We start from the raw sequence: 57,671 nt of genomic DNA on the forward strand, positions 1-57,671 counted from the left end.
GGCACCCGCTGCTCACGCAGACGGTCACGGTGCCGGGGACCGAACGCCTGCTGTGCACGGGCCGGTTGTCCGGCGCGGCCCAGCCGTGGCTGCGCGATCACGTCGTGGGCGGGCACACCCTCGTGCCCGGCGCCGCGTTCGCCGACCTCGTGCTGCACGCGGGCGACCTGTGCGGTCTCGCCGTACTGGAGGAACTCGCCCTGCTCAAACCGCTGTTCCTTCCCGAGGACGACGAAGCCGGCATCCAACTCCAAGTGGTCCTGGGCGAGCCGGACGACTCCGGGCGCCGCAGCGCGGACGTCTACGCGCGGCCCGAGGAATCCGGCGCGCTCGGCGCCTGGACGCAGCACGCGACCGGTCGACTCGGCCCCGCTGTTCCCGGCGTCCTGGACGGCGCGCTCGCCCTCACGGAGTGGCCGCCTCCCGGTACTACGCGGGTGGATCTCTCCGGTGCCTACGCGCGAGTGGCCGAGGCCGGGCTGGCCTACGGTCCAGCATTCCAAGGCGTCACAGCGCTGTGGCGGCGCGACGAGGAACTGTTCGCCGAGGTCGGCCCGTTGCCGGTCGCTGACGCCCGGCACCACATGCTCCACCCGGCCCTGCTGGACGCCGCCCTGCACCCCGGACTGCTCGCCGAACCGCCGACCGGCGCGCCCCGACTGCCCTTCGCCTGGCGGGGGTTGACCCTGCACGCCACGGGTGCGACGGCCCTGCGCGTCCGTATGACGACGACCGGCCCGGACTCGATCACCCTCGACCTCGCCACGCCCACGGGCGCACCCGTCGCCCGCCTGGAGTCGATGACGACCCGACCGGCACCGGAGCTGGGTCCCACCCCGGCCAGGGAGCTGTACCGGCTGCGCTGGACAGGCGTTCCGACCGCCGGCGAGGTACCCGCCGTAGCGATGTCGGAGACGGACGACCTGAACCTGGCCGCGTTCCTCGCCTCCGCCGACGACGAGTCGTCCTGGTCCGCGGAAACACCGGAGTTGGTCGTGGCGTCCCTGTCCGCGCCCGGCGACGCGAACACTGATCCGGTTGCCGCGGCGCAGGAACTGACCGTACGGGCGCTGGAGTTGCTGCAAACACATCTCGCCGGTACCGGACGACTGGCCGTGGTCACGCGCGGTGCCTCCGCGGCCTCCCCCGACCTGGCCGCCGCCACGGTCTGGGGCCTGTTGCGGACCGCCCAGTCCGAGTACCCCGGTCGCCTCACCCTCGTGGACGTCGACGGCCGCCCCGAGTCACTACGACAGGTGTCCGCCGCCCTCGCCACCGGGGAGCCCCAGATCGCCGTCCGTGAGGGCATGTTGAGCGTCCCGCGACTGGCGACCGCGTCCGGTTCGGCGACCGACGGCTCCGTCGGCGGGGGCACTGTTCTCATCACCGGTGGTACCGGGTCCCTGGGGGCGATGCTGGCCCGGCACTTGGTCGACCGGCATGGAGTTCGGCGGCTCGTACTCCTCAGTCGGCGTGGTGAACAGGCACCGGGCGCGCTGGAGTTGCAAGACGATCTACAGCAGGCGGGCGCACAGGTGGACTTGGTGGCCTGCGACATCGGCGAGCGCGACCAACTCGCCGCCGTAGTCGCGACGTTCGGGCCCGACCTGACCGCCGTAGTACACGCGGCCGGGGTCCTTGACGACGGCGTATTGGCCTCGATGACTCCTGAGCGACTGGCGGTCGTGATGCGGCCGAAGGCGGAGGCAGCTTGGCAGTTGCACGAGTTGACGAAGGAACTGCCCCTGGCGCGGTTCGTGTTGTTCTCGTCGGCCGCCGGTCTGTTGGGCAATCCCGGTCAGGCCAACTACACAGCGGCGAACTCCTTCCTGGACGCGCTCGCCCGCCATCGCGCTGAACTCGGCCTGCCCGCACTGTCGTTGACCTGGGGTGCGTGGGAGGACGAGGAGGGCATGGCGGCCCGCAGCGGCCGGGTTCACGGCGGGCCGGTGCGCGCGGTCTCCCCCGAGCAGGCGTTCGCGCTCTTCGACGCCGCGCTCGGCAGCGGTGAACCGGTCCTCGCGCCACTGCCGTTGGACCGCTCACCGAAGGCGGTCCCGGCCGGGACCGTCGTCCCGCCGCCCCTGCGCGGGCTGTTGCGCGCGGACCGACAGTCGGCCTCCGCCGGCCTCCGGGCGGACGGTGCCGCCGGGTCCTGGCGGGATCGGCTCGTGGCACTGCCCGTGCCCGAGCGGCTGCCCGCGCTGCGGGCGCTGATCCGTACCGAGGTCGCCGGTGTACTCGGGCACACGGACGCCGACGCGGTCGACCGGGACTTCTCGGAACTGGGCCTCGACTCCTTGATGCGGGTCATGCTCTGCAACCGGTTGAGCCTGCTGACCGGGACGCCTCTCGCGGTCACCGTGGCCTACGACTGGCCGGACACGGAACAGCTCGCCGAGCACCTGTACGGCGAACTGCACGTCGACCTGTCAGACGAGGTCTCCGCCGCGACCGTCCCGTCGCCGGTAGGGCCAGGTCAGCGCGGGCGCGGCGCCGGGCGGTCGCTGCCCGCCCTGTACCGGAAGGTCTGCGAGACCGGTGACGTCGTATCTGCCATGCATCTGCTGGTGACCGCGTCCATCGGTGCGCCTGTCTTCGGGCCCGAGGAGGCAGCCCGGCACGCGCTGCCGCCGTTGCGGCTGGCCGCCGGTACCCGGGGTCCCGCCCTCGTCTGTGTTCCCGGCTTCGCCAGCAATCTGGGTCGCCCCTGGTACGCGGGGCTCGCCCCTTGTTTCGAGGGCGAGCGGGACGTCTTCGAGGTGCGGCACTCCGGCGTCGACGACGGAGACGCGGTGGCCCGGGACCTGGAGTCGCTGACCGAGACGCACGCCACGGCCGTACGGCATCAACTCGGCGACCGGCGTTACGTGTTGGTCGGTCATTCCATGGGCGGTACGGCCGCCCACGCGCTCGCCACCCGGCTGACGGACCTCGGTGCTCCCCCGGCCGGGCTCGTGCTGATCGACTCGTACCACGTCACCCCGGACCGGGAGGCCGAGCCGTGGCTGTTGTCCCTGCCCGCGCGGATTCCGCTGATGGCCGGCGAGAGCTTCGACACGATGGTGGATGATCTGACGCTGCTGTCGCTGGGCGCGTACACCCGGATGTTCCGGGGCTGGCAGCCGGAGCACACGGAGGTGCCCACCCTGCTGGTGCGCGCCTCCGAGCCGCTGGCGGACATGCCTCGGGAGTGGCGTTCGTCCTGGCCGGGCGTGCGGGACACGGCGGACACCGCCGGCACGCATCTCAGCGTTCTGGAGGGGGACGCCGCGACGACGGCCAAGGTGGTCCGTGACTGGATCGAGGCGCTGGCGTAGTCCGGCACGAAACCCAATATCTACGTCGGCGACATGAGAAATGAAATTAACGTCCGCACATGGCCGATCGCGCCGTGCTACTATTGATCTCAGTTGCAGTTGTGGTTGCCAAACCCTTCAGATGCCCACACCGCCCTCCGGGACGGTGGAGCATTTTTTTGTGTGTCCGGTTTCTTTCCGGCGGGGTGATCATCACGGCGACACGGAGTCCGCACACTGCGGGCTCCGCTGACCGCCCCGAAGGAGAACAAAATGGCCAGTGGCACCGTGAAGTGGTTCAACGCGGAAAAGGGTTTCGGCTTCATCGAGCAGGATGGTGGCGGCGCTGACGTCTTCGCCCACTACTCGAACATCGCCGCCCAGGGCTTCCGCGAGCTGCAGGAGGGTCAGAAGGTGACCTTCGACATCGCGCAGGGCCAGAAGGGCCCGACGGCCGAGAACATCGTTCCTGCGTAACGACGACGTTTACTTCGCAGCTGGGGCCCGCACCTTGGGGTGCGGGCCCCAGCTCGCTGCATTTTCCATGCTTTCGGCGCTATTCCGCCGAAGCCACCGGCTCGTTCTTGCGATTCTCTGCGCCGTTCATTCACCGCGGGAATTCCTTGATACGTGCCATATCAAGGAAGGTTCCACATTTTGAACCGCGCACGTACGAATGACCGCTTCTCGCGAAAGCGTAATGGAAATCCGGAATCCGCAAAGAGCGGCGGCTACCGCTCGGCGGCCCCGTCCGGCAACCGCTCCAGCGCGCCGCGCCGCTCCAAGGGCGGCGGTGGCCGACCGGTCGCCCTCCAGGGCGAGTTCGCGCTGCCGAAGACGGTGACCCCCGGCCTTCCCGCCGTGGAGTCGTTCGCCGAACTCGACATGCCCGCCAAGCTGTTGGCCGCGCTCGGCCACGAGGGCGTCACCGTCCCGTTCCCGATCCAGGCGACGACGCTCCCCAACTCCCTCGCCGGCCGTGACGTGCTCGGCCGCGGCCGCACCGGCTCCGGCAAGACCCTCGCCTTCGGCCTCGCGATGCTGGCCCGTACGGCGGGCCGCCGCGCGGAGCCGCGTCAGCCGCTCGCGCTGGTCCTCGTCCCGACCCGCGAGCTGGCCCAGCAGGTGACCGACGCGCTCACCCCGTACGCCCGCGCCGTCAGCGTGCGGATGACCACCGTCGTCGGCGGTATGTCGATCGGCCGCCAGGCCGGGGCGCTCCGCGGTGGCGCGGAGGTCGTCGTCGCCACGCCGGGACGCCTCAAGGACCTCATCGAGCGCGGCGACTGCCGCCTGGACAGCGTGACCATCACCGTCCTCGACGAGGCCGACCAGATGGCCGACATGGGCTTCATGCCGCAGGTCACCGCGCTGCTCGACCAGGTGCAGACGGGCGGCCAGCGGATGCTGTTCTCGGCCACCCTGGACCGCAACGTGGACCTGCTGGTCCGCCGCTACCTGACCGACCCCGTCGTCCACTCCGTCGACCCCTCCGCGGGCGCGGTCACGACGATGGAGCACCACGTCCTGCACGTGCACGGCACGGACAAGCAGCGCGCGACCACCGAGATCGCGGCGCGCGAGGGCCGGGTCATCATGTTCCTGGACACCAAGCACGCGGTGGACCGGCTGGTGAAGCACCTGCTGAACAGCGGCGTCCGCGCGGCCGGTCTGCACGGCGGCAAGTCCCAGCCGCAGCGCACCCGCACGCTCGCCCAGTTCAAGGACGGGCATGTGACGGCGCTGGTGGCGACCAACGTCGCGGCGCGCGGCATCCATGTCGACAACCTCGACCTGGTCGTCAACGTCGACCCGCCCACCGACCCCAAGGACTACCTGCACCGCGGCGGCCGTACGGCCCGTGCGGGCGAGTCCGGCAGTGTCGTGACCCTGGTCACCCCCGACCAGCGCCGTGACTTCACCCGCCTGATGACCATGGCCGGCGTCACCGCCGAGGTCACCTCGGTGCGGTCGGGCGAGGAGGAGCTGACCCGGATCACGGGCGCCCAGGCCCCGTCCGGCGTCCCGGTCGTCATCCAGGCCCCGGTCGTGGAGCGCGAGCGCACCCGTCGTAGCCCGTCCTCCTCGTCGTCCCGGGGCCGTCGTGGCCGTCCGGCCGCGGCCGGCGAAGGCCGGTCCGCCGGTGGTGCGGCTCGGCGTGGCGGCAGCGGCGGCAGTGCCGGCGGAAGCAGCAGCCGGGGGCAGCGACGCTCGTCCTTCGGCCCTGCGGCCTGAGGACCAACTCGGCGCCTTCGGGCGCCCGTTCGGCCCCCGATCCTCCTTCTCTCTGTGAGGCAACATGCGCTGTGTCATCGCCCGGTATCCCTTCGACCTCACCAAGATGGGTGTCCTGGAGACGATGAAGGGCATCAAGCCCGAGCTGATCACGGGTGAGTCCGTGACCATCGGGCGGCGCCGCTACCCCGTCAAGCAGGTGGGGCAGGTCATCACCCGGCAGGACCCCCGTGACTTCAACAGCGGCGAGGTCGTCCGGGCCATGACCCGGCTCGGCTTCACCTGCCACGGACTGCCGGAGGTCGTGCCCGTGCACGCCCTCACTCCGCTGGAGAACGCGTCGGCGCTGCTGGGCAGCGGCGCGGCCCAGGACGTGTAGGGACCGTGTAGAAGCGACACCAGTACAGCCGAGAGGGCCCTGCCGACGCGCGTCGGCAGGGCCCTCTCGGCTGTCCGGGCCCGCTACGGGCCGGGCGGTACCCCTGCTGAACGGGCAGATGAACAGCGGGTTAGCATATGAGCGCCGCCTAGCTCGAAAGAGAAATCTGTGCCTGTCAACGAGGACTCGTTCACCAACTGGAAGACCCGCGAGGAGATCGCGGAGTCGATGATCCCGATGATCGGGAAGCTGCACCGCGAGCGGGACGTCACGGTCCTGCTGCACAGCCGCTCCCTGGTCAACAAGTCGGTGGTCAGCATCCTCAAGACCCACCGGTTCGCCCGCCAGATCGCCGGCGAGGAGCTCTCCGTCGTCGAGACCCTCCCCTACCTGCGGACGCTCACGGCGCTCGACCTGGGCCCCTCGCAGATCGACATCGGCATGCTCGCCGCGACCCACCGCAGCGACGAACGCGGTCTCTCCGTCGAGGAGTTCACCGCCGAGGCCGTCGCCGGCGCCACCGGCGCCAACAAGATCGAGCGCCGCGAGGGCCGCGACGTCGTCCTCTACGGCTTCGGCCGCATCGGGCGCCTGGTCGCCCGCCTGCTCATCGAGAAGGCCGGCTCGGGCAACGGTCTGCGGCTGCGCGCCATCGTCGTACGACAGGGTGGCGACCAGGACATCGTGAAGCGGGCCTCGCTGCTGCGCCGCGACTCGATCCACGGCCAGTTCCAGGGCACGATCACCGTCGACGAGGCGAGCAACACGATCATCGCCAACGGCAACGAGATCAAGGTGATCTACGCGGGCGACCCGTCCGAGGTCGACTACACGGCGTACGGCATCAAGGACGCCATCCTCATCGACAACACGGGCAAGTGGCGTGACCGGGAGGGACTTTCGCAGCATCTGCGGCCCGGCATCGACAAGGTCGTACTGACCGCGCCCGGCAAGGGCGACGTCCCGAACATCGTGCACGGCGTCAACCACGACACGATCAAGCCGGACGAGCAGATCCTGTCCTGCGCCTCCTGCACGACCAACGCGATCGTGCCGCCGCTGAAGGCGATGGCCGACGAGTACGGCGTGCTGCGCGGCCATGTGGAGACCGTCCACTCGTTCACCAACGACCAGAACCTGCTGGACAATTACCACAAGGCCGACCGGCGGGGCCGTTCGGCGCCGCTGAACATGGTGATCACCGAGACCGGTGCCGCCTCCGCCGTAGCCAAGGCGCTGCCCGACCTGAAGGCGCCGATCACCGGCAGCTCGATCCGGGTCCCGGTGCCGGACGTCTCGATCGCGATCCTCAGCCTCCGGCTCGGCCGCGAGACGACCCGCGCCGAGGTCCTCGACTACCTCCGCGATGTCTCGCTCACCTCGCCGCTCAAGCGGCAGATCGACTTCACCACCGCCCCCGACGCGGTGTCGAGCGACTTCATGGGTTCGCGCCACGCCTCGATCATCGACGCGGGCGCCACCAAGGTCGACGGCGACAACGCGATCCTCTACCTCTGGTACGACAACGAGTTCGGCTACTCCTGCCAGGTGGTCCGGGTCGTCCAGCACGTCTCCGGGGTCGAGTACCCCACGTATCCAGCCCCGGCTGTCTGAGGCCCTCTGCCCCCGCCCGCTGAACGTGTGACGGCCCGGCCACCCCCAAGTGGGGGCGGCCGGGCCGTCGTTGTCACCTACGTGCGCCTGAGTGCGCTGTGTCAGCGGGTACTGCGCTTGCCTCGGTACAGCACCACGAATCCGGCGACGAGCAGCAGCGCGCCGGCCACCGCGGGCCACAGATTCGCGCCGGTCTCCGCCAACCCGCCCTGTGCCTGCGGCTGGTTGGGGCCTACGGCGGCGTAGCTCTCCCCGCCCGAGGACGAGGCGGGCGGTGTCGTCGCGGCGCTGCCGACCTGACCGCCGGAGCCGTTGTCCGAACTCCCCTGCGTCTCGCTCGACTTGGACCCTTCGGTCTTCGTGTCCGCCTTGGGGACCGAGACCGCCGTCGTCAGGTCACCGGGTTCGGTGGTCTGGACGTCGGTGGGCTCGGGGGCGTTGGTCTCGGTGTCCGGGGCGCTGGTCGCGGGGTCCGCGGTGGGCTGGTCACCCTTGCCGCCGTTGTCACCGTTCCCGGCGCTGCCACCGTTGCCGCCGTTGCCGCCGTTGCCGCCGTTGCCCTGGTTGCCGCCGTTCCCGGCGGGCTCGTCGGACGCGGTGGCCGTCGGCGCCGCCGTAGCGGATTCGGTGGCCGACGGGGACTCCTGCGGTTCACCGGAACCCCCACCGTTCCCGGAGCCGCCACCCGAACCGGAGCCGCCACCCGAGCCCCCGGGGTCGTCGTTCGTCCCGGCGCCGCACTTGTCGCCGTTGTTGATGCAGTTGACCATGTCCTTCATCAGGCCCTCGTCGAAGACGTTGATGAAGTCGCCGTGGTCGGTGACGGGCTTGTGCTGCTGCTCGGGGAAGGAGTCCACCGCGAACAGCGGGCTCGTCCTGCCGCCGTCCTGGAGGCTCGGCGCGTCCACGTCGTAGACGATCCGCTGCACCAGCTGCGGAATGGCCTCGAAGCCCGTCGGGCAGGAGCCGTCGGCGGCCTCGAAGGCCACGTGGGTGCGGTGGTTGGCGCTGTCGATGTTGCGGCCGTCCCAGCAGCTCTGGAACTTGAAGGTGCGCACCACGTCACTGCCCGCGGGGCACAGCGGGTACTTGTCCTTGAGCTGCCGGTCCTCGAACCCGGTGCAGCTCCAGGAGGCGTTGGCGTTGGCCGGGCCGTTGACGAAGGCCTTGGCGTCGCCGGTGATGATGCGCAGGAGGCGCGGCATCGCGACGACCTTGCTCTTCGGGTTGCCCACGAACGTCAGCGTGGCCGCCTTCGCGGTCACGATCTGACCGGAGTTGCCCTCGGTGCCGCCGCCGGGCTTGTCCGCGTCCCGCTCCTGCTTGCCGTTCTGGAGGCGCAACACGGGCCAGTAGTAAGTGGACTTGTCGCCCGGGTTCTCGCAACTCGTGTCGGCCTTCGCCAGGTCGTCGTCGCTCGCGAAGGCGTTGTTCGACTGGTTGCCGACGTAGTCGTGGAAGTGGTGGGCGCCGTTGGTGACTCCGGGCGCGACGATCACGTTGTCCGAGTTGAACAGGCCGTTCTCGTTCACACCGCACGCGGTGACGAACGTGCCGCGGGAGGCGTCGGACTGGTCCTGCGGGGTGTTCACGTTGGGCTGCACGGAGGTGATGTCCGCGTAGTCCGAGGCGACCGGCCCGTTCGCGGACTGCTGGTTCCCCTGCTGCCCCTGGCCGTCACCCTGCTGCTGGCCCTGGCCGGTCGGGTCGGCGCTGCCGCTCTGGTCACCCCCGCTGCCGTTGTCGTCGCCGTTCGTGGGGGCGATCAGTGTGCAGCCGGCGAGCGCGTCGAGACCCTCCGGGCGATCCCCGACGCGGTCGATGGCGTCGTCGATCCGCCCGATGGTCGCGGCCCGCTTCTCCTTCAACGGATTCATGATCGCGTTGTCGGCGAAAGAGGCGTCCTGGCGTATGGACTCCGTCGAGTCCTTCAGTTTCTGATAGGCCTCGGTTATCTGCTGGTCCAGAAGCGCGAGTTGGGCGTCGACCTCGGTCTTCGCCTCGTCGGGGACGGACGTCAACTGGGTGCCGATGTCCGGGCAGTCGATCGTCGCGCCACTCGATGCCGCGTCGGGAGACCCTTGCTGAGACGAGTCACCGCCCCAACCGCCCTCGGACGCCGACGCGTAGACGTTCGCCGCCACCAGTCCTCCGCCGCCCAGCATCAGGGCGACTGCTGCCATCGTCGCGCGTCGTGCGCCCGTTGGGCGTCTGCGCGTGTTGCGTGCCAAGGAAGTTGCTCCTACACGTATCGGTCGGCCCGGATCGTCCCGGCATGGAAATCCCCCGTTCCCATACGGAGCGGGACGCCAGTGTGTTCAACCGTCCCAGAAATTCATAGCGACCTCATATGGATCACCCGGCTCGGCGGGCCCATGAGCCCTCGATGCGCGCAGCTGAAGTATCCGAGCGAGGTAAAGGTCACAAAAACGTATCGGACATATCGCGCTTCAACCTTCACACGAGGCACACACGTTGGCTAAGTTGACGCTCAGACCGTACGACCTACTCCGGCGATCAGCGCCGGGCCGCACGGTTTGCGCCGAGTCCGGTGTGTCGCTCGCGACAGCCGGAGCCGGGGACCCACCGACTTGGGGTGAATCGACCCAATTGCCCGTCCGGGCAAGGGTCGTAGGGCAATCCTTCCGTGATCGGCCGCCCGAACCCGACAGCTAACCCGGTAGGCGCGATACGGAAGGAGCACGTCTGCCATGCCGGCAGAACGACGCACGCGCACCGGAGGCAGTGGCCCCACCGTGGACGACCGACCCAGCCGTGACGAAGTCCAGCGGCGGATCAACTCCCTTTACGACAGGGCCGAGACGGCCACCGGAAACTACAACGCCACACGCAAGATGTCCGGCGGCCAGCGCAAGCGCGCCGAGCCCCGTCCCAGCGCGTCGCGTCCTTCCGACCCCGCCCAGGACGCCGTCACTCGGCAGTTGTTCGACCGCGCTCGTGCCCAACTGGGCCCGACCGTACCGGCGAAACTGCCGCCCGGCAGGACTCCCGCCCGCTCGGCGGCACCCCGGCCCGAGCGACGCCCCGAGCCCGAGGGCGGCGCCCGAGCGCTTGAGGCGCAGTCCAGCCGCGCCGTGGCCGAACTGACCGCGGGGACCGGTGCACCGGAACCCGCCACCCCTCAACTCGCCGCGCCCGTCGCGGAGTTGACGGCCGGACCGATCGCCGCGCTGCCGCCCGCCGCTCCGCAGTCACTCCAGATGCCGCAGATCACCGCGCCGCAGGCACTCCAGTCGCCTCAGCTGCCGTACATGCAGCAGATGGCTCAGATGCCGCAGGCGACCGTCCTCGACCTGCCGCCCGTGCCCGCCATCGAGGTACCGCCCACGCCCGTCGTGGAGGCACAGCAGTTCGCCGTCGCGGCCACCCCGGCGCCGGCCTTCGACCCGCTCACCGCGGACCTGGAGCTGCTCCCGTACATCGCCGCTCCGCGTACCGAACCCGCCCCGGCGAGTGCCCCTTGGGCGACCCCGGAGACGCCTTGGCCGGCCCCCGAGGCGACCTGGTCCACCGGCCAGATCCCGATGGTGGCCGAGCAGCCCGCCTGGTCGACCGGGCAGGTGCCCATGGTCACCGAGCAGCAGACCTGGTCCACCGGGCAGTTCCCTGTGGTGACCGAGCAGCCCGCGTGGTCCACCGGGCAGATGCCCATGGTCACCGAGCAGCCCGCGGCCCAGCCCGCCTGGTACCCCACGCCGGAACCGGACTGGCGCCCGCCGCGGCAGGAGTGGCAGCCGATCGCCCCCGCCGCCGAGGTCTCCTTCGCCTCGGCCCCGGCCGTCCTCCCCGAGTTCACGCTGCCCACGGCTCCGCCGATGGCCCCGGAGATCCTTCTCCCCCCGGCCCCGGCCATGAGCCCGATGACCAGCACCACGGCCGTCCCCGCCGCGCCGGACGCGGGCACGCAGAGCAAGACCGCCACCGCGCTCGCCTTCGCCCGCGCACAGATCGGCAGGCCCTGCCTGTGGGGCGCGGCCGGACCGGACGCGTACGACTGCTCCAGCCTCACCCAGGCCGCCTGGAAGGCCGCGGGCGTCCTCCTCCCGCGCACCGCCCAGGAACAGTCGGGCGCCGGCGCCCTCGTCCCGCTGACGGACATCCGCCCCGGCGACCTGATCTTCTTCTACGACAGCATCGACCACGTCGGCCTCTACACCGGCAACGGCCTCATGATCCACGCGCCGAGCCCGGGTACGCCGATACGCGAGGAGTCGATCTTCCACGCCGGTGCCGCCGCCATCCGGGGCGCCGTACGGCCCGCCTGATCCGGTCGGGGCCGGGCATTTCCCGGCCCCGACCGCACACCCCGCGACACTCCCGGCCAACCGTGTCATAGACCCGTACGAGTGGTGCATCCTGGGACACGGTCGTAGCGTCGACAGAGACACGACGACCGCGCACCGGCAGGCGGGCCCACCGCTGGTGCGGGGCGACGAGGACGAAGAGGCGGCCGGGAGCGGACATGTACAAACACACCATGGTCGGAATCGTCACGCTGTGTGCCGCAGCCCTGCTCGGGCCGGCCGTCGGCACCTCGTCGGCGGCCCCGAGCACGGTACCGGCGACCGCCCACCGGCAGCTCCAGGACCCCGTACTCGTCGACTGCCTGTGGCATCCCCAGGTGCGCCCCACCGACTTCATGCTCGCCTGCGGCGACGGCAACAGCCGCCTCGCGTCGCTGCGTTGGACGTCCTGGAACGGCAACTCCGCGACGGCCACGGGCGTCAACTGGGTGAACGACTGCAAGCCCTATTGCGCGGTGGGCAAGTTCCACTCGTTCCCGGTCACCGTCCGGCTCGACACCACGCGGACCTGGAAGCGGCACCCGCAGGCGCGGCAGTACACCGAGATCACCCTGACGTACCCCGGCGCGAGGCCGGACAAGTTCCAGCACACGGTGACCTACCCCCTCTGGAACTGACTCAGAGCGCCAATTCCACCACCAACGGCCGGTGATCCGAGATCGCCGTCCTCGGTGCGTGCGCCGTCCCTACGGCGTCCGCGCCGAGCCCCGTCGCCAGGATGTGGTCGAGCTGGACGAGCGGCCGGTGCGACGGAAAGGTCGCCCGCCGCACCGAACTCCGCCAGCCACGCGGCGCGGTCGCGTTCAGGGTGAACCGGGGAAGGGCGCCGAAGAGGTTGAAGTCGCCCATCAGTACCCGGGGTTGGGGCAGATCGGCGATCCAGCGGCGCACGGTGCGCAGTTGCCCGATGTTCCACCCCGGCACGAACGAGAGATGGACGGCCACGACGGTGAACGGGCCGTGCGGTCCCTCCAGTACGGCGGCCAGGGCGGCCCGGGGCTGATCCCGCGCCAGGACGGGAGCGGCCTGCCCGGCGACCCGCAAGGGCATACCGAAGGGCGCCGCCGGGAGCCGTAGGGCCCGCCATTCGTGGACCGGGAGCCGGGTCAGCAACGCCAGCCCGTGCGAAGGGACTTCGGGCTGCCGAGCCCCGGGTCCGTAGACGCGCATCCCGGGCTCGGTCGGGTCGGGGACCCAGCCCTGGCCGGGCACGGAACGGCAGTGCAGTGCCGTCGCGTATCGCCAGTCGTGTGCGTCCATCGCGTCGGCGGCGACGGCCGCCTGATCGACGCCGCCCGACCGTTCCTGGAGGCAGTCGATCTCCTGGAGCGCCACCACGTCGGCATCCAGGGACGCGACGGCTTCGGCGAGGGGCGCCGAGGGGTCGCCGGGGGCAGCGGGGTTCGGGCAGCCGTCCGGCTGGATCCGCCTGCCGTGCAGCACGTTGAACGTCGCGCATCTCACCAGTGACTCACCCATGATCAGGCCGCATTGTACGTAGGCCGTCTGTGCGTGGGGGTCCCCGGTCCCCCCGGTTCCCTCCCCTCGAAAGTGTACTTGCGTAACTCAATCAATCCGCTATAGTTGAGTAAGTCAAGCAAGCTTACGCGGCCTCATCACCGAGGCGCATCGTACGGAGCGGATGGAGACCGCCATGGACGACGCGCCCCGGACCCCGGCCGCTCCCGGTCCGCTCGCCTCCTTCGCCCGGTTCGTGGCGCTGGGCGGCGGTGTCGGGCTCCTCTCCAGCGGCGCCGTGGCCCTGCTGGCCGAGCGGCTGCCATGGGCGCTGGCGAATGCGCTGATCACCGTCGTCTCCACCCTCCTGTGCACGGAACTCCACGCACGTTTCACCTTCGGCTCGGGCCGGCGCGCCGGATGGCGTCGGCACTGGCAGTCGGCGGGCTCGGCCGCGGCGGCCTACGGGGTGACCTGCGCCGCGATGTTCGTCCTGCACCTGGTGCAGTCGTCGCCCGGGATGCTGACCGAGCAGTTCGTGTACCTCAGCGCTTCGGGGCTGGCCGGCCTCGCCCGCTTCCTGCTGCTGCGGCTGTACGTCTTCGCCACCGGTAGTGGCCGCGCGGCCACGACCGGCTCGCGGCAACTCCAGCGCCTTCAGGGCGTGTTGGAAGCTCCGGCTACCGTAGGCACCTTGCGGCAGCGGCAGTTCGCGCTCGCCTCCAACTGACGCCGCCCGGTGATCAGTTACGCTGACCGTTTCCACTTCACAGGGGGCGGGGGCATGTTCACCAAGCGATGGATAGTGGGCGGACTGACAGCACTTCTGGTCGGAGCGCTCGGCGCATGCGGGGGCGGGAGCGGAAGCGACGACAGCACGCGGTCCGTGTCCGGTGCCGGGCAGGGCAGTTCGAGCACCGCGCAGAAGGCCCGGCCCACCCCCGACACGGTGACGGGGCTCCGTGACTCGGTCCGGCACCTCGCCAAGCAGACGGCGAAGGGCACGCGCCCGCACACCGTCACCAAGTGCGCGTCCGCCTCCAAGAAGGTCCGGCACACGTCCAGTTCGGGATCGGGCTCCAAGAAGAAGACCCGCACCTGGTACACCACGGAGCGATCCCGGGAGTGCTCGAAGGTGCGCAGCGGCACCGAGACGTACACCCGGATCGTCCGCGCGGAGCGGTGGTGCGTGAGCCTCGACGACGTCGGCGGCAACACCGCGAAGGACGACGTCTGGTACCAGGTCACGCGCTCCGCCTACGACGAGGCGCGCATCGCGGACGAGCACGCGCGCGTGGAGTTCACCCCGACCGGTTCGGGCTGCTGAGAGCGCGGTCCGACGACCCGGCCCCGGAAGGAATTACGAATCGGGGGCCCGCACTTCGAGTGATTTCGCGATCACAGACGTACCTGCGGTCATGGGCGCCCAGCGCCGACCCGCCACGTCACCGACTCGGAGAACAGGCACCCCATGAACGCATCCGCACCGCACGACCCCGCCGCCGACGGAACCGCCCAGATCGGCGTCACCGGCCTCGGCGTGATGGGCCGCAACCTCGCACGCAACTTCGCCCGCAACGGCTACACGGTGGCCGTCCACAACCGATCGCCGCACCGCACCCATGAGTTGATGAAGGAGTACGGCGACGAGGGCGCCTTCGTCCCGGCCGAGACGGCACAGGAGTTCGTGGCCGCGCTCGAAAAGCCCCGCCGCCTGATGATCATGGTGCAGGCCGGTCCGGCCACCGACGCCGTGATCGACGAGTTCGCCGCGCTCATGGAACCCGGCGACATGATCATCGACGGCGGCAACGCGCACTTCGCCGACACCCGCCGCCGCGAGGCGGCCCTGCGCGACAAGGGCCTGCACTTCGTCGGCGCCGGGGTCTCCGGCGGCGAGGAGGGCGCGTTGAACGGGCCGTCCATCATGCCCGGCGGTTCGGCGGAGTCGTACGCCGTGCTGGGTCCGATGTTCGAGTCCGTCAGCGCGAAGGTCGACGGCGAGCCCTGTTCCACGCACATCGGGACCGACGGCGCCGGGCACTTCGTGAAGATGGTGCACAACGGCATCGAGTACGCCGACATGCAGCTCATCGCCGAGGCGTACGACCTGCTGCGCCAGGTCGGCGGCTACACACCGGCCGAGATCGCGGACGTCTTCCGCCGCTGGAACGAGGGGCGGCTGGGTTCGTATCTGATCGAGATCACCGCCGAGGTCCTCGGCCACACCGACGCGGAGACCGGCAAGGCGTTCGTCGACATCGTCACCGACGCGGCCGGGCAGAAGGGCACCGGTCGCTGGACCGTGCAGACCGCGCTGGAGCTGGGTTCGCCGGTCACCGCGATCGCGCAGGCCACCTTCGCGCGCGCCTCGTCCAGCCAGGGCGACCTGCGCGCCGCCTACCGCGGTCTGCCCGGCGGCACCACTCCCCCGCTGAGCCGTACCGAGGCCGACCGGTTCACCGCCCAGGTCGAACAGGCGCTGTACGCCTCGAAGGTCATCGCCTACGACCAGGGCTGGAAGATGATCCAGGACGCGGCGACCGAGTTCGACTGGTCGATCGACCTGGCCGCGGTCGCCGGGATCTGGCGCGGCGGCTGCATCATCCGCGCCTCCTTCCTCGACCGCATCCGTGCCGCGTACACGGCCGACCCGGCGCTGGTCAGCCTGCTGGGCGAGGAGCGTTTCGCGCAGGAGATCGGCGACGCGCAGGTCCCCTGGCGTGAGGTGGTCGCCTCGGCGGCCCGCCGCGGGATTCCGGTCCCGGCGTTCTCCGCCGCGCTGTCGCACTACGACACGCTGCGCGCCGACCGGCTGCCGGCGGCCCTGCTCCAGGGCCAGCGCGACTTCTTCGGCGCGCACACCTACGGCCGTACGGACCGCACCGGTGCCTTCCACACGCACTGGTCCCGGCCCGGCCGCCCGGAGACGACGGCCTGAGCCGTGCGGACATGACACCCCGGCCCTCCTGCTCAGGCAGGGGGGCCGGGGTTCTGTGTGCCGCTACCCGACAGGCGGTGCCGTGCTGTCGCGTATGACGAGTTTCGTGGGCACCAGCGTGGTGCCGTGCTCGTCGCCGCGCTCCCGCATCCGCCGTAGGACACCTTCCACGCACAGGCGGCCGACCTCGGCGAAGTCCTGGTGGACGGTGGTCAGGGGCGGCAGGAAGGAACCGGCCTCGGGGATGTCGTCGAAGCCGATCACGCTGACGTCCTCGGGAATGCGCCGGCCACGCTCGTGCAGGGCCCGCAGCAGCCCCAGGGCCATCTGGTCGTTGGCCGCGAACACCGCTGTGCAGTCGGCCTGTTGGGCGAGTTCCAGGCCTACGCGGTAGCCCGACTCCGCGGTCCAGTCGCCACGTACGACGGGAGGCACGGACCGTCCCGCGTCGGTGAGTTCGGCGCTCCAGGCGTCGGCGCGGCGCTGGGCCGCGAAGGACTCCTCGGGGCCCGCCAGGTGCCAGACCGTGCGGTGGCCGAGGTCGAGCAGGTGGCGTACGGCGGCCCGCGCGCCGCCGTTCTGGTCGGTGTCGACCACGCTGTAGCGGTCGCCCGCGTCGGAGTCGGCGACGACGACCTGGACATGGGGCGGCAGGGAGATGGTCGCCGCGTCCAGAAGGTGGACCTCCATGATGGCGATGACGGCGTCGACGGCGAGTTCGCCGAGGCGGGAGAAGGCGCCGCGTACCTCGTCCTGGGTGGGCACGGCGACCGGCAGGAGCGTGACGGCGTAGCCCTCGTGCGCGGCGGAGGTGGCGATCGCCTCCAGGGTGCGCATGTTGCCGGTGGTGGAGAGGTTGAAGGTGATCACGCCGATGGTGCGGAACTCACCGCGTTTCAGCGCGCGGGCGGCGCTGTTGGGCCGGTAGCCCAGCTCCTTCATGGCGGCGAGGACCTGTCGCCGGGTCTCCTCGTTGACGCCCGCGAAGCCGTTGGACACCCGGGAGACCGTCTGCGACGACACGCCGGCGACGCGCGCGACATCCGCCATGGAAGCGCTCGGGGCGCGTCTCGAAGATCGTTTCCCGGTGCGTCTGCGTGGCTTCTCCGTACCGCCCGAGGCACCGTCCACTGTGTCCACCTGTATCCCTCATATATCGATCCGATCGCCTCGGCCGTGTTTCACCAAACGACCCTTGACCACCGACATTGGGGCAGTGTAGACATGCCGCCATCAGATGTTTACGTAAACATAACAGCCCGGGGCCGTTCTGGACCGTGCTGGTTACGCAACATCGCGACGGCGTGTGACGCCGGTTCCGAGATGGACGAGCGAGGAACTACATGACGACGCTTCAACCCCCTGCGGCCGCGACTCGGCCTCCTACCAGGCCATCGGCGAAACGAGACCGCCGTTCCTGGACAGGGTGGGGTTTCATCGGACCCTTCGCGGTGGTCTTCGCCTTCGTCTTCCTGGCTCCGATCGCGTACTCGATCTATCTCAGCCTCTTCCGCGACCAGCTCATCGGCGGCAACCACTTCGTCGGCCTGGACAACTACAAGCAGGCCTTCCAGGACGACCAGTTCTGGTCCTCCCTGGAGCGGGTCTCGCTGTTCCTGGTGATCCAGGTGCCGATCATGCTCGGCATCGCCCTGTTCGTGGCGCTCGCCCTGGACAGCGGCCGGCTCTTCGGCCGGGACTTCTTCCGGATCTCGATCTTCCTGCCGTACGCCGTGCCCGCCGTGGTCGCCACCCTGATGTGGGGCTTCATGTACGGCACCCAGTTCGGTCTGGTCGGTGACATCAACAGCGCCTTCGACGTGACACTGCCCGACCCGCTCTCCGCGCACCTGGTGCTGGCGTCGATCGGCAACATCGTCACCTGGGAGTTCGTCGGCTACAACATGCTGATCTTCTACTCCGCGCTGCGGGTCATCCCGACCTCGCTGTACGAGGCGGCGGAGATCGACGGCGCCGGGCAGTTCCGGGTGATCACGGCCATCAAGCTCCCCGCGATCCGGGGCGCCCTGGTCATCGCGACGATCTTCTCAATCATCGGCAGCTTCCAGCTCTTCAACGAGCCGAGCATCCTGCGACCGCTGGCGCGCAACGCGATCACGACGGACTACACGCCGAACTTCTACACGTACTCACTGTCCTTCAACGGACAGCAGCACAACTACTCCGCGGCGGTCGCCATCATCATGGGGCTGATCACCATGGTCATCGCCTACGTCGTGCAGCTCCGCGGCATGCGCAAGGGAGCCTGAGCCATGAGCACCCCCGTCACCACCGCCTCTCCCTCCGCGTCCGCGCCGTCCGGCGGCGGCCACAAGGGCGCGCCCCGCCTGCGCACACCCCGCAAGAAGCACTCCCCCGGGCGCCCCAAGCGCAGCGTGCTGCTGACCGTGCTGACCGGTCTGATCCTGGTCTACACCGTGGTGCCGCTGCTGTGGCTGGTCATCAACGCGACCAAGACACAGCAGGGACTCGCCGACTCCAACGGCCTGTGGTTCGCCCACCACTTCGCCCTCTGGTCGAACATCCACGACACGTTCACCTACCACGACGGCATCTTCGTCCGCTGGCTGCTGAACACCCTGCTCTACGTCGTGCTCGGCGCCGGCGGTGCCACCTTCCTGTCGATCCTCGGCGGCTACGCGCTGGCGAAGTTCAACTTCCCCGGGAAACGCGCCATCTTCGCCGTGGTCATCGGTGCCGTAGCGGTCCCGGGTACGGCCCTCGCGGTGCCGACGTTCCTGATGTTCAGCAAGATGGGGCTCACGGACACCCCGTGGGCGGTGATCATCCCCTCGCTGGTCTCGCCGTTCGGCCTGTACCTGATGTGGGTGTTCGCCACCGAGGCCATCCCGGTCGAACTCCTCGAAGCCGCGCGGATCGACGGAGCGGGCGAGATCCGCACCTTCTTCCAGGTCTCGCTGCCGCTGCTCGCGCCCGGTGTCGTGACGGTCCTGCTGTTCACCACGGTCGCGACGTGGAACAACTACTTCCTGCCGCTCATCATGATCAAGAACCCGGACTGGTACCCCCTGACCCTGGGCCTGGACGCCTGGAACTCCCAGGCCCAGACGATCGGTGGTGACGTCATCTTCAACCTGGTGATCACGGGTTCGCTGCTCACCATCGTGCCGCTGATCGCCGCGTTCCTCCTGCTGCAGAAGTACTGGCAGTCCGGACTCGCCGCCGGAAGCGTCAAGGAATAACCCAACCCTCAAGAAGTCCCACCCACGAAGAAGTGGAAGCACCTCCATGCGCAGAACCACCAGCCGCCTGCTGCGCGGCCTCGCCGTCCTCTCCGTCCTCTCCCTGGGGGCGACGGCCTGCGGCAGCTCCGACGACGACAGCTCCAGCACCAAGGCGGTCTCCGCCTCGGACATCCAGGCGGCCCTCAAGAAGGGCGGCTCGGTCACGGTCTGGGCCTGGGAGCCCACGCTGAAGACGGTCGCCGCGGACTTCGAGAAGAAGTACCCGAAGGTCAAGATCAACCTGGTCAGCGACCGGTCCGGCGACAAGCACTACACCGCGCTGTCGAACGCGATCGCGGCCGGCAAGGGCGTCCCCGACGTCGCCCAGGTCGAGTACTTCGCGCTGAGCCAGTACGCGCTCACCAAGGGCCTCACCAACCTGGCGCCGTACGGCGCCGACAAGCTGGCCTCCAAGTACACGGCCGGTCCGTGGAACGCGGTGAGCGACGGCGACAAGGTCTACGGCCTGCCGATGGACTCGGGCCCGATGGCGATGTTCTACAACAAGAAGGTCTTCGACAAGTACAAGATCGCCGTCCCGACCACGTGGGACGAGTACGTCGTCGCGGCCCGCAAGCTGCACAAGGCCGACCCGAAGGCGTACATCGCCAACGACGCCGGTGACGCGGGCTTCACCACCAGCATGCTGTGGCAGGCCGGTTCGCGCCCCTACAAGGTCGACGGCACCAAGGTGACGGTCAACTTTGAGGACGCGGGCGCCAAGAAGTACACGGAGACCTGGCAGAAGCTCATCGACGAGAAGCTCCTCTCGCCGATCAACGGCTGGACCGACGACTGGTACAAGGGCCTCGGTGACGGCACCATCGCCACCCTGACCACCGGCGCCTGGATGCCCGCCAACTTCGTGAGCGGTGTCGCCGGTGCCTCCGGTGACTGGCGCGCGGCCCCGATGCCGCAGTGGACCGCGGGCGGCAAGGCCAGCGCGGAGAACGGCGGCTCGTCCCTCGCCCTGCCCACCCTGGGCAAGAACAAGGAACTGGCCTACGCGTTCGTCGAGTACGCCAACGCCGGCGCCGGCATCCAGACCCGTGTCGACGAGGGCGCCTTCCCGGCGACCAAGGCGGAGCAGCAGTCGGCCGCGTTCCAGGACAAGGCGTTCCCGTACTTCGGCGGACAGCAGGCCAACAAGATCTTCGCCGAGTCCGCGTCCGAGGTCGCTTCCGACTGGTCGTACCTGCCCTTCCAGCAGTACGCCAACTCGATCTTCAACGACACCGTCGGCAAGGCGTACATCTCCGGTACGACGCTGGCCCAGGGTCTGAAGAGCTGGCAGGACGCCTCCGTCAAGTACGGCAACGAGCAGGGCTTCACGGTCAACAAGTGACCCGCTCGAAGTAGCCGGCTCGAAGAAGCAACCGGCACCACCCCGGGAGCCGCCGCTGAGGAGCAACCGCTCAGCGGCGGCCCGCCCGGAATCCACCACGTATCGCGTACCGCCTGTGCAGTAACCGGAAGGACCATCATGATCTCCACCCTCCTGTCCCAGTTGCGGCACGGGCCGGACGGTGAGTCCACCACCCCCCGTCTCGCCTACGGCGCCGACTACAACCCGGAGCAGTGGCCGCGGGAGGTGTGGGACGAGGACATCCGGCTGATGCGCGAGGCCGGCGTCAACATCGTGTCCTTGGGGATCTTCTCCTGGGCCCGCATCCAACCGGCCCAAAACGAGTGGGACTTCGGCTGGCTCGACGAGGTCATGGACCTGCTGCACGCGGGCGGCATCGGCGTCGACCTGGCCACCGCCACCGCGTCCCCGCCGCCGTGGCTGAGCACGGAGCACCCGGAGATCCTCCCGGTGACCGCCGGCGGCGAGACCCTGTGGCCGGGCGGCCGCCAGCACTGGCGTCCCACCTCGCCCGTCTTCCGCGAGCACGCGCTGCGCCTGGTACGGAAGTTGGCCGAACGCTACGCGGACCACCCCGCACTGGTCGCCTGGCACGTCTCCAACGAGCTGGGCTGCCACAACATCTACGACTACTCCGACGACGCGGCCCGCGCCTTCCGCGACTGGCTGCGCGCCCGCTACACCACGATCGACACGCTCAACCAGGCCTGGGGCACGGCGTTCTGGTCCCAGCGGTACAGCGACTGGGAGCAGATACTGCCGCCCCGGCTGGCCGCCTCCTTCCCGAACCCCACCCAGCAACTCGACTTCAAGCGCTTCTCCTCCGACGCGCTCAAGGACCATCTGCGCGTGGAGCGCGACCTGTTGCGCGAGATCACCCCGGACGTGCCGGTCACCACCAACTTCATGGTGATGGGCAACACCAAGGGCATGAACTACGCCGACTGGGCCGCCGAGATCGACTTCGTCTCCAACGACCACTACGTCACGCCCGGTTCGCAGGACCGCGACGAGCTGTCCTTCTCCGCGAACCTCGTCAGCGGCATCTCCGCCGGCCGCCCGTGGTTCCTGATGGAGCACTCCACCAGCGCCGTCAACTGGCAGCCCGTCAACGTCGCCAAGCGCCCCGGCGACCTGGCCCGCGACTCCCTCCTGCACGTCGCGCACGGCGCCGACGCCGTCTGCTACTTCCAGTGGCGCCAGTCCGCCGCCGGTGCCGAGAAGTACCACTCCGCGATGGTCCCGCACGCCGGAGCCGACAGCGAGGTCTTCCGCGCGGTGGCCGAACTCGGCCGCACCCTGAGGACGTTGGCCCCCCTCGCCGGGTCGGACCGCGAGACGGCCCGGGTCGGCATCGTCTTCGACTGGGAGTCCTGGTGGGCGAGCGAGCAGGACTCGCACCCCACCGACCGCCTCGACTACCGCCAGGAAGCGCTCGACTGGTACTCCGCCCTCCTCGACCTCGGCGTCCGCGCCGACATCGTCACCGCGCAGACCGCCCTCGACCGCTACGACGTGGTGATCACGCCGGTCCTGCACATGATCCCGGCGGCCCTCTCCAAGGAACTCACCCGGTACGTCGAGCAGGGCGGCCACCTCGTCTCCACCTACTTCTCCGGTGTCGTCGACGAGAACGACCACATCTGGCTCGGCGGCTACCCGGGCGCCCTGCGCGACCTGTTGGGCATCCGCATCGAGGAGTTCGGCCCGCTGCTCGACGGCGACACGGTCGAACTGGACCTCGACGGCACGGCCACGGGCTCCCTGTGGACCGACCGGATCACGGTGGCCGACCCCGAGGTGGAGGTGCTGGCCCACTACCGCAGCGGCGCGTACGCCGGCCGCCCCGCCGTCACCCGCCGTACGGTGAACGGAGGTTCGGCCGCGTACGTCTCCACGCGCTTGGGCCGCGAAGGCCTCGCCGGTCTGCTCCCCGAGTTGCTCGCGCCCGCCGGTGTCGGCAGCGAACTCCCCGACTCCGCAAAGGGACTTGTCGAACTGACGGTGCGCCAAAACGCCGAGAGCCGCTATCTGTTCCTGGTCAACCGGACCGACGGGACAGTGCCGTTGACCGGCCTGTCCGGCGAACTCCTGGTCGGCAGCACGGGCGAGGACGGTTACCCCGTGCTCTCCCCCAGGGAGGTCGCCGTAGTGAGCCAGCCCGTCAGGTGAGTTCGAGCAGCCCGCGGCGGACGGCCTCCGACACGGCCCCCGCCCGGTTGTCGACCTTGAACTTGCGGTAGATCCGCACGAGATGGGTCTTGACCGTGGCCTCGCTGAGGAACAACGCCTCGGCGATGGCCCGGTTGCCGCGCCCCTCCGCCATCAGCCGGACGACCTCGACCTCGCGCTGGGTCAACTCCTGCGTGGGGCTGACCACTTGGCCGACGAGTGAGCCGACGACCTCCGAGGCAAGCCCGACCGATCCGGCGGCGGCCGTACGGACGGCCTGGAAGAGCTCCTCCGGCGGCCCCGCCTTGAGCACATAGCCACGGGCGCCCGCCTCCAACGCCCGTACGACATCGGCCCGTCCGGCATAGCTGGTCAGCATGACGACGGCCACGCCCGGCGCCCGCTGGGCGAGCCGTCGGACGGCCTCGACGCCGTCGATCCCGTTCCCCGGCCCGGCGAACCGCAGATCCATCAACGCGACATCGGGCGTCAACTGAGCTGCCAGACGCACGGCTTCCTCACCACTCCCGGCCTCGCCGACCACGTCGAGATCGGGTTCGCCGTCGAGCAGGGCGTGCAGTCCGGCCCGTACGACGGCGTGGTCGTCCGCGATCAGGAGGCGGAGCGGAGCGACGGTCATGCGGTGGTCGCCGCGGTGAGCGGTGCGACGGTCTGATTCCGGGGTGGGGCGGACACCGTGGCGCGGACCCTGGTCCCCCGCCCCGGCATGCTGCTCACATCGAGGTCTCCGCCGCACTCGCGCAGTCGTGCCCTGGCCGCGGTCAGTCCGAATCCGCGGTCCGCACGGGCACCGGCCGCGAAGGCGGCGGCGGGGTCGAAACCCCGCCCGTCGTCGCTCACTTCGAGTTCCACCCGGTTCCGGTGTCGCCGGTAGGTGACCAACACACTTGCCGCGCGGGCGTGTTCGCGTACGTTCGCCAATGTGCTCTGGGCGACACGGAAGAGGGTGGTGGCCGTGTGCTCGTCGAGGACAGGCTGGTGCGCGCCCACCGCGCGGAACTGGACCCGGGCCCCGGTGCCTTCCGTCCGCGACCGGGCGCACAGCAGCCGCAGCGCGTCCTCCAGGCCCGCCTCGGCGACGGCGGCGGGAGTGAGATCGCGGATCATCCGCCGGGTCTCCGCCAGATTCGCACCGAGTCCGTCGGCCACGGCACGGACCCGCGTGCGTGCCACGTCCGGCCGCTCGTCCCAGTCCCGCTCGGCGACCTGCAGCATCATCACGCTGCCGGCGAGTTCCTGAGCCAGGGTGTCGTGCAGGTCGCGGGCGATACGGGTGCGCTCGGCGAGTACACCGGCCTGCCGCTGCTGCTTGGCCAACGTGTCCCGGGTGTCCCGCAGTTCCTCCACGAGCCGCTGGCGGACAGCCGCGTCACGCTGCTGGGTCCGGTACAGGGCGACGGTCGCCCACACCGCCGCGACGGGCACCAGCGCGACCTCGGGGTCGAACCGGCCCGTGGCCCGGACGAGCGACCCGACGAGCACGACGGTGATCACGGCCACGGTCACGACGGCGGGCCGCCGGCCGAGCACGCGCAGTGCGGCGCAGGCGAGCGGAACGGCGCACCACACGTAGGCAGTTGTGAGCGGCGCCTGGGTGAGGAAGGTCAGCACGGTCCACAGCAGAACCAGTACGGGGACCCACGCGCTCCTGCCGAGCGAGCCGAGCCGGTCCCACCACGTGAGCCCCGCCGCGTACACCAGCGCCAGCGCTCCGCTGAGGCTCACGATGTACCAGCACAACGGGATGTCGATCAGGGCGAGCCGGACGAAGCCCGCCCCGACGACGAGGAACAGCGCGAGATGGGAGACGTGCTCCAGGGTGTGCCGACTGCCGCGGGCGGACGACGGAGTGCGAGCGGACACGGCGGATTCCCTTGGGCCACATGATCCGGACAGGGCCCCCGAGTCTATCGACCACCTGTATGACCGGTGTGAACAGTGAGACCCGTCACGCCCCCGGGTGCAGCCCCAGCCAGCCCGGCGAGGGATCACCCTTGACCTCGCCGAAGTAGAGGGCGAAGGTCTGCTTCCAGCGCTCGACCTCCGCCCGGTCGGCCATGAAGCGGGGGAAGCCGTCGATGTTCGCGTTCGGGTACTCCCAGAGCGGCTTCAGTCCCGTCGGGAGCGTGGTGTCGGTCCGGACCGACCAGCCGTTGAAGGACGCCCGCTGCTGGGTGTCGGACAGCTGCCAGTTGAGGTAGAGCTTGGCGGCCATGGTGTTCTTGGCCTGCTTCAGGATCGCGGCGCGCTGGCCCCAGGCCATGAAGGGGTGACCGTCGGGAACGACCCACTTCACGGGATTCGAGGAGACCAGCGTGCCGGCCGTGGAGATGCCGATCGCCTTCTGGCCGGCGTAGACCGCGTCCCCCGGGGAGTTGCTCCCCCGGGCGAACCGCACGTCCTGCCCGGCGAGCGCGGCCACCCAGTCCCAGCCGTAGCGCTGCGCGTAGAGCGTGTAGAGGTAGAGGGACGCGTCGTCGTCGTGCGGGTAGGACGAGGCGATCTTCCCCTTCCACTTGGGGTCGATCAGGTCGAGCGGGGTCTTGGGGGCGTCGGAACCGACGGCGGCGACGTCGTACAGGAAGCTGAAGCCGACCGCCCCGATGGCCACCCAGGCGCCCTGCGGGTCCTTGAACTTGTCGTACACCTTCGAGAACCCGGCCGGCCTGTAGTGCAGCAGCCGGCCCTGCTCCTTCCAGCGCGTGAAGTCCTGCAAGGTCTGGAGTTGCACGACGTCGGGTACCAGGGTGTCGGTCGCGAACTGGTTGTCCACGCGCACGTCGTGGTACTTGCTGTAGTCGACGATCAGCGTCAGATCCATGGCGGGGAAACGCTTCTTGAAGGCCGCCTTGGTGGCGTCCTGCTGGGTCGGCGTGTCACCCCCGGCGTAGATCACGAGCTTGCCACCGTCCGCCAGAGCGGCCCGGTACAGCTCGTCGAGCGTTCGGGTCTCCTCGGCTCCGGAACCACTCCGGAACGACCGCCCGCGCGAGGCCGCTACGGCGGGCGTGGCCGCGGCACCGAGCACACTCATCCCGAGGGCGGCACCGGCTCCACCGGCAAGGACACGTCGCCTACTGAGAAAACTGGACACTCTGGGGGCCTCTCTGAGGGGGGCGTGAAGCCATGAACCGCGTGGGCGGAAGCCCGGCGCCATGGTCATGGGTGATTCTTCAGCCGCCCGGGGGCCGCTCGCGTCGTCCGTACGGAGCGAGGGGTGTGCGCGAGGTTGAAGCGGGGTTCAACCGATCGGTTGAACGGGATGGGGCCGATCCCCTTCGCTCAGCCGCGCGACATGGCCCGCACCGTGTCGCCGACCTGTCGTACCTGATTCTCCGTCAGTCGGCGGACGTCCCACAGCAGTTCAGCCGCGTCGGCCGCCGCCGGGTTCCGGGGCGGGGTGTCGTCGGGGAGGTCGACACCGGTGACGGCGGACAAGGTTTCGGCGGGGACACCCAGTACGGTCGCGAAGTCGACGAGCAGGTCGGGGGTGAGTTCCTTGCGGCCGTTGCCCACCCCCGCATACGTGGACGCGGCCCAGTACCGGCCGGTCAGACACAGAAACGTCCGGGCCGTCCCGGCCCAGCTCAGGTTCCGGTTGCCGATCATGCGCAGGAGCACACCACCAGGACCCCGCTCGAACCGTTCGTAGACCCGCAATGCCGGTACCGGCTGTGTGCGCTCCTCCTGGGGCAGCGACCGGACGAGTTGACGCAACCGGCGCCTGTACTCAGGCGGCAGACCCATGGCGTCCCCCACCAGGCCAGGAAGCATGACACCCGCCCTCGCGTCCAGGGGAGCCAACTCCTCCGGTACCGCCACCCCGGCGATCACACACAGGTCCGCAGTCTGCAGGTGCAACGCGGACGCGAGCCTCTGGAGCAGCGGCGGGCTCGGCACCGTGCCGTCGAACACCGCCCGGAGTTGGGGTTCCGGGACACCCGCCGACGTCGACAGGTCGGCGAGGTCCAGTCGCCGGTGTCTCGCCAACCGCGCCAACAGGACGTCAAAATGCGGGAGTTCCGTCATTCCGGCGTCGGGCGCAGCCCCGTGACCGTGACCGTGACGAGTCGTCGTACCGCCGCTTTGGACGGCAGGACACCGGCTGCGGCGAGGGCGTGGAGGCAGTAGGTCGCGAGTTCGTCCGGGGAGACGTCGGCGCGGATGTCGCCGGCCTGGGCGCCCTCGGCCAGGAGTTCGCGCAGGAAGCGGTGGAGGTGCTGCTCGGCGCCGACGACGTGGTCGCCCTGGTGCAGCAGCGCGCCGAGTTCGGGGCCGTGGCCGTGGCGCCGTTGCTGGATGAAGGCGTACGCCTCCAGCACCGCGCTCAACCGCTCACCCGCTCCGCCGGGGCCGTCCCGGAGTTCGGCGAGTTCCTTGAGATGCCCGGTGATCCGCTGCTCGTGCCACGCCGTCATGATCGACTCGACGTCCGGGAAGTACTTGTACAGCGTGGCCCGGCCGATCCCGCTCTCCTCGGCGATCTTCGACATCGTCACCGAGCGCAGCCCACGCTCGGTGACCAGCACCGCGGTGGTCTCCAACACCGTGTCGCGTACCGCGCGACGGTGTTCCTCGATGGTCTCGTTCCAGAGCTTCGGCACAGCCTCAGCATACGTCTCGCCACCTTCGAAACACCATGCATTGACAGCGACACAGTGTCTCGATAAAGCTGACGGAGTTGATGCGCACGAGTCCCCCACACCTGGCCGAACCGAGGACCCCATGCTCACCGCCGAAGCACGCATCCCCACCGACCGCCCCAGCCGCTACCTCGTACAACTCTGCAAGCACTTCGACAACAAGGGCCGCCACCTGACCCATCGCCCACGCGCCCACACACTCCCGGAACTTCGGCCCGACCAGATCCAGGTCGAGTGGACGGACAGCGACGGGACACTCCGTCTGCCGTGGGGGCAGTGCACCCTGCGGGCGCTCCCCGGAGCGCTGCGCGTGCACGTCGAGGCCGACGGCCAGGAGAACCTGGACCGGCTTCAGGACCTCGTCAGCACGCACATCAGCAGGTTCAGCAGGCGCGATCCGTTGCGGGTGGAGTGGCAGTCGCCCGGGGCAGACGTCGACGTGCCACCCGGCGAACAGGCCCCGCCACACGCATTCGATACCCCCTAGGGGTATAGTCCTGCGAGACGTACGCCGGAGACCGGAGAGGAGCGGGTTCATGGGAGCGATCGGGCACGCGTTGTCCATTGCCGGTTCGATGACCTGGGAGGTCACCTGGGCGCTGATCCTCGGGTTCACGCTCTCCGCCGTCGTGCAGGCGGTGGTGCGTCGGTCGACGGTCGTACGACTGCTCGGTGACGACCGGCCGCGCACGCTCGCCCTCTCCGCCGGGCTCGGCGCGGCCTCGTCGTCGTGCTCGTACGCGGCCGTCGCACTCGCCCGTTCGCTGTTCCGCAAGGGCGCGAACTTCACGGCGGCCATGGCCTTCGAGATCGCCTCCACCAACCTGGTCGTCGAACTCGGCGTGATCCTGGCCCTGTTGATGGGCTGGCAGTTCACGGCCGCGGAGTTCGTCGGCGGCCCGATCATGATCGTCGTCCTCGCGGTGCTGTTCCGGCTCTTCCTGCGGCAGCGTCTGCTGGACCGGGCGCAGGAGCAGGCGGAGCGCGGGCTGGCCGGTTCCATGGAGGGGCACGCGGCGATGGACATGTCGATCGGGGGCGAGGGGAGCTTCGTCCGTCGGCTGTTCTCGCGGGACGGGTTCACGTCCGTGGCGCACATCTTCGTGATGGAGTGGGCCGCGATCCTGCGCGACCTGGTGGCCGGACTGCTGATCGCGGGCGCGATCGCCGCCTGGGTGCCGGACACCTTCTGGCACACGTTCTTCCTCGTGGACCACCCCCTCGCCGCGAAGCTGGTCGGTCCGCTCGTCGGCCCGTTGGTGGCCATCGCGACCTTCGTCTGCTCGATCGGCAACGTGCCCCTCGCGGTGGTGCTGTGGAAGGGCGGCATCAGCTTCGGCGGGGTGATCGCCTTCATCTACGCCGACCTGCTGATCCTGCCGATCCTCAACATCTACCGGAAGTACTACGGCGCCCGGATGGCCGGCTTCCTGCTGGTCACCTTCTTCGCCGCGATGGCCGTCGCCGGGTACATCGTCGAGTTCGCCTTCGGCGGCCTGGGGCTCATCCCGGATCAGGCCGACGCCAAGATCCCCGACGACGGCATCACCTGGAACTACACGACCTGGCTCAACATCGTCTTCCTGCTGCTGGCCGCGAGCCTGGTCGTACGGTTCCTGCGCAGCGGCGGCCCGGCCATGCTGCGGATGATGGGCGGCTCACCGAACGAGGGCGACCAGGAACACACGCACGAGGGCCACGAGCACCACCACTAGGACCTGTCCGGCACCGGGGTCCGGCCGGCGGTACGCGCTGCGGATCGGGCCCGGTCCCGTCCGACGACAAGCCGTGACCAGACCTCGGCTCGGTCACGGATGTAGTCGATGTCTCGGGCACGGTAAGCCTGTTGCTCGGTCGTGCCCCAGCCGTCGTGGTTGGCGGAGTGGGTGAGCGGGGGGCGTAGCGGTAGAGGACGTAGGCGAGGTCCCAGGCGCGGGGGCCGGGGCGGGCGGCGTCGAAGGCGATGAGTCCTACGGCCCTTTCGCGGGTGACGACGCGGTAGATACGGGACGAAGTCGCCGTGACAGATCACCTCGACCGGCACGAGCGCGTCGAACTGCCAGTCACTGCCCAGATGTTGGGCCAGGTCGGTAGTCGCGTCGTGGTAGTGGCGCAGGAGGTGGGCCGAGGTGGTGAGCGCCTGGCTGCCGCGGCTGGCGTCGGGCAGGGGGTAGCCGACGTCGCCCGCCGGGTAGGTCAGGATCATCCGGCCCCGCCCGTCGGTGGCGTGCACGGCGGGGGTCCAGAGCATCACCGGCTTCCGTACGGTCTCACCGACACGGAAGACACGGGAGGTGCCGCCGCGCCGTCAACTCGTGCTCCTCCGCCTCCACATCCCCTTCGTCGGAGTACGGGAGGGGTCGGCGGACATGTGGATCCTTGCGTGCCGGCGAAGGCGGATTGTCGATCAAGTAGCTTACGTGGGCGGCCTGTTACCGTGCTGCGGTCGAAAAAAGGGGGGATGCGATGTCGGCGGCGGTTGAGATCGAGAGGGTGTGGGCACCGTCCGTCATCGATCTCTGGGCAGGGCGGCGCCCCCTGTGGTGGACCGTCGGCCCGGCAGGGGAACTCGCCGTTCTGCTCGTTCATCGGAAGTACCTGCACCGCATCCACTACATCAAGGGCTGGGTGGGATGGGGCCCGAAGCTGCCGTTCGACGGGGTGTTGGTGATTCGGCGGGCCGACGGATCAGTTCAACACCGACCGATCAAGGATGTTCGGGTCTGGCCCAGTCACATCGCCCTTCTCCCGGACTCCCGGCTCCTCGTCGCGGGCGGTCGCACGCGCAAGGAGGACACGGGTTCGTGGAAGCCGAACGCCGCCGTGTTCTCCCTGACGAACGGCGAGCAGCAGGACTCCTTCTGCATCGGCGACGACATCCCGGCCTTGGTGACCGACCGCAACGGATCGATCTGGACGGCCCACGGTGACGAAGGCATCTACGGAGGGCATCCGGAGTCGGGGGCCGGGCTCGCCGGATGGAGTGGCGCGGGGGAAGCGGTCTGGGCCCCTGAAGGCCGGCTTCCCGACGTGCCTCTGCAGGGTTGCACCGCCGCCACCGAGGGCGACCGGGTGTGGCTGATCTGGTACTCCGGGACCCGTCGCGGCGGTACGTTCCTCACGCGGATCACCCCCTCCACGGGCGAGGTGACCAGCTGGCCCAGCCCTGTGCCCCAACCGGACGGATTCGCCGTACGCGGCGATCGGGCGGTCCTGACCAAACGCGATCACAACGAGCCGACGACCGAAGTCGTCCGGGCCGAGTTGCGCGGCGACACCTGGAGCGTGACCGAGCGGCACACGACCCAAGTGCCAGGGCGGGTCGTCCTGCGCTGCGGTCAAGGGCGTGACGGCTCCCTGTGGCTTCGCGCCGGCGACACCTGGCTTCGCATCGAGGCCTGAACCACCGCGCCGCACGGAACGTCGCGAGGGTCGAGAGCTGCTCGACGGAGACATCCGACAGCCGACTCCGCACCGAAGGCGCCCTGCACAAAAGGCAGTTGCCGATCCCATCCCGGTCATGAACGATCTCCGACCATGACGACGAACCCTGCCCATCCGCCTCCCCGCCCGCTCGCCCTGGTCACCGGAGCAGGACGGACCGTCGGCATCGGCGCGGGTATCGCACGTCAACTCGCGGCCTCCGGTTGGGACATCGCCTTCACCTACTGGTCTCCCTACGACGAACGCATGCCCTGGGGCCCCGAGGCCGACGCGACCTCCGCCATCACCGACACCCTCACTCAACACGGCGCCGCCACCACGGCCGTCGAGGCGGACCTCGCCGACCCGGACGCCCCGGCCCGTGTCTTCGACGAGGTCGAGCGCGAACTGGGCGGTGTCACGGCTCTGGTGATGTGCCACTGCGAGTCTGTCGACTCCGGCCTGCTCGACACCACGGTCGAGAGCTTCGACCGGCACTTCGCGGTCAACGCCCGCGCCACCTGGCTGCTGATCCGCGAGTACGGCCGACGGTTCACCGCCGCGCCGGGCAGCGGCCGGATCATCGCCCTCACCAGTGATCACACCGTGAACAACCTCCCGTACGGCGCCAGCAAAGCCGCCCTGGACCGCATCACTCTGGCCGCCGCGCACGAACTCGCGCACCTCGGCATCACCGCCAACGTCATCAACCCGGGGCCGGTGGACACCGGTTGGATGACCGACGAGGGACGAGCGCACGTGCTCCGGCAGACGCCGCTCAACCGCATCGGCACCCCGCGGGACACCGCCCACCTCGTCGACTTCCTCTGCTCACCGGAGGGCCAGTGGATCAACGGCCAACTCCTCATGAGCAACGGCGGGTTCGCGTAGCACCCGGGTGACCGACCCCCGCGACGGCCCCGACAGACACCCCTCATGCCCACACCGGCGTCACGCCGCACGTGCGCAGTCCTCTGCCAGTCGCAGACTCCGTGTGACGGCGTGCGGGATGTCGTCGACCGGGAACATCACGTGTCGTACGGTCCGTTCGGCGTCGACGATCAGGATCAGGCGTTTGTGGCGGAGGCGGCCGGCGCCTCGGAAGGTCGGGAGTCGTAGGGCCGCGCCCAGTTGATGGTGGGCGTCGGAGAGGAGCGGGTACGGGATCTCCTCGACGCGGACGAACTCCGCTTGTTCGTAAGGGAGTTGGGTGCTGACGCCGCGAATGTCGACGCCCGCCCGGCGGAAGTCGGGCCAGGCGTCTCGGAAGAGGCGGTTCTCCAGGGTGCAGCCGGCCACTCCGGGGATCCGCTCGTCCCAGTCGACTCCCGTGCCGGGGTGGGTGAACAGCACGGTCGCGGCGGCGTCCGGCGAGATCACGGGCAGCTCTGCGCCTTGCGTACCCGGGAGTTGGAGGTCTTCGGGCACACGCGTGCCGGCCAACGCGTGCACGCGAGCGTGCTCAGCACCATCCGCCTCAGCCGTGGCGGTGAGGCTTCCGTCGCCCAGCACCCACCGGTCCCCCCAGTCCTGCATGGCGACGAGCAAGGGCAGCAGCGCGACCCCCGCATCGGTGAGCACGTACTCGTAACGCACCGGTCGCCGCTGATAGAGACTGCGGTGCAGCACCCCGTTCGCGACGAGTCGGCCCAGCCGCTCGGTGAGGACGTTGCGGGACAGGCCGATCTCGGCGGCCAGGGCATCGAAGCGAACGTGGCCGCGGGCGATCTCCCGCAGGATCAGAACGTTCCACCAGTCCCCCAGGACCACGGCGGCCTGGGCGATGCCGCAGGTCTCGTCGGCGTTGTGCTTCCTCATGCACCCATAGTAAGTTCCTTTTCAGGACTCACTTTGTTTCCAGCCGGAACTTACCGCCCGCCGATGTCCGAGACGCGGGCCCTGCGTGAGGAGTTGCACCGTGACCGCCATCAGCCGGGTCGCCGCACGGGAGATCATCGACAGCCGGGGCAATCCCACCGTCGAGGTGGACGTGGAACTCAAGGACGGCTCGCTCGGCCGGGCCGCCGTACCGTCGGGCGCCTCCACGGGCGCCCGGGAGGCCGTCGAGCTCCGGGACGGAGACCCAACCCGCTTTCACGGCAAGGGAGTTCGGCGCGCCGTCGACGCCGTCAACGAGAGCATCGCGGACGCGGTGATCGGACTCGACGCCGAGCACCAGGCCGCCGTGGACCGGACCATGATCGAACTGGACGGCACGGACAGCAAGTCGCGGCTCGGCGCCAACGCCCTGCTCGGCGTCTCCCTGGCCACCGCCAAGGCTGCCGCGGCGGCCCACCGACTCCCCCTGTACCGCTACATCGGCGGTGTCGACGCCCGCCTGCTGCCGGTGCCGATGATGAACATCGTCAACGGCGGCGCCCACGCCGACAATCCGCTGGACTTCCAGGAGTTCATGATCGCGCCCATCGGCGCGGCCACCTTCGCCGAGGCCGTCCGGATGGGCTCCGAGGTCTTCCACACCCTGCGCCGCGACCTGATCGCCGCCGGTCACAGCGCGAACGTCGGCGACGAGGGCGGCTTCGCCCCCGACCTGCGCACCGCCGACGAGGCCCTCGACTTCGTCGTCCACGCCATCGAGAAGACCGGTTACAAGCCCGGCACCGACATCACCCTCGTCATGGACCCGGCCACGTCCGAGTTCTTCCACGACGGCGTCTACGACTACAAGGGCGAGGGCGTCCGTCGTACACCCTCCCAACACGCCGACTACTTGGCGGAGTTGGTCGACCGCTACCCCGTCGCGTCGGTCGAGGACCCGATGGCCGAGGACGACCACGCCGGCTGGCAGGCGCTCACCGCCCGCCTCGGCGAGCGCTGCCAACTGACCGGCGACGACGTGTTCTGCACCAACGAGGCGCTGTTGAGCGCCGGCATCCGGGACTGCATCGCCAACTCGATCCTGGTGAAGGTCAATCAGATCGGCACCCTCACCGAGACCCTCGCCACCGTCGCGACGGCCCACCGCGCGGGCTACACGGTCGTGATGTCCCACCGCTCCGGCGAGACCGAGGACACCACCATCGCCGATCTCGCCGTCGCCACCGGGTGCGGCCAGATCAAGACCGGTTCCCTGTCCCGCGCCGACCGCACCGCCAAGTACAACCAACTCATGCGTATCGAGGAGGACTTGGGCGACCAGGCACGGTACGCGGGGCGCGACGCGCTGGGGCTGCGCCGCTGAACCCTCGACGTCGGAGGTCAGGTGGTGGGCTGCGCCTCGACGACGGCGAACACTCCGGCGGGAGTCGCGGCGCGGGCCGGCTCCGGTCAGGAGACCTTGCTCCCCAGCAGGTCGACCGGGGCGATCACCGGCGGCGCGCTGAGCTTCGTCCGCGCCGCCTCCCCCAGCGCGGCGGCGATCCGCCCCGTCAGGTGGGCCTGGCGTCCCTGCTCGTCCTCGAAGGTGTCGAACACCCCGAAGGTGGTGGCGGTCTCGCGGAACGCGAACCACGTCACCGTGCCCTCTTCCCGCTCGGCCAACTCCTGGGCGCCTCGCAGCATGGCCTCCACCTCGTCGGCGTACTCCGGCTTGGCCTCGACGCGTACCAACAGACCGACCTTCACTGTGACCACTCCTCGCGTGCTAACCGCCGGGCTTCCGGCGCACCACGAACCTATGGCGGGGTTCGGTGATCACATCAGCGGCAGAAACGACACGGTTGATAGTGTTTCCGCCATGCGGGTAGCGGTCGTCGTCTACGACGGGGTGTTCGACTCGGGTCTCTCGGCCATCCTCGATGTGCTGAGCAACGCCAACGCGCTCGGCGGGCAGATCCACGAGTCCTCGCCCACCTGGAACGTGACCCTGGTAGGCCCGGCGCCGCAGGTGCGGACCGGCGCCGGCCTCCTCGTGGCGCCCGAGCCGCTCGATGTCGCCGATACCGCCGACCTCCTGGTCGTACCGGCACTCGGGGAGAGCGATCCCTGGGCGCTGCTCGACCATGTCGGCGGCGACGCGTCCCTGCCCGTCCGCGAGCTGATCGCCCGAACTCGCCAACGTGGTACGCCCATTGCCTCGGCGTGCGCGGGTACCTTCCTGCTGGCCGAGGCGGGCGTGCTGAACGGGCTGCGTGCCACGACGACCTGGTGGCTGTCGCCGGCGTTCCGGAACCGGTATCCCAAGGTCCAGCTCGACCACAGCCGGATGGTCATCGGCTGCGAGGGCATCACCACCGCCGGCGCGGCCTTCGGCCATGTCGATCTGGCGCTGGCGATCGTGCGGGCGGGCAGCCCCGCGCTCGCCGACCTGGTCGCCCGATATCTCGTGGTCGACGAACGCCCGTCGCAGGCGGCGTACACGATTCCCAGCGCGCTGGCCCAGAGCGATCCCACCGTCGCGGCCTTCGAGGTCTGGTCCCGCGAGCATCTGGCGGAGTCCATCAGCATCCCCGAGGCGGCCAGGGCCATCGGCATCAGCGAGCGGACCCTGCAGCGTGCCGTGCGGCGCACGGTCGGGACGTCTCCCATCCGGTTCGTCCAGGACCTGCGGATCGAACGCGCGTCACACCTGCTGCGCACCACCGATCTCTCCCTGGAGACCATCTCCAGGAAGGTCGGCTACGAGCACCCCAACACGCTGCGGGTACTCCTCCGCGAACGCACCGGGAAGACGACGTCGGCGCTGCGTGGCAGCAAGTGACGTCAGGTCGCCTCAGGGGATGAGCACGATCTTTCCGCGCGTGTGACGCTTCTCCAGCTCGGCGAACGCGTCGCGGACGTCGTCGAGCGGGTAGGTCGCGGCGATGGGGATCTCGATACGGCCGGAGGCGACGAGGTCGGCCATCTCGGTGAGGACCTCGCGGGTGGAGGCGTCGGCGCTGCCCGCGCTCCTGGTGCCGAGTTCCTGTGCCTTCTGGAAGGAGATGATCGTCTCGATCCGGTCCCTGGAAATGCCCAGTTCTACGGCGAGTTGGACGTACTCGGGGCCGAAGAGGTCGATGAACGCGTCGATCCCCTCGGGCGCCGCCGCGGTGAGCGCACCGGCGAGCTGGTCGCCGTACGGCACCGGGGTCGCGCCGTGGGCGGTGAGCCAGTCGGCGTTGGCGGGCGAGGCGATGCCGAGGACGTGCGCGCCGCGTACCGCGAGGAGTTGGACGACGACGGTGCCCACACCGCCGGCGGCGGCCGAGACGGCGACGGTCTCGCCGGGCTTCGGGGCCACCGCGTCGACGGCGGCCCACGCGGTGCAGCCGACGACGTAGAGGGCGCCGGCCACCTCCCAACTCAGGGCGTCCGGCTTGAGGATGAGCTGCGACACCGGTACGACGACGTGGGTGGCCTGGCTGGAGCGTTGCCAGGAGAAGCCGAGAACCTCGTCGCCGAGGCCGAAGTCGGTGACGCCCGGGCCGAGTTCGGTGACGACACCGGCGAGGTCGCTGCCCTGGCCGGACGGGAAGGCCGCGGGGAACCGCTCGTGCATCGCGCCCGAACGGATGGCCGCCTCACCGGGGTTGATGCCGGCCGCCCGTACCTCCACGAGGACTTCCCCCGCGGCGGGTCGGGGCATCGGCACCTCGGTGACGCGGAGGACGTCACGGTCGCCGTACTCGTCGAAGCGCACTGCTCGCGCTCGGGTGGTGCTCATCAGGTCTCCTTCGTCAGGGGTGTCGGGCTGGGTGGAGTGGTGGCGCGGAGCACGGCGAGCGCACCGGCCAGGTGACCGAGTGCGGTGTCCGGGAGTGGGGCGGACAGCCGTGTCACGAGTTCGCGGTCGAACACGGGACCCGCCTCAGCCACCGACTCCCGCCCGGCCAGCGTCAGTTCGACGATCGAGGAGCGGCGGTCGGCGGGGTGGGGGCGCCGGGTGCAGTGGCCGAGTCTCTCCAGCCGGTCGACGGCCTGACTCGCGCCGCCGACCGTGATCGAGAGGGCGACGGCTATGTCGTTCACCCGGCAGGAACCCTCGCGCTCGACGACGAGCATCACGTTCAGACCGCCCAGGGTCACGTCGCACTCCTGCCGGAGCCGGGCGTCGATGCCGTTCCACAGGTCGGTCTCGAAGCGCACCAGGTCGTCGAAGAGCTGCCGCAGGTCCACGGGCGGGGTCCTTCCAGCGAGATGCATTAGCTCTAATCATATTAGAGCTAATGCATCTCGCCGGCTACCTCTGGTCTCGCGTGATCAGACCTGCGTCGAGTCCTTCCCGTACGACGGCTCGATGACGAGCTCCGGCGCGGGCGCGGGACCGCCCTCGCTCAGACCGAACCGTGCGTGGAACCTGCGCAGGAAGCCGGGCGCGTACCAGGCCGCGCGGCCGAGCACGCGCATCGCGGCGGGGACGAGGATGCCGCGTACGGCGACGGCGTCGATGAGGATGGCCAACCCGCTGCCCAGGCCGAAGAGTTGCATGAAGCTGAGCTTGGCCGTCCCGAAGGCGAAGAAGCTCACGGCGAGCAGGCAGGCGGCCGCGGTGACGATGCGTCCCGTGTGGCCGAGGCCGTTGGTCACGGCGGACTCGTTGTCCTCGCCGAGGTCGTGGAGTTCCTTGATCCGGCTGGTGACGAAGACCTCGTAGTCCATCGAGAGACCGAAGGCGATGCAGAACATCAGCACGGTCATGGAGACGTCCATGGGCTGTGGCGTGAAGCCGAGCGCGGAGGAGAGGTGGCCGTCCTGGAAGATCCAGGTCATGACGCCGAGGGTCGCGCCCAGGCTGACCATGTTGAGGAGCAGCGCGCGCAGCGGCTGGACGACGCTGCCGGTGAAGAGGAAGAGCAGCAGGAAGGTGGTGAGGGCGACCAGGGCCACGGCGAGCGGGAGCCGGCTGCCGACGGAGTGCTTGGAGTCGACCAGTACGGCGTCGACTCCGCCTACCAGAGGGTGTGTTCCGGCGGGGGCCGTGACCGCCCGCACGTCCTTGACCAGGCTCTGGGCCGCGTCGGACTTCGGTGTCAGGGTGCTCACGACGTTGAGCTGCTGCGCGTCGGGGCGGGCCAGCGCGGTGTTGCCGGGAGCGGTCGCCGCGGACTGTCCGTCGGCATAGGTTCCCGTGCTGGTCTCGACGCGGACGACGCCCTTGAGCCCGGACAGTTCGGTCGCGTACGACTCCAGCGGGGCCTTGCTCAGGGACTTGTCGATGACGATGTGGAGGGCGGAGTCGTCGTTGCCGTTGAACTTCTCGCGCAGCACGGAGGAGACCTGGCGGCTCGTGGCGTTCTCGGGCAGAACGCGTTCGTCCGGGGTGCCGAAGGTGATACCGAGGAGCGGGCTCGCCGCGACCAGCAGGACCGCGAGGACGGGCAGTGCGGTGAGCGCGGGCCGCTTCATGACGGTGGCGGCGAGCCGTCCCCACAGGGGTGCGCGGGTGGCGGGACGCGTGCGGTTCGCCCAGGGCAGCCGCCCGCCGTTGACCCGGTGGCCGAGGACCACGAACAGGGCCGGCATGACGAACAGGGTGCTGACGGCCGCGATGACGACGACACCGACACCGGCGTAACCGAACGAGCGCAGGAAGTACTGCGGGAACACCAGGAGTGCGGCGAGCGCGGCTGCCACGGTCGCGGCGGAGAACGCGACCGTGCGGCCCGCCGTGCTCACCGTGCGCCGGACGGCGTCGTCCACGCTCGCCCCTGACGCGAGTTGCTCACGGAACCGGCTGACCATCAGCAGGGCGTAGTCGATGCCGAGGCCGAGGCCCAGCGCGGTGGTCAGGTTGATCGCGAAGACGGAGACGTCGGTGACGCTGCCGAGGACGTACAGCTCGGCGAACGTGCCCGCGATGGCGATGGTCCCGATCGCCAGCGGCAGCAGGGCCGCGACCATGCTGCCGAAGACGAGCAGGAGCAGTACGAGGGTGAGCGGCACGGCGATGGACTCCGCGAGGACGAGATCCTCGCCCGACTGGGTGCCCATCCCGCTGGTCACGGCGGCGCCACCGCCCGCCCGGACGGTGAGTGTCTTCTCGTACGTCCCCGTGTAGGCGTCGATGACGCTCTTCGCGTTCTCGTCCCGCTCGGTGTCGTTGCCCTTCACATGGGCGAGCACCATGGCGTCGCGACCGTCCTTGGAGCGGAGGTCCGAACTGCCCGTGTCCCAGTACGAGATGACGTTCTCAAGGTGCTGGTCCTTCTTAAGTTCGGCCACCAGGTCCAGGCCGCTCCGCCGTGCGTCCGGGGCATCGACACGCCCTTCGGACGCGCCGACCAGCAGGACCAGATTCGTCTCCCCGCCGAACTTCCGGTCGATGACCTTCGCGGCCTTCGTGGACTGGGAGGCTGGGTCGTCGTAGCCGCCGCCCTGCAGCTTGGCGAACGCGCCGACGCCCAGGACGCCCATGAGGGCCACGGCCACGACGGCGACGACGAGTACCAGCCGGGAGCGGCGGATCGCGAGTTCGGCTATGCGTTCAAACACGCCTGTTCTCCTTAGATATCCATATGTTTGATGTCCACACGGTGAAAAAGGCGCGAAACAGCCGGAGTTGATCAACGAGGCACTCTTCGTCGCCGAGCACGACGTTAGTGAGGAGCAAGAAGATTTGGCAGTGTTAGATTTTCCTCACACTTTGCGACACCGGGGCGTGTGAGAGGAGTCGGCGTCGTACGGTCGCCGCATGGCCGTCGACGAACGCACCACCGCCCCGCCCTCGCTGCGCGAACGGCGCCGGGCCGCCGCCACCCAGGAGATCGTGGACGCGGCCGAGCGCCACCTCACCGAACACGGGCCCGCCGCCCTGTCGTTGAGGGCGGTCGCCCGCGGCCTCGGCATGACCGTGCAGGCGCTCTACCACTACTTCCCGAGCCGGGACGCCCTCGTCACCACGCTCGTCACCAAGGCGTACGACGACCTGGCCGACGCGGTGCAGGCCGCGGTAGACACCCCGTCGGACGACCCGGACCTGCCCCGCCTGGTGATCGCGACCGAGGGCTACCGCCGCTGGGCCATCGCCCATCCCGAGCGCTTCCAACTCCTCTACGGCACACCGTTGCGGGACTACGTGGCCCCCACCGACGGCCCGACCACGCGGGCCTCGCGCCGGATGAGCGAGATCTTCGAGCGCGAGCTGTTCGAGGGGTTCAGCACGGAGCAGCTCGCCGCGGCCGACGTCCCCGTGCTCTCACCCTCGCTCCGGGCCTACCTGGAGCAACTGCCGCACTACGGCCAGGGTTACCTGCCCTCCCCCGCGACCGCTCTGCTCATGGGCGCGTGGGGACACCTGCACGGCCTGGTCGCCCTGGAGGTGTTCGGCCACACGTCCTTCCTCGGCGACCACCAGGCCGAGCTCTTCCGCATGGCCATGCGGAACCTGCTGACGGACATCCACCGCAGGATCCCGTGACACGGTCCGCTGGAGAACACCGGTGCGCGCAGCCCGCGTTGACTTCGCACCAGCGCGCCGACGCGAATCTCTGACAGCCGTACCCCCTCGGCAACTCGGGCCGGGGTCACCCGAGTTGCCGAGGTGTGGCGAGCGGCCGTAGCACTCAGAGCGCGGCGGCCGCCGCACGGCCCGCCTGGCGGCCGGAGAACAGGCAGCCGCCGAGGAAGGTGCCCTCCATCGAGCGGTAGCCGTGGACGCCCCCGCCGCCGAAGCCGGAGACCTCACCGGCCGCGTACAGACCGGGAATCGGTGTACCCGTGGAGTCCAGCACGCGGCCCGAGAGGTCGGTCTGCAGCCCGCCGAGGGTCTTGCGGGTGAGGATGTTGAGGCGGACGGCGATCAGGGGTCCGGCGCTCGGGTCGAGGATCTTGTGGATCGCGGCCGTGCGGCTGAGTGAATCCCCGGTGTAGGAGAGGGCGTTGCGGATGCCCATCACCTGGGCGTCCTTCGAGTACGGGTTGTCGATCTCCCGGTCCCGGGCCTCGATCTGCCGCTGGAGGTCGGCGAGTTTGATCAGGCCGTCGCCGGTGAGCTTGTTCATGCCGAGGACGAGTTCGGAGAGGGTGGTGGCGGTGATGAAGTCGACGCCGTTCTTCCTGAACTTCTCGATCGGCTCCGGCGTCTGCCAGATGCGCGAGAGAAGCATCAGGATGTCCTTGTTGGTGAGATCCGGGTTCTGCTCGGAACCGGAGAGCGCGAACTCCTTCGCGATGATCTTGCTCGTGGTGACGAACCACGAGTAGTCGTAACCGCTGGCGGTGATCGAGCCCAGCGTGTGGAGGGTGTCGTAGCCCGGCATGTCGGGTGCGGAGAACCGCTTGCCGGTGGCGTCGAACCACATCGACGACGGTCCCGGGAGGATGCGGATGCCGTGGTCGGGCCAGATCGGGTCGTAGTTCCTGAGGCCCTCGGTGTAGTGCCACATCCGGTCGGGGTTGACGATACGGCCGCCCGCCGACGCGGTGATGCCGAGCATCCGGCCGTCCACGTACGCGGGCACACCGGTGATCATGGTCTTGGGCGGGTTGCCCAGCCGGGCGGGCCAGTTCTGGCGTACGAGGTCGTGGTTGGCGCCTATGCCGCCCGAAGTCACGATCACCACAGGGGCGTTGAGTTCGAAGGCACCCACCACGGTGCGGGAGGTGGCCTTGCCGCGCTGGGCGGTGCTGGGTTCGAGGATCGCGCCGCGCACTCCGGTCACGGCACCGTTGGTGCGGACGATCTCGTCGACGCGGTGCCGGAACTTGAAGGTCACCTTCCCGCTGGCGACCCCGGCCCGCACCTGCTTCTCGAACGGCTCGACCACGGCCGGTCCTGTGCCCCAGGTGACGTGGAAGCGGGGCACCGAGTTGCCGTGTCCGTCGGCGAGGCCGCCGCCGCGCTCGGCCCAGCCGACGATCGGGAACCAGCGGATGCCGAGGCCGTAGAGCCAGGACCGCTTCTCGTTGGCCGCGAAGTCCACATACGCCTCGGCCCACTTGTGGGCCCAGTAGTCCTGGCCGGTCGGGTCGTCGACGCCGCGGTCGAAGCCGGCCGTGCCCAACCAGTCCTGCCACGCCAGCTCTTGGGTGTCCTTGATGCCCATGAGCCGCTGCTCGTCGGAGTTGATCAGGAACAGTCCGCCGAACGACCAGAACGCCTGGCCGCCGAGGTTGGACTCGGGTTCCTGGTCCAGGAGCAGCACTTTCTTTCCTGCGGCGACCAGTTCGGCGGTGGCGACGAGACCGGCGAGGCCGTGGCCGACGACGATGGCGTCCGCGGACGTGGTGTCCGCCGCGAACGCCGGTACCGCGTGCGCCGCGAGGGCGGTGCCGGCGGCGACACCGCCGGCCACCGTCAGGGCTCTTCGTCTGCTGATCGTCGTGGGGGCCGAATTCTCCATGGGGTGCCTTCCGGGTCAGGTACGGGAGGTGCGGGAGATGTGTCCGACACGTGGAACGTGCCGCGACACCACAGTTGTTACCGCCGGTAGCACCTACGGAAACCAAGCTGTGTCGGCCGTGTTGCGCGAGTGGGGTTCAGGACAGGACGAGCGGGCCGTCGCGGTCGACGAAGCGGCCCGATCCGGCGCCGGGTGATTCCGTCGCGAGCCGGACGATCGCGTCGGTTCCCTCGGTGACGGTCTGGGGGCCGCTGTGGCCGTTGAGGTCGGTCGCGGTGTAGCCGGGATCGGCGGCGTTGACGCGAACGTCCTTGAGCGCCTTGGCGTATTGGGTGGTCAGCATGGTGAGTGCCGCCTTGGAGGCGGTGTAGAGCGGCGCGACAACGGAGGACTCGATCCGCGAGGGGTCGTGGGTGATGGCGAGCGAACCCATGCCGCTGCTGACGTTGATGATCACCGGGTCGGGTGAGCGGCGCAGCAGCGGGAGGAACGCGGTGATCGTCCGGACCACACCGAAGACGTTGACGTCGAAGACGCCGAGCGCGTCCGCGCCGGTCAGGTCGGCGGGATCGCCGTGCGGGCCGTGTACACCGGCGTTGTTGATCAGGACGTCGAGGACGCCTTCGTGTGCGGCGACGTCGGCAGCCGCGGCGGTGACGGAGGCGTCGTCGGTGACGTCGATACGGACGAACCGCGCACCGAGCGCGGCGGCGGCCTCCGCACCCCGTTCCTCGTCGCGGGCTCCGACGATCACGGTGTGGCCGAGGGCGAGGAGGCGGCGGGCGGTCTCGTGGCCGAGGCCTTTGTTGGCTCCGGTGATGAACGTGGTGGTCATGCGTCGATGGTGCCCAGCGCGCGGGCGCGCTGCCAGGGACGCCTCGACCGTAGGAACGGCATTACCAGGATCGGCGGTTGAGGGAGGATGGAGGGCATGGCGATGAACGAGGGGCTGGGACCGGGATCAGGAGTGGGAGTCGGTCCGGGGCTGGGTGCGACGATCCGTGCCTGGCGGGAGCGGTTGTCCCCGTCGGCCGTGGGACTGCCGTCCGGCCGGTCCCGACGGGCGACCGGGCTGCGCCGCGAGGAACTCGCCGAGCGCGCCGGGGTGTCGGTGGACTATGTGGTGCGACTGGAACAGGGGCGGTCCACGGCGCCTTCGTCCCAGGTGGTCGCCGCGCTCGCGCGTGCCCTTCAGCTGACCGCCGTGGAACGGGAGCACCTCTACCGCATGGCCGGGCTGGTCCCGCCGAACGCCGAGCCGATTCCCGATCACCTGCCGTCGGGGGTGCACCGGGTGCTGAACCGGCTCGGGGACGTCGCCGTCGCCGTGTTCGCCGCCGACTGGCAGCTGATCTGGTGGAACCCCGGATGGGCGGCGCTGCTCGGCGATCCGTCGGACAGGCCGCCCGAGCAGCGGAACTTCGCGCGTGAGCGGTTTCCGGTCGGTTCCGGCGACGACGTACGGGACGTGCGTATCGCCTCCTGGCCGGTGCTGGTGCGGAACGGTGCCGCCTCGGACCTCGCGATCGTGTCCGACCTGCGCCGTGCCACCGGTCGTTTCCCGCACGACGTCCGCCTGGCGGAGCTGATCCGTCAACTCACCGCCGGCAACGAGACGTTCGCACGGCTGTGGGCGAGCGGCACGGTGGGCGCACATCGCGAGGACCGCAAGACGGTGGAGCATCCCGAGGTCGGGCCCGTGGACGTGGACTGCGATGTCCTGACGGACGGCGACTCCGACCTGAAGATCGTCATCTTGACCGCGGCGCCCGGGAGTTCGGACGAGGCCGGGTTGCGCCGGGCGATGGCCGGTGACAGCTTGCGCGCGCCCGCCCTCTGATCCTGAGCGGGTCAGTGCTTGGCGAACTGGACCCGTGTGGACTGCGTGACGTTCGCTCGCACCGCGAGTGCGGGGACGGTGAGTTGTTGACCGTAGATGTCGGTGAGCCTGAGCGCGCCGCCGCAGCCGCTGCCGTCCTCGGAGATGAAGTAGTTGTAGTCGGTGCGCTCCAACTGACGCCAGCCGCTGCCCACGGCAACTTCGAGGCGGGCCAGGGGATTTCGGTGGCCGATCGCCTGGATACCGCACCAGTAGCGGGTTGAACCGGTCTTGTAGCGGATCGAGATCGTGTCGGAGGTGCTGGGACTCGCCAGGTTCCAGGTGATCGGGATCCGGCCGGCCGAAGGGGCGGCGAGCTTGGCGAAGGCCTGTGCGCTGAGGTCGATCTGGCCCGGAGCGCAGTCTCCCGGGCATTCGTTGGTGATGCGGACCGTGATGGTCGCGCCGTTGGCCGCGTGCACGAGCACGTACGCCCCGCATGCCTTGGACGCCTCGTAGTCCGTGGTGTTCATCGCGCCGGTCATGACGTCGCCACTCGGGTCGTACAGACAGGCGCCGCCGCCGTCCGCGTCGTAGAAGGTGGCGACTCCCCGGTAGGTGGCGCCGGGGCGGATGCGTCCGGCCAACGGAGCGGTGCCGGAGGCCTGCTGGCGGGTCTTCGTGGCCGACGTGGCGGCCGGCCTGGTGGTCGCGCGGGCGGACGGGGTCGCCGACGGCTTCTTCGATGCGGCGGTCGCCCGTGCGGAGGCGGTCGAAGTGCCGGTCGGGGACGGCGAGTCGGCCGGGCTGGAACTGGTCGCGGAGGGTTCGGTCGCGGCGCTTCCCGCCTCGACCTTCACGTCCTCGCCGTCCTTGTGGCCGGGCAGGAGCACCAGGGCCAGGGAGACGACGATGAGTACCGCGGCCGCCGACAGGAACAGCCACCGCTTGGACACCGGACCTCCTAGATGGCCGCCACCCGTCGCTCGGGGTGAGGAAGGCAGCGATCGTGCCAGCCTCACGGTGACAGCGGCAAGCCCTTTCTCTGGTGGCGTAGTTGGGGACAGGTGTCGTGTCGTCGTGCTTGTGGGGTTCATGATGCGCGCCGATCCCGACTGTCGGACGCGCCGGCGAACTCACCTGCCTGAAGGCCCAGTCACTGCCGTTCGAATCCGTCGGCCCGGCTCCAACGGAGCGTGGTGTCCCTCCCGAAGACGACCTGCTGCCCGTCGCTGGAGACGGAGGCCCGCTCCCAACCGTCAAAGTCCTCAGTGACGTTGACGCTCCACTCGGTGAGACTGCTGGTGCCCACGGCGGCGATGGACTCGGTCGGTGGTTCACCGTCGTAGCAGTAGGAGCCGAAGTCGGCGATCGCGGCTACGGTTCCGTTCTTGGTGCGCAGTTGGATGCCCTGGCAGGCGTCGGTCTTGGTGCGGTAGATGACTTTCGGCTCGGTCCATGCCTTCGCCCGGGGGCTGTAGTGCTGCTCGACGAGGCCCTTGCCGCGCAGGTAGTGCAGGGCCACGCGGCGGCCGTCGTCGAGTTTCACCTCGGCGTTGTACGGGCTGGGGCCGCCGCTCCAAGCGAGGTCGCTCTTCGCCAACTCGGCTGTGTACACGGAGGAGTCCGGGGAGGCGGTCGCGGAAGGAGCTGTCGTCGCCGAGTGCTGGTGACCGCCGCATGCGCCCGCGGCGATCATCACCGACACCGCCGCCGTCGCCCTGGCCAGCACCTGAATGCCGGGCTTGTGCATACACACCTCCCGTTGCCCTACCTCAGCGCAGCATAGGCATGATCTGGCTGCTCAGGGTGGGGGGCGGTGGCCCAGCAGGTCCCTCGCGGCCTGGAGTGCGTCGAGCCGGAGAGCCTCGAAGGACCCGGTCCGGTCATCGTCCTGGCCGGCGAGCGAGATCGCGCAGTGGACGATCGGGGCGAGTGCGTCCGGGTAGCCGAGAGCCGAGGCGACCTCGGTCCAGATCAGATCGGCGCCGGTGGCAGGATCGAGGCTGCCGTCCGCGATCTGCTCGGCCAGCCAATAGGCGTGGGCCCATTGCGCGGCCGTAGGGTCTGCCGGTGGTTCGAAGGACAGTCCCAGTTCGTCGAGCACGTGGTCGAAGAGCTCGGGTGCTTCGGGTTCCTCTCTCCGTGCGAGGCCGGCGAGGAGGGGGAGGGACGGGCTGTCGACGTCGGCGAGGAGTGCGTCCAGGCCCGCCTGGATGAGTTGGTCGGATCCCACGCGGCAGCCGAAGGCGCGAGCCCTCGCGAGCCGCCCGAGCCGCGCTTTGGCCTCTTCCCCGGTCATGGCCTCGGCCTCCGTCCAGCTGGTGGGAGGCCGATCGTGTCACGACCGGGGGGGGGCGGTTCCGCCACCGGGTTTTCAGGGTGTGGTCGGCGCCGCGGTCCAGATACGCCGCTCGGCGCTCAGCGGGTCGTCCAGGACCTCCGGGACGGTGTCCCAAGTCATCGTCGTGCGGCTCTTGTTGGTGTAGCGGGGCCAGTTGGGGCCCGGGTCCAGGTCGCGGATGAAGGCGACCCATGCGGCGTGCATCGCGTCCGCGAGGGACTGCGGCGGATTCGGGCCCGTCGCGGCCGTGACGCGTTCGGCGTTCAGGAGGTCGAAGGCGAAGGGGATCTCTGTGCAGTGGGCGGCGCTGCCCCAGGTGAAGTGGTAGAGCCAGGTGGGGAGTTCGTGGTGGGCGCGGGACTCGGCGAGGGCGAGGGACGGGCCGCGGAAGATGGCGTCGGTGAGGGCTTGGCCCTTGCGGAGTGACGGGTCCGCCCTGTCCTGGAGTGCGGTGTACATGGTCACGGCGTCGGGGCCCAGGCCGTGGGCAGTCGGCATGGCGTCAACGGCCGCGACTGGTACGGGTGTTGGCGTGGCCCCCGATGGCGGGTAGAACGCGCGTTGGGTGAAGCCCAGCAGGAGCGGGACGGGGGCCGCGCCGCCGTCCGCGAAGGCGTCGGGGACCGGGATCAACTCCCCGTCCGCGAAGGGTGCCAGTGTCAGGCCTGCCTCGGGTGCGGCCAACGCGTCCTGGAGGGCGAGCAGTTCGTCGCCGGTGAGGTCGCTGAGGGCGGAGGCGAGGGCGGGGACGTCGGTGCGCCGGGCCAGGCGGGCCGAGTCGGCGAGGGCGTGGCGGCGGTGCTGGGGGGCTCTGACGGCACCGGACTGGGAGATCGCGGCGCGGAAGAGGCCGTGCGCGGAGGGGGTCGCCATCAGGGTCTGTGCGGCGCCGCCGCCTGCCGACTGGCCGGCGATGGTGACCTTTCCGGGGTCGCCGCCGAACGCGTCGATGTTGTCGCGTACCCAGGTCGGCGCGGCGATCCAGTCGAGCACGGCACGGTTGTCGGGGGCGTCGTCGAGGTGCAGGAAGCCCTCGATACCGAGCCGGTAGCCGATGGACACGAGGACGATGCTGTCGCGGGCGAAGGCGGAGCCGTCGTACCAGGGGCTGGCGGCGGATCCGGCGACATGGCCGCCGCCGTGGATCCAGACGAGGACCGGCAGGTCGGCGCCCGGGTTCGGGTCCGGGGTGAACACGTTGAGGTTGAGTACCGCGTCGCCCGGTATCGATGGCTCGGGGATGGTGGTGGGGCCGTCGCGGACGAAGGGGCGGCGTTGCGCGGTGGGCCCGTACGCGGTGGCGTCGAGGGGTTCGGTCCACGGCTCGGTCGGGACGGGGGCGGCGAAGCGGAGGTCGCCGACGGGGGCCTCGGCGTAGGGGATGCTGAGGAAGCGGGCGGTGGTGTGCTGCCACATCCCGAGGACGGGTCCCAGGGACGTGGCAGCGAGTACTGGCTCGCGCCCGGCCTGGACGAGCGCCCGGCGGGACGCCGGGCCCTGGCGCCCGACATGCAGCCGGTGATCACCTTCGGCGTCCTCGGCGGGGAAGCCAGGCTGCGCGGCGCGTTCCGGACCTGCCGGGACGCCCTGCTCGACGATCCCACGAGCGTTCCGGCACTCCCCCGGGCGCGGGTCACCGTGCCTTCCCAGTAGCCCGAAACCCTCGCCGCCGCCCTCCCGGCTTCCGGTGGTGGCTTCGTACGTCCGCCCTCGTACATGCATACTCGGGCTCTGCGCGCGCACCGGCGTTCGCGAGAAACGGGAGGTGGGCGATGGTGGTGCCGTCGGCAACGGGGACGGAACCCCGGAAAATCACGATCAATGACGTCGCCAAGTCCGCCGGGGTGTCCCGGCAGACGGTGTCACGGGCGCTGAACGACAAGGACGAGATCGACAGCGTCACCAAACAGCGGGTGCTCGACGCCGCTCGGGCGCTCGGATACCGGCCGAGCCGGTTCGCCCGGGGGCTGGTCCGGCAGGACACGATGGCCATCGGGCTGGTGATCCCCGATCTGCTCAACCCGTACTTCACCGAGGTCGCGGCGGCTGCCCTGGAGGCGGCCAGGACCCGGGGCTGGCAGGTCGTCGTGTACGACACCGGGGACCGGGCGGAGGAGGAACTCGGCACGCTCCAGGTGATCAGTTCCCAAGTGGACGCGGTCATCGGCTACTTCAGCTGCCCCGAGAGCGAACTGGAGAAGTTCACCCGCGGCATGCCGGTGGTCCTCATCGGCCGGGAGCAGCGCACGCGGTTCAGCGCGATCCAGATCGACGGGGCGTCGGGGGTCCATGCCGCGGTCGCCCATCTGGTCGCGCAGGGGCACACCCGGATCGGCATGCTCGACCATCACACCCGGGCCGAGCCGAGCATCCGGCACGAGTGGTTCACGACCGCCGCGGCGGCCCACGGGATCGACGCCGGCCTGGTGGTCCCGGCGGACCAGACGGCCGACGGCGGCGGATCGGCGCTCAGGGAACTGCTCGCCGACCACCCCGACGTCACCGCGGTCTTCACGTTCAACGACATCATCGCGATCGGCGCCCTGCGCGAGGCCCGCCGGCTCGGCAGAAGCGTCCCGCAGGAGCTGGCGGTCATCGGCTTCGACGGTCTCCAGCTCGGAGCACTGGTCGAGCCCCCGCTCACCAGCGTCGCCCTCGACACCCGCAGGCTCGGCGCCCTCGCCATCGAGCAGGTCGCACGGCTGCTCTCGGGAGAGGAAGCGCTTGCGGCCGACGACCTGGTCGTCCGGGGCGAACTGCGGCTGAGCGGCTCCGCCTGACCGCCACTCGTGCGCATCCGGTCCGAATGTCTTGACACCCGCCCGGGCCGAAGCGCAGACTTCCGAACATTCCAAAATGCATGTCGAGGTCTATCTGCAAGCAGTCCCGTGAGCGCTCACGGGAGCGCTCACGGGACGCTCTTAGACCTCCGGGAAATGGTGTGCCCACGTCCCTTCCACCCAGAAGGCATCCCGCCCTCGGGATCAGCATCGAGCCGCCTAGCACCGCCGCTAGTCGTTGTCTGGAACGGAAACCATGAGCAGCACAATCACGCGCATCCGCCTCGGCGCAGTAGCCGTGGCCGCCAGTGTCGCCGTACTCGCCGGATGCTCGTCGTCCTCGCCGTCGACGAAGACATCCGCAGCGTCCTGCGCACCGGCGAAGGGCAAGGTCACCCTCCAGTACTGGAACACCGTTCCGGGCATGGACAAGGTCGTCGCCCTGTGGAACAAGAAGAACCCGAACATCCAGGTCTCCACGAAGAACATCTCCAACGACCAGTACGGCACCCTCGGCAACGCCCTCAAGGCGGGCAAGGCGCCCGACCTGGCCCAGGTCGGCTACGACGAGTTGCCGAACCTGCGTACCCAGAGCGCGTTCGTGGACGCCTCGGCCTGCTCGGCGGCCACCGCCGCCAAGTCGAAGTTCGTGCCGTGGACCTGGTCGCAGGCCAGCTTCGGCAACACCGGCGTCTTCGCCCTGCCGCAGGACACCGGCCCGATGGCCCTCTACGTCCGCAGCGACATCTTCAAGAAGCACGGCATCGCGATCCCGAAGACGTGGGACGAGTACGCGGCCGCCGCGGCGAAGCTGCACAAGGCGGACTCCAGTCTCGACATCACGTTCTTCGACCCGAACAACGCCGAGTGGTTCAACGGGCTGCTCTGGCAGAACGACTCCCAGATGTACAGCTACTCCGGTGACAAGTGGCAGGTCACCGTCGCCTCGGAGCAGAGCAAGCAGGTCGCCGACTACTGGCAGAAGCTGATCGCCGGCAAGCTCGTGCGCACCGACCTCGCCAACGGTTCAACGCAGATGTACGCCGCGTACCAGAAGGACCAGATCGCCAGCTACGTCGGCGCGGCCTGGGGCTACAGCATGTTCCGCGACAACCTCCCCAAGCAGTCCGGGAAGTGGACGATCGTCCCGATGCCGACGTGGGGTTCGAACGGCACCTCCGGTGACTGGGGCGGCTCGACCGTCGCGTTCATGAAGGGCAGCAAGCACCTCTACGAGTCGGTCAAGTTCAACACCTGGCTCAACACCGACCCGGAGGCCCTCGCGCTGGAGAACCAGCTGGGCGGTCTCTACCCGGCGGCGAACGCGGGGCTCCAACTGCCCGCGCTGTCCAAGGGAGTTCCGTACTACAACAACGAGAAGATCTTCGACGTCTTCGCCGACTCGTCCAAGAAGATCAACACCAGTTTCGCCTGGGGTCCGACCCAGAAGACGGTGAACCTGGCGCTGCAGGACGCGATGGCCAAGGCGGCGGCCGGTGACGGCACGCTCTACGACGCGCTGACGACGGCGCAGGCAGCCGCGCTGAAGTCCATGAAGGACCAGGCGATCCCGGCCGCGGCGGGCAAGTGACGGGGCAATGACCGACATCGCACCCCGCGCGCCGCGTGTGGTGGCATCACCCGGGGGCCGTCGCCGTCTCAACGGCGGCGGCCCCCGGGCGGGCACCATCTTCGCGTTCGTGATCCCGTTCTTCCTCCCGTTCGTGCTCTTCTACCTGGTGCCGGTCGGCTACGCGCTGTGGCAGAGCGTCCGTGTCGTCCGCCGCACCGGGGGCCAGTACGGCACCTCCTACACGACCTTCGGCGGCTTCGACCAGTACGAGAAGGTCTTCCAGAACAGCGAGTTCTGGTCCAGCGTCGGCCGCATCGGCCTGTTCGGCATCGTGCAGGTGCCGGTGATGCTGTTCGTCGCGCTGGTCATCGCGCTGCTCCTCGACACTCCCCTGCTGAAGCTCAAGTCGGTCTTCCGCATCACCGCGTTCATGCCGTACGCGGTGCCCGGGGTGATTGCCGCGATCATGTGGTCGTACCTCTACTCGCCCCAACTCAGCCCCGTCGTCGACCTGTTGAACGACATCGGGCTCAAGCCCGACTTCCTCGGCCCGGGTGCCGTGCTGTGGTCGGCGGCGAACATCTCCACCTGGCTGTGGACCGGCTACAACATGCTGATCATGTTCTCGGCGTTGCAGTCGATCCCGCAGGAGCTGTACGAGGCCGCCAAGTTGGACGGTGCCAGCAACTGGGCCATCGCCTGGCGGATCAAGGTCCCGATCATCGCCCCGTCGATCGTCCTCACCACGGTGTTCTCGATCATCGGCACGTTGCAGCTCTACGCCGAACCGGCCGTACTGCGGCAGATCTCCTCGAACATCTCCAGCACGTTCACGCCGAACATGCTCGCCTACGCGGTGGCCTCCGGGAACAACTACCAGCAGGCCGCGGCGATCTCCGTGGTCATCGCCGTCATCACCTTCGTCCTGAGCTTCGGGTTCATGCGACTGACGTCGAAGAGGGCCGGCCTGTGAACAACCGATCCATGAACAAACCATCCGTGAACCGCGAGAGCCAGGTCAGCCGTACGGCCGCCATGGCCCTCATGGTCCTCCTGGCGATCTACTTCCTGCTGCCGATCTACTTCCTGATCGTCGCCGCCACCAAGCCGCAGGGCGACCTCGCCGCCACCAACGGCCTGACGTTCTCGCACTTCAACCTGTTCGAGAACCTGCGCGTCCTGTTCAGCCGCAGCGACGGCATCTTCGGCAAGTGGATCGTCAACACCGTGATCTACGCGGTGTTCGGCGCGCTCGTGGGAACGCTGATCTCCGCGCTGTGCGGCTACGCGCTCGCCAAGTTCCGTTTCCGGGGACGGGAGTTCCTGTTCTCGGTGATCCTCGGCGGTGTCCTCGTCCCGACCACCGCGCTGGCGCTCCCGCTGTTCCTGCTGTTCTCGGCGACGGGCATCGTCAACACGTACTTCGCGGTGTTCCTGCCCAGCATCGTCAGCCCGTTCGGCGTCTATCTCGCGCGGATCTTCGCCAACTCCGCTGTCCCGCAGGAGCTGTTGGAGTCGGCGCGGCTGGACGGCGCCGGTGAGTTCCGCACGTTCTTCTCGGTCGCGTTCAAGCTGATGACGCCGTCGCTGGTGACCATCTTCCTGTTCCAGTTCGTCGCGATCTGGAACAACTTCTTCCTGCCGATGGTGATGCTGCAGAAGGAGTCCCTCTTCCCGATCACGCTCGGCCTGTACGAGTGGAACGGCCAGACCGCCCGCGCCCCGCTGCTCCAGGAGTCCGTGATCACCGGCTCGCTGGTCTCGATCGTGCCCGTGATCATCGTGTTCATCCTGCTCCAGCGGTTCTGGCGCACCGGACTCGCCGCCGGTTCCCTCAAGTGACCGTCCCCGCACAGAAGGTGCCTCTCGCGATGCCCAACCCCGCTGTGTTCGTGCCCCACTTCCACTGGGACCGGGAGTGGTACGAGCCCTTCCAGGTGTTCCGGCACCGGCTCGTCGCCGCTCTCGACACCGTGCTGGAGACGGCGGAGACGGACCCGGACTTCCGCTTCACCGTCGACGGTCAAATGGCCGCGATCGAGGACTACTTGGAGATGCGGCCGGAGAACCGCGACCGTGTCGCGGCCCTGGTCGCCGAGGGCCGGCTCGCGGTCGGCCCGTGGCTGATCCTGCTCGACGAGTTCCTCTGCTCCGGCGAGACCATCGTCCGCAATCTGCGGATGGGTTGGGCGGTCGCGGCACAGCTCGGCGGCGCCATGCCCGTCGGCTATCTCCCGGACATGTTCGGGCACGTCGCGCAGATGCCGCAGATCCTGGCGCGCGCCGGTATCGAGCACGCGGCGCTGTGGCGCGGAGTGCCCGGCTCGGTCGACGGCCACGCCTTCAACTGGCGTGCGCCGGACGGCTCCCAGGTCCGTACCGAGTTCCTCTTCGACGGCTACGACAACGGCCTCGACGTCCTGCTGGTCCCCGACCGGATCGGCCGAGCGCTCGGCGACTACGCCGAGATGACGGCCGAACGCTGGGGCGGCGACCCGGTGTTGGCGATGGCCGGCACCGACCACAACGCGCCCGACCCCCAACTCGCCTCCTGGCTACGGCAAGCCGCCGCCGAGGGCCGCGCGATCACCATCGCCACCCTCGACGAGTACCTCCGCAAGCACGTCCGCGACGAGGTGTCCGCCCTAGTCACCGGTGAGCTGCGCAGCCATGTGCGCGGCAACATCCTCCCGGGCGTGCTCTCGGTACGGCTCGGTCTGAAGCAGCGCATGGCCGTCGCGGAGCGGACGATCGACCACGCCGAGCGCATGAACGCCCTGTGGTCCCGGCGCGACGACTCGCCGTTCCTCGATCTCGCCTGGCACAAGATCATCGAGTCGACCGCGCACGACTCGGTCGTCGGCTCCGGCACCGACGAGACCTGCGACCAGGTCGCCGCGCGCCTCGCCGAGGCCGCACAGACGGCCCGTGCGGTACGGGACGCGGCGCTCGCCGAGCCCGCCGAACTGGTCCCGAGCGACGGCTACCTGGTCGCCAATCCGCTGCCGTTCGACCGCTCGGTACTGGTCGAGGTGGACGTCGTGGCCCCGCCTGAGGGCACCGCGCTCGTCTCGACCGCAGCCGACGGCTCGACAGCCCCCGTACAACTGATCTCCGAGGCCCCGACCGTCCTCAGCGACGAGCGCGTGGACGCCTCGCAGATCGAGCGCGTCCTGCGCCGTATCCACCGCCGCGAACTCTTCGGCCGCCAGATCGACCACTACGAACTCACCCCCGGCGCCCTCGTGTTCCACCTTGCCGAGGTACCGACCAGCGGCCCCTTCGACCTGCTGATCCTGCGCCGCGAGGTGGCCGCAGCGGCAGCCCGACATCCGGGTGAGTGGCGGGTGTTGACGCTGGAGGAGGCCCGGGCCACCGCACTCGTCCCCGTGAGCGTTCCCGCCTCCGGGCTGGCGTCCTTCCGAGTCGAGCCGAGTGACCGCGCCTCCGTCGCCGTAGCCCCGCATGCGTCTGCTACGGCGACGGACCGCACCCTGTCCAACGGACTGGTCGAGGTCGCGGTCGCCGCCGACGGCACCCTTGATCTGACCGGGCCGGACGGCACCGTACTGCACGGAGTCGGCCGCCTCGTGGACGGCGGTGACCGGGGCGACAGTTACAACTACGCTCCCCCGGCGCACGACGTCCTCGTGACCGAGCCGACCGAGATCGCCGTAGAAGTCGTCGAGAACGGCCCGTTGCGCGCACGGCTGCGGGTCATCCGCGTCTACGAGTGGCCGGCCGCGCTCTCCGCCGACCGTGATCTCCGCAGCGAGCAGACCGTGCCGACGCCGGTGGAGACGCTCGTGGAGGTGCGCGCGGGCGAGCCGTTCGTGCGGGTCTCCACGTCCTTCCTCAACCAGTCCGCCGACCACCGGCTGCGCTTCCACGTACCGCTGCCCGAGCCGGTGGCCACGTCCGCGTCGGCCGGTCAATTCGCCGTCACCGAGCGCGGGTTGACCGCCGAGGGCGGCTGGGGCGAGTTCCCGCTGCCGACCTTCCCGGCCGATTCGTTCGTGTCGGCCGGTGCCGCCACCGTCCTGCTCGACCACTCCAGCGAGTACGAACTCGTCGGCGACGGCTCCGAACTGGCCGTCACGCTGCTGCGCGCGATCGGCTCCATCAGCGTCAACATCCACCCCCTGCGCGACGAACCGGCGGCGAGCGAGATCCCCGTACCCGGTGCGCAGGACCTCGGGATGCGGATCGAGAACCGGTTCGCCGTCGTCCCGTCGGCCGCCGGCTGGCAGGGGGCGAAGGCGGTCACTCTCGCCGAGGAGTTCCGCAACGACGTACTGGTCACGCGCGGCACCGCATCCGCGGGAAGCCAACTTCCGTCCGACACCGCCGGGTTGAGCGTCGACGGCAAGGACGTGCTCGTCTCGGCCGTCCGCCGTGTCACCGACGGCGAGCACGGGTCCGGCACCGAGGTGCGGCTGACCGCGCTGCGCGACACCGCGTCGACGGTCCGGGTGGCGGGGACGTTCACCGAGGCCGCCACCGTGGATCTGCTGGGCCGGACGATCTCCCGCACCCGGGTCCAGGACGAGCTCGAACTCGCCCTCGGCCCCTGGGAGATCCGCACCGTCATGCTCCGGTAGGCCGCCATGATCGAATGCAATGCACCCGTTCTGCTCTCACGAAAGCGTTGTGACCTCTTGCTTCCCGAGTTCTCCCCCCATGTTTCCGACCTCGCTCCCGGGCGTGGCGCCCTGCGTCCGGCGCGCTCGTGGCTGCACTCCGACGCGAAGTCGCTTTCCCTGAACGGGTCCTGGCGTTTCCGCCTGTCCGCCACGGCGTCGGCGGCGGAGGACTTCGCGGCCGACGGCTTCGACGACAACGCCTGGGACAGCATCCCCGTGCCCGCCCACTGGGTACTTGAGGGCGATGGTGCGTACGGCCGCCCGATCTACACGAACATCCAGTTCCCGTTCCCGATCGACCCGCCGTACGTCCCGGACGAGAACCCCACCGGCGACTACCGCCGCACCTTCGACGTGCCCGCCGACTGGTCGGACGCCGAGCGGGTCGTGCTGCGCTTCGACGGTGTCGAGTCGCTGTTCCGCGTGTGGGTCAACGGCACCGAGATCGGCGGCGCCAGTGGCAGCCGGCTGGCCCACGAATTCGATGTGACGTCCGCCGTACGCCCTGGTGAGAACGTCGTCGCCGTGCGGGTGCACCAGTGGTCGGCGGCCAGTTATGTCGAGGACCAGGACCAGTGGTGGCTGCCGGGCATCTTCCGCGATGTGACCCTGACCGCCCGTCCGGCCGGCGGCATGGAGGACGTCTGGCTGCGGACCGGTTTCGACGACGGACGCGGGCGGGTCGAGGCTGAAGTCACCGCCTCCGCCACGGCGTTCCCGGTCACCCTGCGCATTCCCGAACTCGGTGTCGAGCAGGTGTGGGCGACGCCGGACGACGTGGCGCCCGTGGACATCGCCGAAGTGGAGCCCTGGTCGGCCGAGTCGCCCCGCCTGTACGACGCCACCGTGTCGACAGCTGCCGAGACCGTCACCCTGCGGGTGGGTTTCCGCACGGTCGAGATCCGCGGGGACCAGTTCCTGGTCAACGGGCGGCGGGTCGTGTTCCACGGGGTGAACCGGCACGAGACCCACCCCGAGCGCGGTCGTGTCTTCGATGAGGAGCACGCGCGCGAGGACCTGGCGCTGATGAAGCGGTTCAACGTGAACGCCATCCGCACCAGCCACTACCCGCCGCACCCCCGGCTGCTCGACCTCGCCGACGAGCTCGGTTTCTGGGTGATCCTCGAATGCGATCTGGAGACGCACGGCTTCGGCAAGGTCGACTGGATCGGCAATCCCAGTGACGACCCGGCCTGGCGCGAGGCGTACCTCGACCGGATCGAGCGCACGGTGGAGCGGGACAAGAACCATCCCAGCATCGTGATCTGGTCGCTCGGCAACGAGGCGGGCACCGGCAGCAACCTCGCCGCCATGTCGGCGTGGGTCCACACCCGCGACGCCGAACGCCCCGTGCACTACGAGGGCGACTACACCGGCGAGTACACCGACATCTACTCGCGCATGTACGCGTCCGTGCTGGAGACCGAGCAGATCGGCACCGACGGCTCACGCGCCCCGCTGCTCAACTGCACGCCCTCGCAGGGCGCCCGGCAGCGCACCAGGCCGTTCCTGCTGTGCGAGTACGCGCACGCGATGGGCAACGGGCCGGGCGCGTTCGACCAGTACGAGGCACTGGTGCGCCAACATCCGCGCCTGCACGGCGGGTTCGTCTGGGAGTGGCGCGACCACGGCATCCTGACCACGACCCCGGACGGGACGCCGTACTACGCGTACGGCGGCGACTTCGGAGAGGTCGTCCATGACGGCAACTTCGTGATGGACGGCATGGTGTTGAGCGACGACGTGCCGACGCCGAGCCTCCACGAGTTCAAGGCCGTCGTGGCGCCGGTGCACTTCGCCTTCGACGGCGACAAGGTCGCGATCACCAACCTCCGGCATACGACCGACACGTCCGACCTGCGCTTCCACTGGCGGGTCGAGCACGACGGACTGGCCGTGGCATCAGGGGAGTTGGAGGTCCCGTTCGTCGCCGCAGGGGACTCGGGCCGGGTGTCGCTGCCGTCGGTTGCGGTGTCGCCCGACGCCGAGACCTGGCTGACGATCGACGCGGTGCTGGCGACCGGAACCGCGTGGGCGCCCGAAGGTCATGTCGTCGCGACCACCCAGCTGGACCGGTCGGTTCGCCGCCCTGTACCCGGTGGCCGTGGCCGGTTCGCCTGGCAGCCCGGCGACGGGACACTCACCCTC

The 57,671-nt window shown here is 69.6% G+C and carries 49 protein-coding genes and 1 riboswitch (2 of these 50 only partly in view); of the genes, 29 read left to right on the forward strand and 20 right to left on the reverse strand.

All coding sequences use genetic code 11. The annotated features are described in order from the left end of the window. From OG226_RS04775 to OG226_RS04795, 5 genes are all read left to right on the forward strand, one after another. A protein-coding gene (locus tag OG226_RS04775) for an SDR family NAD(P)-dependent oxidoreductase (RefSeq protein ID WP_443066862.1) crosses the window boundary here: on the forward strand, window positions 1–3,320 show its 3' portion. The gene continues 4,516 nt to the left of window position 1, outside the view; the window shows 3,320 of its 7,836 coding nt (coding positions 4,517–7,836); its start codon lies beyond the left edge, outside the window; the stop codon is at window positions 3,318–3,320. Window positions 3,321–3,572: 252 nt separating this feature from the next. Next, the gene (locus OG226_RS04780; RefSeq protein WP_019056860.1) at window positions 3,573–3,776 is read left to right on the forward strand and encodes a cold-shock protein; all 204 of its coding nucleotides are present in this window, start codon (window positions 3,573–3,575) and stop codon (window positions 3,774–3,776) included. A gap of 180 nt (window positions 3,777–3,956) precedes the next feature. Then, window positions 3,957–5,534, forward strand: a complete 1,578-nt coding sequence (locus OG226_RS04785) for a DEAD/DEAH box helicase (RefSeq protein WP_329348021.1) — start codon at window positions 3,957–3,959, stop codon at window positions 5,532–5,534. Between the two features lie 64 nt (window positions 5,535–5,598). Next, window positions 5,599–5,913: an SCO5918 family protein gene (locus tag OG226_RS04790; protein ID WP_329348022.1), complete on the forward strand. Its 315-nt coding sequence runs from the start codon at window positions 5,599–5,601 to the stop codon at window positions 5,911–5,913. 168 nt (window positions 5,914–6,081) lie between these two features. Next, window positions 6,082–7,527, forward strand: a complete 1,446-nt coding sequence (locus OG226_RS04795; RefSeq protein WP_328675335.1) for a glyceraldehyde-3-phosphate dehydrogenase — start codon at window positions 6,082–6,084, stop codon at window positions 7,525–7,527. Between the two features lie 101 nt (window positions 7,528–7,628). On the opposite strand, the gene OG226_RS04800 is transcribed toward OG226_RS04795, so the two are convergent. Continuing rightward, the gene (locus OG226_RS04800; RefSeq protein ID WP_329348023.1) at window positions 7,629–9,710 is read right to left on the reverse strand and encodes a DUF1996 domain-containing protein; all 2,082 of its coding nucleotides are present in this window, start codon (window positions 9,708–9,710) and stop codon (window positions 7,629–7,631) included. A 347-nt stretch (window positions 9,711–10,057) separates the two neighbouring features. Then, window positions 10,058–10,230: riboswitch (cyclic di-AMP (ydaO/yuaA leader) on the forward strand. An 8-nt stretch (window positions 10,231–10,238) separates the two neighbouring features. Between OG226_RS04800 and OG226_RS04805 the strand changes: the two genes are divergently transcribed. Together OG226_RS04805 and OG226_RS04810 are read left to right on the forward strand one after the other, a co-directional pair. Further along, window positions 10,239–11,813 carry a C40 family peptidase gene (locus OG226_RS04805; RefSeq protein ID WP_329348024.1) on the forward strand — a complete coding sequence of 525 codons (1,575 nt, stop codon included), beginning with the start codon at window positions 10,239–10,241 and terminating at the stop codon, window positions 11,811–11,813. Window positions 11,814–12,010: 197 nt separating this feature from the next. Beyond that, a complete protein-coding gene (locus OG226_RS04810; RefSeq protein ID WP_328675340.1) occupies window positions 12,011–12,469 on the forward strand; it encodes a hypothetical protein in 459 nt (152 codons plus the stop codon). A 1-nt stretch (window position 12,470) separates the two neighbouring features. Here OG226_RS04810 and OG226_RS04815 read toward each other — a convergent pair whose 3' ends face one another. Further along, complete coding sequence (locus OG226_RS04815; RefSeq protein WP_329348025.1) at window positions 12,471–13,316, reverse strand: endonuclease/exonuclease/phosphatase family protein; 846 nt, start codon at window positions 13,314–13,316, stop codon at window positions 12,471–12,473. A gap of 190 nt (window positions 13,317–13,506) precedes the next feature. On the opposite strand from OG226_RS04815, the gene OG226_RS04820 reads away from it, so the two are divergent. The 3 genes from OG226_RS04820 to gndA all read left to right on the forward strand — a co-directional run bounded on the left by OG226_RS04820 (window position 13,507) and on the right by gndA (window position 16,251). Next, window positions 13,507–14,040 carry a GtrA family protein gene (locus OG226_RS04820; RefSeq protein WP_329348027.1) on the forward strand — a complete coding sequence of 178 codons (534 nt, stop codon included), beginning with the start codon at window positions 13,507–13,509 and terminating at the stop codon, window positions 14,038–14,040. A 54-nt stretch (window positions 14,041–14,094) separates the two neighbouring features. After that, window positions 14,095–14,637: a hypothetical protein gene (locus tag OG226_RS04825; protein ID WP_329348029.1), complete on the forward strand. Its 543-nt coding sequence runs from the start codon at window positions 14,095–14,097 to the stop codon at window positions 14,635–14,637. 144 nt (window positions 14,638–14,781) lie between these two features. Then, complete coding sequence (gene gndA / locus OG226_RS04830; RefSeq protein WP_328675346.1) at window positions 14,782–16,251, forward strand: NADP-dependent phosphogluconate dehydrogenase; 1,470 nt, start codon at window positions 14,782–14,784, stop codon at window positions 16,249–16,251. A gap of 63 nt (window positions 16,252–16,314) precedes the next feature. On the opposite strand, the gene OG226_RS04835 is transcribed toward gndA, so the two are convergent. Continuing rightward, window positions 16,315–17,301, reverse strand: coding sequence for a LacI family DNA-binding transcriptional regulator (locus OG226_RS04835; RefSeq protein WP_329348030.1), 987 nt, complete (start codon window positions 17,299–17,301; stop codon window positions 16,315–16,317). A 293-nt stretch (window positions 17,302–17,594) separates the two neighbouring features. Between OG226_RS04835 and OG226_RS04840 the strand changes: the two genes are divergently transcribed. The 4 genes from OG226_RS04840 to OG226_RS04855 all read left to right on the forward strand — a co-directional run bounded on the left by OG226_RS04840 (window position 17,595) and on the right by OG226_RS04855 (window position 23,055). Beyond that, a complete protein-coding gene (locus OG226_RS04840; RefSeq protein WP_266879178.1) occupies window positions 17,595–18,521 on the forward strand; it encodes a carbohydrate ABC transporter permease in 927 nt (308 codons plus the stop codon). 3 nt (window positions 18,522–18,524) lie between these two features. Next, window positions 18,525–19,475: a carbohydrate ABC transporter permease gene (locus OG226_RS04845; RefSeq protein WP_328675352.1), complete on the forward strand. Its 951-nt coding sequence runs from the start codon at window positions 18,525–18,527 to the stop codon at window positions 19,473–19,475. A gap of 46 nt (window positions 19,476–19,521) precedes the next feature. Then, a complete protein-coding gene (locus OG226_RS04850) occupies window positions 19,522–20,862 on the forward strand; it encodes an ABC transporter substrate-binding protein (protein ID WP_328675354.1) in 1,341 nt (446 codons plus the stop codon). 138 nt (window positions 20,863–21,000) lie between these two features. After that, window positions 21,001–23,055: a beta-galactosidase gene (locus OG226_RS04855; protein ID WP_328675356.1), complete on the forward strand. Its 2,055-nt coding sequence runs from the start codon at window positions 21,001–21,003 to the stop codon at window positions 23,053–23,055. On the opposite strand, the gene OG226_RS04860 is transcribed toward OG226_RS04855, so the two are convergent. The 5 genes from OG226_RS04860 to OG226_RS04880 all read right to left on the reverse strand — a co-directional run bounded on the left by OG226_RS04860 (window position 23,048) and on the right by OG226_RS04880 (window position 27,680). Continuing rightward, window positions 23,048–23,695 carry a response regulator transcription factor gene (locus tag OG226_RS04860; protein WP_328675358.1) on the reverse strand — a complete coding sequence of 216 codons (648 nt, stop codon included), beginning with the start codon at window positions 23,693–23,695 and terminating at the stop codon, window positions 23,048–23,050. The genes OG226_RS04855 and OG226_RS04860 overlap by 8 nt on opposite strands. Further along, entirely contained in the window at window positions 23,692–24,939 is a 1,248-nt protein-coding gene (locus tag OG226_RS04865) for a sensor histidine kinase (protein ID WP_328675360.1), read from the reverse strand. Before OG226_RS04865 ends, OG226_RS04860 begins: the two co-directional genes overlap by 4 nt. A gap of 85 nt (window positions 24,940–25,024) precedes the next feature. Then, window positions 25,025–26,170, reverse strand: a complete 1,146-nt coding sequence (locus OG226_RS04870) for an ABC transporter substrate-binding protein (RefSeq protein WP_328675362.1) — start codon at window positions 26,168–26,170, stop codon at window positions 25,025–25,027. 188 nt (window positions 26,171–26,358) lie between these two features. Then, window positions 26,359–27,105: a hypothetical protein gene (locus OG226_RS04875; RefSeq protein WP_329348034.1), complete on the reverse strand. Its 747-nt coding sequence runs from the start codon at window positions 27,103–27,105 to the stop codon at window positions 26,359–26,361. Continuing rightward, window positions 27,102–27,680 carry a TetR/AcrR family transcriptional regulator gene (locus tag OG226_RS04880; RefSeq protein ID WP_329348035.1) on the reverse strand — a complete coding sequence of 193 codons (579 nt, stop codon included), beginning with the start codon at window positions 27,678–27,680 and terminating at the stop codon, window positions 27,102–27,104. The genes OG226_RS04875 and OG226_RS04880 overlap by 4 nt, the downstream gene beginning before the upstream one ends. Window positions 27,681–27,801: 121 nt before the next feature. On the opposite strand from OG226_RS04880, the gene OG226_RS04885 reads away from it, so the two are divergent. Continuing rightward, window positions 27,802–28,206 carry a DUF2218 domain-containing protein gene (locus tag OG226_RS04885; protein WP_329348036.1) on the forward strand — a complete coding sequence of 135 codons (405 nt, stop codon included), beginning with the start codon at window positions 27,802–27,804 and terminating at the stop codon, window positions 28,204–28,206. A 49-nt stretch (window positions 28,207–28,255) separates the two neighbouring features. Then, complete coding sequence (locus OG226_RS04890) at window positions 28,256–29,434, forward strand: permease (protein WP_329348037.1); 1,179 nt, start codon at window positions 28,256–28,258, stop codon at window positions 29,432–29,434. Here OG226_RS04890 and OG226_RS04895 read toward each other — a convergent pair. Further along, window positions 29,431–29,970, reverse strand: coding sequence for a hypothetical protein (locus tag OG226_RS04895; RefSeq protein ID WP_329348038.1), 540 nt, complete (start codon window positions 29,968–29,970; stop codon window positions 29,431–29,433). The two genes, OG226_RS04890 and OG226_RS04895, sit on opposite strands and share 4 nt — an antisense overlap. 215 nt (window positions 29,971–30,185) lie before the next feature. Between OG226_RS04895 and OG226_RS04900 the strand changes: the two genes are divergently transcribed. Both OG226_RS04900 and OG226_RS04905 read left to right on the forward strand, forming a co-directional pair. After that, the gene (locus tag OG226_RS04900) at window positions 30,186–31,121 is read left to right on the forward strand and encodes a hypothetical protein (RefSeq protein ID WP_329348039.1); all 936 of its coding nucleotides are present in this window, start codon (window positions 30,186–30,188) and stop codon (window positions 31,119–31,121) included. A gap of 135 nt (window positions 31,122–31,256) precedes the next feature. Further along, complete coding sequence (locus OG226_RS04905) at window positions 31,257–32,033, forward strand: SDR family oxidoreductase (protein WP_329348040.1); 777 nt, start codon at window positions 31,257–31,259, stop codon at window positions 32,031–32,033. A 60-nt stretch (window positions 32,034–32,093) separates the two neighbouring features. On the opposite strand, the gene OG226_RS04910 is transcribed toward OG226_RS04905, so the two are convergent. Then, complete coding sequence (locus OG226_RS04910) at window positions 32,094–32,960, reverse strand: winged helix-turn-helix transcriptional regulator (protein WP_329348042.1); 867 nt, start codon at window positions 32,958–32,960, stop codon at window positions 32,094–32,096. 100 nt (window positions 32,961–33,060) lie between these two features. Here OG226_RS04910 and eno point away from each other — a divergent pair, with 100 nt between their 5' ends. Continuing rightward, window positions 33,061–34,344 (forward strand): phosphopyruvate hydratase, encoded by a 1,284-nt coding sequence (eno, locus tag OG226_RS04915; RefSeq protein ID WP_329348043.1) that lies wholly within the window; start codon window positions 33,061–33,063, stop codon window positions 34,342–34,344. An 86-nt stretch (window positions 34,345–34,430) separates the two neighbouring features. Here the strand turns inward: eno and OG226_RS04920 are convergent, their stop codons facing one another. Further along, window positions 34,431–34,727, reverse strand: a complete 297-nt coding sequence (locus OG226_RS04920) for a putative quinol monooxygenase (protein ID WP_329348045.1) — start codon at window positions 34,725–34,727, stop codon at window positions 34,431–34,433. Between the two features lie 112 nt (window positions 34,728–34,839). Between OG226_RS04920 and OG226_RS04925 the strand changes: the two genes are divergently transcribed. Next, entirely contained in the window at window positions 34,840–35,802 is a 963-nt protein-coding gene (locus OG226_RS04925) for a GlxA family transcriptional regulator (RefSeq protein ID WP_328675384.1), read from the forward strand. 12 nt (window positions 35,803–35,814) lie between these two features. Here OG226_RS04925 and OG226_RS04930 read toward each other — a convergent pair whose 3' ends face one another. The 3 genes from OG226_RS04930 to OG226_RS04940 form a co-directional block, all read right to left on the reverse strand. After that, window positions 35,815–36,747 (reverse strand): NADP-dependent oxidoreductase, encoded by a 933-nt coding sequence (locus OG226_RS04930; protein WP_328675386.1) that lies wholly within the window; start codon window positions 36,745–36,747, stop codon window positions 35,815–35,817. After that, window positions 36,747–37,199, reverse strand: a complete 453-nt coding sequence (locus OG226_RS04935; RefSeq protein ID WP_328675388.1) for a MarR family winged helix-turn-helix transcriptional regulator — start codon at window positions 37,197–37,199, stop codon at window positions 36,747–36,749. Before OG226_RS04935 ends, OG226_RS04930 begins: the two co-directional genes overlap by 1 nt. Window positions 37,200–37,283: 84 nt before the next feature. Then, the gene (locus OG226_RS04940) at window positions 37,284–39,515 is read right to left on the reverse strand and encodes an MMPL family transporter (protein ID WP_328675390.1); all 2,232 of its coding nucleotides are present in this window, start codon (window positions 39,513–39,515) and stop codon (window positions 37,284–37,286) included. Between the two features lie 199 nt (window positions 39,516–39,714). Between OG226_RS04940 and OG226_RS04945 the strand changes: the two genes are divergently transcribed. Further along, window positions 39,715–40,440, forward strand: a complete 726-nt coding sequence (locus OG226_RS04945; protein WP_328675392.1) for a TetR/AcrR family transcriptional regulator — start codon at window positions 39,715–39,717, stop codon at window positions 40,438–40,440. Between the two features lie 145 nt (window positions 40,441–40,585). On the opposite strand, the gene OG226_RS04950 is transcribed toward OG226_RS04945, so the two are convergent. After that, entirely contained in the window at window positions 40,586–42,364 is a 1,779-nt protein-coding gene (locus tag OG226_RS04950) for an FAD-binding dehydrogenase (RefSeq protein ID WP_329348047.1), read from the reverse strand. 136 nt (window positions 42,365–42,500) lie between these two features. Beyond that, the gene (locus OG226_RS04955) at window positions 42,501–43,199 is read right to left on the reverse strand and encodes an SDR family NAD(P)-dependent oxidoreductase (protein WP_328675396.1); all 699 of its coding nucleotides are present in this window, start codon (window positions 43,197–43,199) and stop codon (window positions 42,501–42,503) included. An 87-nt stretch (window positions 43,200–43,286) separates the two neighbouring features. On the opposite strand from OG226_RS04955, the gene OG226_RS04960 reads away from it, so the two are divergent. Beyond that, window positions 43,287–44,204 carry a helix-turn-helix transcriptional regulator gene (locus OG226_RS04960; RefSeq protein ID WP_328675398.1) on the forward strand — a complete coding sequence of 306 codons (918 nt, stop codon included), beginning with the start codon at window positions 43,287–43,289 and terminating at the stop codon, window positions 44,202–44,204. An 11-nt stretch (window positions 44,205–44,215) separates the two neighbouring features. Here the strand turns inward: OG226_RS04960 and OG226_RS04965 are convergent, their stop codons facing one another. The 4 genes from OG226_RS04965 to OG226_RS04980 form a co-directional block, all read right to left on the reverse strand. Further along, entirely contained in the window at window positions 44,216–45,139 is a 924-nt protein-coding gene (locus tag OG226_RS04965) for an expansin EXLX1 family cellulose-binding protein (protein ID WP_328675400.1), read from the reverse strand. 200 nt (window positions 45,140–45,339) lie between these two features. After that, window positions 45,340–45,936: a hypothetical protein gene (locus tag OG226_RS04970; protein ID WP_328675401.1), complete on the reverse strand. Its 597-nt coding sequence runs from the start codon at window positions 45,934–45,936 to the stop codon at window positions 45,340–45,342. Window positions 45,937–45,987: 51 nt separating this feature from the next. After that, window positions 45,988–46,485 carry a hypothetical protein gene (locus tag OG226_RS04975; RefSeq protein WP_328675404.1) on the reverse strand — a complete coding sequence of 166 codons (498 nt, stop codon included), beginning with the start codon at window positions 46,483–46,485 and terminating at the stop codon, window positions 45,988–45,990. Window positions 46,486–46,560: 75 nt separating this feature from the next. Then, window positions 46,561–47,943, reverse strand: coding sequence for a carboxylesterase/lipase family protein (locus tag OG226_RS04980; protein WP_329348048.1), 1,383 nt, complete (start codon window positions 47,941–47,943; stop codon window positions 46,561–46,563). Between OG226_RS04980 and OG226_RS04985 the strand changes: the two genes are divergently transcribed. From OG226_RS04985 to OG226_RS05015, 7 genes are all read left to right on the forward strand, one after another. Further along, window positions 47,932–48,180 carry a hypothetical protein gene (locus OG226_RS04985; RefSeq protein ID WP_329348049.1) on the forward strand — a complete coding sequence of 83 codons (249 nt, stop codon included), beginning with the start codon at window positions 47,932–47,934 and terminating at the stop codon, window positions 48,178–48,180. The two genes, OG226_RS04980 and OG226_RS04985, sit on opposite strands and share 12 nt — an antisense overlap. Before the next feature lie 119 nt (window positions 48,181–48,299). Then, window positions 48,300–49,307 carry a LacI family DNA-binding transcriptional regulator gene (locus tag OG226_RS04990; protein ID WP_328675408.1) on the forward strand — a complete coding sequence of 336 codons (1,008 nt, stop codon included), beginning with the start codon at window positions 48,300–48,302 and terminating at the stop codon, window positions 49,305–49,307. A gap of 256 nt (window positions 49,308–49,563) precedes the next feature. After that, entirely contained in the window at window positions 49,564–50,898 is a 1,335-nt protein-coding gene (locus OG226_RS04995) for an ABC transporter substrate-binding protein (protein ID WP_329348050.1), read from the forward strand. A 7-nt stretch (window positions 50,899–50,905) separates the two neighbouring features. Beyond that, on the forward strand, window positions 50,906–51,853 hold the full coding sequence (locus OG226_RS05000) for a carbohydrate ABC transporter permease (protein ID WP_328675413.1): 948 nt from the start codon (window positions 50,906–50,908) through the stop codon (window positions 51,851–51,853). A gap of 11 nt (window positions 51,854–51,864) precedes the next feature. Further along, window positions 51,865–52,722: a carbohydrate ABC transporter permease gene (locus tag OG226_RS05005; protein WP_329348051.1), complete on the forward strand. Its 858-nt coding sequence runs from the start codon at window positions 51,865–51,867 to the stop codon at window positions 52,720–52,722. Between the two features lie 29 nt (window positions 52,723–52,751). Continuing rightward, complete coding sequence (locus tag OG226_RS05010; protein ID WP_329348053.1) at window positions 52,752–55,481, forward strand: alpha-mannosidase; 2,730 nt, start codon at window positions 52,752–52,754, stop codon at window positions 55,479–55,481. 57 nt (window positions 55,482–55,538) lie between these two features. Further along, on the forward strand, window positions 55,539–57,671 hold the 5' portion of the coding sequence (locus tag OG226_RS05015; protein WP_329348055.1) for a glycoside hydrolase family 2 TIM barrel-domain containing protein. The gene runs 849 nt beyond the window's last position; only the first 2,133 of its 2,982 coding nucleotides appear in the window; it begins with the start codon at window positions 55,539–55,541; its stop codon lies off the right edge, out of view.

It is taken from the genome of Streptomyces sp. NBC_01261, assembly GCF_036226385.1.
GTDB lineage: Bacteria > Actinomycetota > Actinomycetes > Streptomycetales > Streptomycetaceae > Streptomyces.

Excerpts from the sequence above, each read along its gene's own strand:
- OG226_RS04780 (WP_019056860.1), top strand. The coding sequence starts at position 3,573 with ATGGCCAGTGGCACCGTGAAGTGGTTCAACGCGGAAAAGGGTTTCGGC.
- OG226_RS04790 (WP_329348022.1), top strand. The coding sequence starts at position 5,599 with ATGCGCTGTGTCATCGCCCGGTATCCCTTCGACCTCACCAAGATGGGT.
- OG226_RS04800 (WP_329348023.1), bottom strand. The coding sequence starts at position 9,710 with ATGGCAGCAGTCGCCCTGATGCTGGGCGGCGGAGGACTGGTGGCGGCG.
- OG226_RS04805 (WP_329348024.1), top strand. The coding sequence starts at position 10,239 with ATGCCGGCAGAACGACGCACGCGCACCGGAGGCAGTGGCCCCACCGTG.
- OG226_RS04810 (WP_328675340.1), top strand. The coding sequence starts at position 12,011 with ATGTACAAACACACCATGGTCGGAATCGTCACGCTGTGTGCCGCAGCC.
- OG226_RS04820 (WP_329348027.1), top strand. The coding sequence starts at position 13,507 with ATGGACGACGCGCCCCGGACCCCGGCCGCTCCCGGTCCGCTCGCCTCC.
- OG226_RS04825 (WP_329348029.1), top strand. The coding sequence starts at position 14,095 with ATGTTCACCAAGCGATGGATAGTGGGCGGACTGACAGCACTTCTGGTC.
- gndA (WP_328675346.1), top strand. The coding sequence starts at position 14,782 with ATGAACGCATCCGCACCGCACGACCCCGCCGCCGACGGAACCGCCCAG.
- OG226_RS04835 (WP_329348030.1), bottom strand. The coding sequence starts at position 17,301 with ATGGCGGATGTCGCGCGCGTCGCCGGCGTGTCGTCGCAGACGGTCTCC.
- OG226_RS04840 (WP_266879178.1), top strand. The coding sequence starts at position 17,595 with ATGACGACGCTTCAACCCCCTGCGGCCGCGACTCGGCCTCCTACCAGG.
- OG226_RS04845 (WP_328675352.1), top strand. The coding sequence starts at position 18,525 with ATGAGCACCCCCGTCACCACCGCCTCTCCCTCCGCGTCCGCGCCGTCC.
- OG226_RS04850 (WP_328675354.1), top strand. The coding sequence starts at position 19,522 with ATGCGCAGAACCACCAGCCGCCTGCTGCGCGGCCTCGCCGTCCTCTCC.
- OG226_RS04855 (WP_328675356.1), top strand. The coding sequence starts at position 21,001 with ATGATCTCCACCCTCCTGTCCCAGTTGCGGCACGGGCCGGACGGTGAG.
- OG226_RS04860 (WP_328675358.1), bottom strand. The coding sequence starts at position 23,695 with ATGACCGTCGCTCCGCTCCGCCTCCTGATCGCGGACGACCACGCCGTC.
- OG226_RS04875 (WP_329348034.1), bottom strand. The coding sequence starts at position 27,105 with ATGACGGAACTCCCGCATTTTGACGTCCTGTTGGCGCGGTTGGCGAGA.
- OG226_RS04885 (WP_329348036.1), top strand. The coding sequence starts at position 27,802 with ATGCTCACCGCCGAAGCACGCATCCCCACCGACCGCCCCAGCCGCTAC.
- OG226_RS04890 (WP_329348037.1), top strand. The coding sequence starts at position 28,256 with ATGGGAGCGATCGGGCACGCGTTGTCCATTGCCGGTTCGATGACCTGG.
- OG226_RS04895 (WP_329348038.1), bottom strand. The coding sequence starts at position 29,970 with ATGCTCTGGACCCCCGCCGTGCACGCCACCGACGGGCGGGGCCGGATG.
- OG226_RS04900 (WP_329348039.1), top strand. The coding sequence starts at position 30,186 with ATGTCGGCGGCGGTTGAGATCGAGAGGGTGTGGGCACCGTCCGTCATC.
- OG226_RS04905 (WP_329348040.1), top strand. The coding sequence starts at position 31,257 with ATGACGACGAACCCTGCCCATCCGCCTCCCCGCCCGCTCGCCCTGGTC.
- OG226_RS04910 (WP_329348042.1), bottom strand. The coding sequence starts at position 32,960 with ATGAGGAAGCACAACGCCGACGAGACCTGCGGCATCGCCCAGGCCGCC.
- OG226_RS04925 (WP_328675384.1), top strand. The coding sequence starts at position 34,840 with ATGCGGGTAGCGGTCGTCGTCTACGACGGGGTGTTCGACTCGGGTCTC.
- OG226_RS04930 (WP_328675386.1), bottom strand. The coding sequence starts at position 36,747 with ATGAGCACCACCCGAGCGCGAGCAGTGCGCTTCGACGAGTACGGCGAC.
- OG226_RS04945 (WP_328675392.1), top strand. The coding sequence starts at position 39,715 with ATGGCCGTCGACGAACGCACCACCGCCCCGCCCTCGCTGCGCGAACGG.
- OG226_RS04950 (WP_329348047.1), bottom strand. The coding sequence starts at position 42,364 with ATGGAGAATTCGGCCCCCACGACGATCAGCAGACGAAGAGCCCTGACG.
- OG226_RS04955 (WP_328675396.1), bottom strand. The coding sequence starts at position 43,199 with ATGACCACCACGTTCATCACCGGAGCCAACAAAGGCCTCGGCCACGAG.
- OG226_RS04960 (WP_328675398.1), top strand. The coding sequence starts at position 43,287 with ATGGAGGGCATGGCGATGAACGAGGGGCTGGGACCGGGATCAGGAGTG.
- OG226_RS04970 (WP_328675401.1), bottom strand. The coding sequence starts at position 45,936 with ATGCACAAGCCCGGCATTCAGGTGCTGGCCAGGGCGACGGCGGCGGTG.
- OG226_RS04975 (WP_328675404.1), bottom strand. The coding sequence starts at position 46,485 with ATGACCGGGGAAGAGGCCAAAGCGCGGCTCGGGCGGCTCGCGAGGGCT.
- OG226_RS04980 (WP_329348048.1), bottom strand. The coding sequence starts at position 47,943 with ATGTGGCAGCACACCACCGCCCGCTTCCTCAGCATCCCCTACGCCGAG.
- OG226_RS04990 (WP_328675408.1), top strand. The coding sequence starts at position 48,300 with ATGGTGGTGCCGTCGGCAACGGGGACGGAACCCCGGAAAATCACGATC.
- OG226_RS04995 (WP_329348050.1), top strand. The coding sequence starts at position 49,564 with ATGAGCAGCACAATCACGCGCATCCGCCTCGGCGCAGTAGCCGTGGCC.
- OG226_RS05000 (WP_328675413.1), top strand. The coding sequence starts at position 50,906 with ATGACCGACATCGCACCCCGCGCGCCGCGTGTGGTGGCATCACCCGGG.
- OG226_RS05005 (WP_329348051.1), top strand. The coding sequence starts at position 51,865 with ATGAACAAACCATCCGTGAACCGCGAGAGCCAGGTCAGCCGTACGGCC.
- OG226_RS05010 (WP_329348053.1), top strand. The coding sequence starts at position 52,752 with ATGCCCAACCCCGCTGTGTTCGTGCCCCACTTCCACTGGGACCGGGAG.